This is a genomic window from Ornithinibacillus caprae (assembly GCF_009728145.1).
GTDB classification, from domain to species: domain Bacteria; phylum Bacillota; class Bacilli; order Bacillales; family Amphibacillaceae; genus Ornithinibacillus; species Ornithinibacillus caprae.
Genome location: NZ_WOCA01000002.1, coordinates 1 through 57,671 on the forward strand (window position 1 = coordinate 1; position 57,671 = coordinate 57,671).

General features: G+C 34.8%; 46 protein-coding genes and 4 pseudogenes (1 of these 50 running past the window's edge). 42 read left to right on the forward strand and 8 right to left on the reverse strand.

Going from position 1 to position 57,671, the window contains the following annotated elements:
• The 6 genes and pseudogenes from GMD78_RS02810 to GMD78_RS02835 form a co-directional block, all read left to right on the forward strand.
• Positions 1–1,116 (forward strand): pre-toxin TG domain-containing protein (locus GMD78_RS02810; protein ID WP_196493699.1); only part of this gene is annotated, 1,116 nt, incomplete at its 5' end.
• 1 nt (position 1,117) lies between these two features.
• Positions 1,118–1,540, forward strand: a complete 423-nt coding sequence (locus GMD78_RS02815; protein WP_155666962.1) for an Imm26 family immunity protein — start codon at positions 1,118–1,120, stop codon at positions 1,538–1,540.
• Between the two features lie 583 nt (positions 1,541–2,123).
• Positions 2,124–2,918: pseudogene (locus GMD78_RS02820) on the forward strand (recombinase family protein).
• A gap of 147 nt (positions 2,919–3,065) precedes the next feature.
• Positions 3,066–3,578: pseudogene (locus GMD78_RS02825) on the forward strand (IS110 family transposase); the annotation flags it as partial.
• A gap of 173 nt (positions 3,579–3,751) precedes the next feature.
• Positions 3,752–4,780 carry a hypothetical protein gene (locus GMD78_RS02830; protein WP_155666964.1) on the forward strand — a complete coding sequence of 343 codons (1,029 nt, stop codon included), beginning with the start codon at positions 3,752–3,754 and terminating at the stop codon, positions 4,778–4,780.
• An 11-nt stretch (positions 4,781–4,791) separates the two neighbouring features.
• Entirely contained in the window at positions 4,792–5,133 is a 342-nt protein-coding gene (locus GMD78_RS02835; protein WP_155666965.1) for a hypothetical protein, read from the forward strand.
• A 454-nt stretch (positions 5,134–5,587) separates the two neighbouring features.
• On the opposite strand, the gene GMD78_RS02840 is transcribed toward GMD78_RS02835, so the two are convergent.
• Positions 5,588–5,791, reverse strand: a complete 204-nt coding sequence (locus GMD78_RS02840) for a helix-turn-helix domain-containing protein (RefSeq protein ID WP_155666966.1) — start codon at positions 5,789–5,791, stop codon at positions 5,588–5,590.
• A gap of 153 nt (positions 5,792–5,944) precedes the next feature.
• Here GMD78_RS02840 and GMD78_RS02845 point away from each other — a divergent pair.
• The 10 genes and pseudogenes from GMD78_RS02845 to GMD78_RS02890 all read left to right on the forward strand — a co-directional run.
• Positions 5,945–6,538 (forward strand): annotated as a pseudogene (locus tag GMD78_RS02845) (recombinase family protein); the annotation flags it as partial.
• Positions 6,522–6,782 carry an HNH/ENDO VII family nuclease gene (locus tag GMD78_RS21905; protein WP_196493700.1) on the forward strand — a complete coding sequence of 87 codons (261 nt, stop codon included), beginning with the start codon at positions 6,522–6,524 and terminating at the stop codon, positions 6,780–6,782. The pseudogene GMD78_RS02845 and the gene GMD78_RS21905, both read left to right, overlap by 17 nt.
• An 18-nt stretch (positions 6,783–6,800) precedes the next feature.
• Positions 6,801–7,271: an SMI1/KNR4 family protein gene (locus GMD78_RS02855; protein WP_155666968.1), complete on the forward strand. Its 471-nt coding sequence runs from the start codon at positions 6,801–6,803 to the stop codon at positions 7,269–7,271.
• 636 nt (positions 7,272–7,907) lie between these two features.
• Positions 7,908–10,955 (forward strand): S8 family serine peptidase, encoded by a 3,048-nt coding sequence (locus tag GMD78_RS02860; RefSeq protein ID WP_155666969.1) that lies wholly within the window; start codon positions 7,908–7,910, stop codon positions 10,953–10,955.
• 192 nt (positions 10,956–11,147) lie between these two features.
• On the forward strand, positions 11,148–11,468 hold the full coding sequence (locus GMD78_RS02865) for an ArsR/SmtB family transcription factor (protein WP_155666970.1): 321 nt from the start codon (positions 11,148–11,150) through the stop codon (positions 11,466–11,468).
• A gap of 104 nt (positions 11,469–11,572) precedes the next feature.
• A complete protein-coding gene (locus GMD78_RS02870; RefSeq protein WP_343042084.1) occupies positions 11,573–12,433 on the forward strand; it encodes a permease in 861 nt (286 codons plus the stop codon).
• A 643-nt stretch (positions 12,434–13,076) separates the two neighbouring features.
• Complete coding sequence (locus GMD78_RS02875; protein WP_155666972.1) at positions 13,077–14,534, forward strand: APC family permease; 1,458 nt, start codon at positions 13,077–13,079, stop codon at positions 14,532–14,534.
• A gap of 90 nt (positions 14,535–14,624) precedes the next feature.
• Entirely contained in the window at positions 14,625–16,058 is a 1,434-nt protein-coding gene (locus tag GMD78_RS02880; protein WP_155666974.1) for a sodium:solute symporter family protein, read from the forward strand.
• 24 nt (positions 16,059–16,082) lie between these two features.
• Positions 16,083–17,720 carry an amidohydrolase gene (locus GMD78_RS02885; RefSeq protein ID WP_155666976.1) on the forward strand — a complete coding sequence of 546 codons (1,638 nt, stop codon included), beginning with the start codon at positions 16,083–16,085 and terminating at the stop codon, positions 17,718–17,720.
• Between the two features lie 202 nt (positions 17,721–17,922).
• A complete protein-coding gene (locus GMD78_RS02890; protein WP_155666978.1) occupies positions 17,923–18,624 on the forward strand; it encodes a glycerophosphodiester phosphodiesterase in 702 nt (233 codons plus the stop codon).
• 52 nt (positions 18,625–18,676) lie between these two features.
• Here GMD78_RS02890 and GMD78_RS02895 read toward each other — a convergent pair whose 3' ends face one another.
• On the reverse strand, positions 18,677–19,990 hold the full coding sequence (locus GMD78_RS02895; RefSeq protein WP_155666980.1) for a nucleotide sugar dehydrogenase: 1,314 nt from the start codon (positions 19,988–19,990) through the stop codon (positions 18,677–18,679).
• A gap of 194 nt (positions 19,991–20,184) precedes the next feature.
• On the opposite strand from GMD78_RS02895, the gene galU reads away from it, so the two are divergent.
• From galU to GMD78_RS02965, 14 genes are all read left to right on the forward strand, one after another.
• On the forward strand, positions 20,185–21,069 hold the full coding sequence (galU, locus tag GMD78_RS02900; RefSeq protein WP_155666982.1) for a UTP--glucose-1-phosphate uridylyltransferase GalU: 885 nt from the start codon (positions 20,185–20,187) through the stop codon (positions 21,067–21,069).
• A 155-nt stretch (positions 21,070–21,224) separates the two neighbouring features.
• Complete coding sequence (locus GMD78_RS02905; protein WP_343042085.1) at positions 21,225–22,361, forward strand: glycosyltransferase; 1,137 nt, start codon at positions 21,225–21,227, stop codon at positions 22,359–22,361.
• A gap of 10 nt (positions 22,362–22,371) precedes the next feature.
• Positions 22,372–23,502 (forward strand): glycosyltransferase, encoded by a 1,131-nt coding sequence (locus GMD78_RS02910; protein WP_155666984.1) that lies wholly within the window; start codon positions 22,372–22,374, stop codon positions 23,500–23,502.
• Positions 23,503–23,543: 41 nt separating this feature from the next.
• Positions 23,544–24,332, forward strand: coding sequence for a glycosyltransferase family 2 protein (locus GMD78_RS02915; RefSeq protein WP_155666986.1), 789 nt, complete (start codon positions 23,544–23,546; stop codon positions 24,330–24,332).
• Between the two features lie 35 nt (positions 24,333–24,367).
• On the forward strand, positions 24,368–26,308 hold the full coding sequence (locus GMD78_RS02920) for a glycosyltransferase (protein ID WP_196493701.1): 1,941 nt from the start codon (positions 24,368–24,370) through the stop codon (positions 26,306–26,308).
• 266 nt (positions 26,309–26,574) lie between these two features.
• A complete protein-coding gene (locus GMD78_RS02925; protein ID WP_196493702.1) occupies positions 26,575–30,519 on the forward strand; it encodes an SH3 domain-containing protein in 3,945 nt (1,314 codons plus the stop codon).
• A gap of 163 nt (positions 30,520–30,682) precedes the next feature.
• The gene (locus tag GMD78_RS02930) at positions 30,683–32,095 is read left to right on the forward strand and encodes a hypothetical protein (RefSeq protein ID WP_155666992.1); all 1,413 of its coding nucleotides are present in this window, start codon (positions 30,683–30,685) and stop codon (positions 32,093–32,095) included.
• Positions 32,096–32,305: 210 nt separating this feature from the next.
• Positions 32,306–32,659, forward strand: a complete 354-nt coding sequence (locus GMD78_RS02935) for a hypothetical protein (protein WP_196493703.1) — start codon at positions 32,306–32,308, stop codon at positions 32,657–32,659.
• A gap of 24 nt (positions 32,660–32,683) precedes the next feature.
• On the forward strand, positions 32,684–34,753 hold the full coding sequence (locus GMD78_RS02940; protein ID WP_155666996.1) for a glycosyltransferase family 2 protein: 2,070 nt from the start codon (positions 32,684–32,686) through the stop codon (positions 34,751–34,753).
• A 190-nt stretch (positions 34,754–34,943) separates the two neighbouring features.
• Positions 34,944–35,720 carry an ABC transporter permease gene (locus GMD78_RS02945; protein ID WP_155666998.1) on the forward strand — a complete coding sequence of 259 codons (777 nt, stop codon included), beginning with the start codon at positions 34,944–34,946 and terminating at the stop codon, positions 35,718–35,720.
• 21 nt (positions 35,721–35,741) lie between these two features.
• Positions 35,742–37,220: an ABC transporter ATP-binding protein gene (locus GMD78_RS02950; protein WP_155667605.1), complete on the forward strand. Its 1,479-nt coding sequence runs from the start codon at positions 35,742–35,744 to the stop codon at positions 37,218–37,220.
• 22 nt (positions 37,221–37,242) lie between these two features.
• A complete protein-coding gene (locus GMD78_RS02955; RefSeq protein WP_155667000.1) occupies positions 37,243–38,076 on the forward strand; it encodes a glycosyl transferase family 2 in 834 nt (277 codons plus the stop codon).
• Positions 38,077–38,398: 322 nt separating this feature from the next.
• Positions 38,399–40,405: an acyltransferase family protein gene (locus GMD78_RS02960; protein WP_155667002.1), complete on the forward strand. Its 2,007-nt coding sequence runs from the start codon at positions 38,399–38,401 to the stop codon at positions 40,403–40,405.
• Positions 40,406–40,513: 108 nt separating this feature from the next.
• Positions 40,514–41,599 carry a glycosyltransferase family 4 protein gene (locus tag GMD78_RS02965; protein ID WP_155667004.1) on the forward strand — a complete coding sequence of 362 codons (1,086 nt, stop codon included), beginning with the start codon at positions 40,514–40,516 and terminating at the stop codon, positions 41,597–41,599.
• Positions 41,600–41,642: 43 nt separating this feature from the next.
• Here the strand turns inward: GMD78_RS02965 and GMD78_RS02970 are convergent, their stop codons facing one another.
• Together GMD78_RS02970 and GMD78_RS02975 are read right to left on the reverse strand one after the other, a co-directional pair.
• Positions 41,643–42,695: an LCP family protein gene (locus GMD78_RS02970; RefSeq protein ID WP_155667006.1), complete on the reverse strand. Its 1,053-nt coding sequence runs from the start codon at positions 42,693–42,695 to the stop codon at positions 41,643–41,645.
• Between the two features lie 209 nt (positions 42,696–42,904).
• Positions 42,905–43,918: an LCP family protein gene (locus GMD78_RS02975; protein WP_155667008.1), complete on the reverse strand. Its 1,014-nt coding sequence runs from the start codon at positions 43,916–43,918 to the stop codon at positions 42,905–42,907.
• A gap of 187 nt (positions 43,919–44,105) precedes the next feature.
• Here GMD78_RS02975 and GMD78_RS02980 point away from each other — a divergent pair, with 187 nt between their 5' ends.
• From GMD78_RS02980 to GMD78_RS03005, 6 genes and pseudogenes are all read left to right on the forward strand, one after another.
• Positions 44,106–45,272, forward strand: a complete 1,167-nt coding sequence (locus GMD78_RS02980; RefSeq protein WP_155667010.1) for a nucleotide sugar dehydrogenase — start codon at positions 44,106–44,108, stop codon at positions 45,270–45,272.
• A gap of 132 nt (positions 45,273–45,404) precedes the next feature.
• A pseudogene (locus GMD78_RS02985) lies at positions 45,405–45,659 on the forward strand (transposase); the annotation flags it as partial.
• Positions 45,660–45,728: 69 nt separating this feature from the next.
• The gene (locus GMD78_RS02990; RefSeq protein ID WP_155667012.1) at positions 45,729–47,735 is read left to right on the forward strand and encodes an acyltransferase family protein; all 2,007 of its coding nucleotides are present in this window, start codon (positions 45,729–45,731) and stop codon (positions 47,733–47,735) included.
• Between the two features lie 109 nt (positions 47,736–47,844).
• Positions 47,845–48,069: a DUF1659 domain-containing protein gene (locus GMD78_RS02995; protein ID WP_155667014.1), complete on the forward strand. Its 225-nt coding sequence runs from the start codon at positions 47,845–47,847 to the stop codon at positions 48,067–48,069.
• Positions 48,070–48,104: 35 nt separating this feature from the next.
• Positions 48,105–48,320 (forward strand): DUF2922 domain-containing protein, encoded by a 216-nt coding sequence (locus GMD78_RS03000; RefSeq protein WP_155667016.1) that lies wholly within the window; start codon positions 48,105–48,107, stop codon positions 48,318–48,320.
• Positions 48,321–48,390: 70 nt separating this feature from the next.
• Positions 48,391–48,525, forward strand: coding sequence for a YvrJ family protein (locus GMD78_RS03005; protein WP_155667018.1), 135 nt, complete (start codon positions 48,391–48,393; stop codon positions 48,523–48,525).
• Positions 48,526–48,575: 50 nt separating this feature from the next.
• Here GMD78_RS03005 and GMD78_RS03010 read toward each other — a convergent pair whose 3' ends face one another.
• Positions 48,576–49,742, reverse strand: a complete 1,167-nt coding sequence (locus GMD78_RS03010) for a CDP-glycerol glycerophosphotransferase family protein (protein WP_155667020.1) — start codon at positions 49,740–49,742, stop codon at positions 48,576–48,578.
• On the reverse strand, positions 49,735–50,133 hold the full coding sequence (gene tagD / locus GMD78_RS03015; RefSeq protein ID WP_155667022.1) for a glycerol-3-phosphate cytidylyltransferase: 399 nt from the start codon (positions 50,131–50,133) through the stop codon (positions 49,735–49,737). Before tagD ends, GMD78_RS03010 begins: the two co-directional genes overlap by 8 nt.
• A 149-nt stretch (positions 50,134–50,282) precedes the next feature.
• Here tagD and GMD78_RS03020 point away from each other — a divergent pair, with 149 nt between their 5' ends.
• The 4 genes from GMD78_RS03020 to GMD78_RS03035 all read left to right on the forward strand — a co-directional run bounded on the left by GMD78_RS03020 (position 50,283) and on the right by GMD78_RS03035 (position 55,090).
• The gene (locus GMD78_RS03020) at positions 50,283–52,391 is read left to right on the forward strand and encodes a CDP-glycerol glycerophosphotransferase family protein (protein ID WP_155667024.1); all 2,109 of its coding nucleotides are present in this window, start codon (positions 50,283–50,285) and stop codon (positions 52,389–52,391) included.
• Positions 52,392–52,567: 176 nt separating this feature from the next.
• On the forward strand, positions 52,568–53,374 hold the full coding sequence (locus tag GMD78_RS03025; protein ID WP_155667026.1) for an ABC transporter permease: 807 nt from the start codon (positions 52,568–52,570) through the stop codon (positions 53,372–53,374).
• 86 nt (positions 53,375–53,460) lie between these two features.
• Positions 53,461–54,273: a teichoic acids export ABC transporter ATP-binding subunit TagH gene (gene tagH, locus GMD78_RS03030; RefSeq protein ID WP_155667028.1), complete on the forward strand. Its 813-nt coding sequence runs from the start codon at positions 53,461–53,463 to the stop codon at positions 54,271–54,273.
• A gap of 55 nt (positions 54,274–54,328) precedes the next feature.
• On the forward strand, positions 54,329–55,090 hold the full coding sequence (locus tag GMD78_RS03035) for a WecB/TagA/CpsF family glycosyltransferase (protein WP_155667030.1): 762 nt from the start codon (positions 54,329–54,331) through the stop codon (positions 55,088–55,090).
• A gap of 35 nt (positions 55,091–55,125) precedes the next feature.
• On the opposite strand, the gene GMD78_RS03040 is transcribed toward GMD78_RS03035, so the two are convergent.
• Positions 55,126–56,172, reverse strand: coding sequence for an LCP family protein (locus tag GMD78_RS03040; RefSeq protein ID WP_155667032.1), 1,047 nt, complete (start codon positions 56,170–56,172; stop codon positions 55,126–55,128).
• A 427-nt stretch (positions 56,173–56,599) separates the two neighbouring features.
• Here GMD78_RS03040 and GMD78_RS21280 point away from each other — a divergent pair, with 427 nt between their 5' ends.
• Positions 56,600–56,737, forward strand: a complete 138-nt coding sequence (locus GMD78_RS21280) for a hypothetical protein (RefSeq protein ID WP_196493704.1) — start codon at positions 56,600–56,602, stop codon at positions 56,735–56,737.
• 13 nt (positions 56,738–56,750) lie between these two features.
• Positions 56,751–56,906 carry a hypothetical protein gene (locus tag GMD78_RS03045; RefSeq protein WP_155667034.1) on the forward strand — a complete coding sequence of 52 codons (156 nt, stop codon included), beginning with the start codon at positions 56,751–56,753 and terminating at the stop codon, positions 56,904–56,906.
• A 150-nt stretch (positions 56,907–57,056) separates the two neighbouring features.
• Here the strand turns inward: GMD78_RS03045 and GMD78_RS03050 are convergent, their stop codons facing one another.
• A protein-coding gene (locus GMD78_RS03050) for a M14 family zinc carboxypeptidase (protein ID WP_155667036.1) crosses the window boundary here: on the reverse strand, positions 57,057–57,671 show its end. It continues 2,760 nt past the right edge of the window; 615 of the gene's 3,375 nt are visible here — the last part of the coding sequence; its start codon lies off the right edge, out of view; the stop codon is at positions 57,057–57,059.

Sequence of the window (57,671 nt, forward strand, 5' to 3'; positions counted from 1 at the left end):
ACAGAGACCTGGTATTACCAAGCAGTCCTTAAAGGATATTTTGATGAGGAAGGGGTAGGTCATACCGATAATATCTCGAAATCAATAGAGTATAGTAGGGTAGACACCCGACCAGGATCTGTAGTAACAACTGCCGAAGATTTAATGAAAAACAACTATGAGAAGTTGATAAAAGAAGGAAAGGCACCAGAAGGGAGTACGTACCTTGAATCGACAACAAAGAGTTATGTGAATGGGGAAGAGATTACAAATCGAATCCATTCGACTGGAGTGTTGAATGAGCATCAAATGCTTGGACCAATCACAAGTACGAGTGCTTACAGAGCTAAGGAAGACGTGCAACGAAATAGTTCGTATGCTACACTAGCAGCACATCGTAATGGACCAATGCCTGTGATGGATTCGTTTAATTCAGCGCAAGTAAATATAGGCAAAACAACTGTAAATACCCCTGTTAATTCAAGTGTAAAAGATAAGACAGAGGAGAAAAAATCAAAGTCCAAAGGATTATTTGGAAATATTATTTCTTCCGTTAAAAAAACGGTGAAAAAAGCAGCCCCTGCTATATCAACTGGTCTCGATCTTGTGCCGATTGTCGGAAATGTAAAAAGTGGCCTTGAGGCAATTGTCGGAAAAGACTTGGTAACAGGGGAGAAATTATCACCAGCTGTACGAGCCGCAGCCGCAACGGGTGTGTTTACAGGCGGATCTTCTAAAGTAATTGCGAAGACAGCTATTAAAGCTGGGTCTAAGTTGAGTTCTAATGTGAGTAAGAAACTTACTAAGGGTACAGAAAAAACTTATCAGACATATACAAAAACTAATCCAAAAACTGGAGAAGTATACACTGGTAGAACAAGTGGTACAGGAACTCCTTTAGAAAATATCGCAAAGCGAGATGCTAATCACCATATGAATAAAGAAGGGTTTGGGCCAGCAATACGTGACAAATCTTCAACAAATAAAGATGCTATCCGTGGAAGAGAACAGCAACTTATTGACCTCAATGGTGGTGCAAAATCGACTCGTGGTACTTCTGGTAATAAAATTAATGGAATATCAGATAGTAACCCTAATAAACAAAAGTATATAGATGCAGCGAATAAGGAGTGGTAAAATGACTAAAAGAAATAGGGTAAAAATCGGTGATGTTTTTGCAATCCCTTTACCAAACAGTAAGTATGCATTTGGAAGAAGATATAGGGATGCGTCTATCGGGATATATAAGTATATCGGGGTAGATGTAGATGATTTACCACAACAGGAAGAATACCAATTTATTGTTGGGGTATATGATGATGTTTTGAAGTCGGGGAAATGGCCAATTGTAGATAATCGACCATTTAATAATGAAGAGGAAGAATGGCCACCCCCTTATTACATTAAAGACCCCATCACTGGGAAATATTCAATTTACCATAAAGGTCAAGACCGTAAATCGACTGAACAAGAGTGTAAGGGATTAGAAGTTGCTGCAGTTTGGGAAGCAGAACATATTATCGATAGGATAATGGGTAGCGATAAGTGGAATAAAAATTAGGATTGAAACCTTGATTGGCTTTATAGCCTTTCGAGGTTTTTTTGAACAGAGGAATTAAAATATACTAATTTTGAATCAAAAGCTCATGATGGTTGACTGATATATGAGATTGGTTACAGTGACAATTAAATAAAAGAACCACACTTACTACTCGATTTATATTTGCACACGAGAATGACAAAGATCGTAGTGGTAAAGGCGGAAATACACTGATACATAAGGCAAGTGAACAAAAAAGAGATAAAGAATTTATGAATAGGACAACATGAATGATATTTTCTCTGAAATTCATAACTCATGATGGTTGTACCGTCATGGAGTATCAAGTTAATACTTGGAATAGCTGACAAGAACGAGAAATAGGCGAGATGACATTTTACATGGCAGGGGTAGTTATGACATGGAGTAACAAACAAACTAACGAGATCGTACATGCTCGTGGCGATAAACAATGGGTAACGTGTAAAAGTGTTTTTTATTGACTTTGGCTCATAAATTTTGGGTTGTATTTTTACAAGAGACGGTCGTATAATACTCGCTATTCGTCTAAAAAGCGTTACGAAAATTACAATTTATGTAACGGGTGGGTGAGAAGTTGAACGTTGTTGGGTATATACGAGTTTCAACGCAAGGGCAAGCCAAAGATGGTTATAGCTTGAAATATCAAGAAGATGAAATCAAAGCATATTGTGAAGAGAATAACTTGAACCTGATACACATTTTTAGAGATGAAGGAACCAGTGGAGCAAAACTGAACGAAGAAGCATTGGAAATAGACATGGTGGGCCTACAGGAGATGTTGGCTCACCTTTCCTTTCGTCTATCCAAGCACAGTATGTGATAGTGCTCAATACAAGCCGATTGTGGCGGTCAGATATTGTAAAGGTGCTGATCCAACGAGAGTTGAAGAAATATGGCTGTGATATTAAAGAATTGAACAACCATCTTACAGTATCCACAAAAAAGACCCAAACGACTTTTTGGTCAACGGCTTAATGGAATTATTAGACCAATATCAACGGCTTGAAATAGCGCTAAAGCTAACGAAAGGAAGAAATAAAAAGGCAAAAGAAGGTGGATATGCAGGAGGAAGGGTAACCTTTGGATACACGAAACAAAAGGGTGAAAAGGAATTAAAATACATAATGGTCATGCAGAAGTAGTGAAACGGTTGTTTGAGCTTAAACAGATACAACATAGAAAATGGTCACTGTCTAGATTGGCAGAAGCATTAAATGATGAAGGCTATCGAACTACTCAAGGGAAAGCATTTACGAAAGTGCAAGTGAACCGAATATTAGACCGAGAAAGCTTTTATCAAGGAGTTTATACATACGGACAAATACAAGCAAATGGTAAGCATGAAGCAATAATTTAATTTACCACTTAAAAAAAGCACTTATTTTCTTATAGGTTACTTTGTAACGATGAAAATGGATAGGCTTTCGTACCAATGCGCACCGCAAGGTGAACGCTCGAACTAAGGTTGCCGGCATTTTCATTTAATTGAATAGGGGATGAGAAAATGCATGAAAAACAGAAACACTTGTATGTTGGAGTAGACTTGCATAAACAACACCATGTGGCAGTGATTATTAATTGTTGGCAGGAGAAACTGGAGGAAATAAAGCTTGAAAATAAACCTTCCGTCTTCCCCGCGTTTTTACTGGATATTGATAAACTGATGGAAGAAGGAATGACACTTGTATTTGGTTTAGAAGATGTCGGAGGCTATGGAAGAGCGTTGGCGCAGTTTTTAAACGACCATGGACAGGTAGTAAAAGAAGTGAATCCAGCACTTTCATACGCTGAACGAAAAAGCCATATGACCACACAAAAAAGTGACAGCTGGGATGCAGAATGTGTGGCACGCATTTTGTTGAACCAACTGAACCATTTGCCTGACGCGAAGCCTAATGATTTATTTTGGTCGATACAACAATTGGTCACTAGAAGAAATGCATTGGTGAAAGCTCAAGGTGAATTAAAGGACCAACTGCACACTCAATTGAGCCACCATTATCCAAAAAGCTATAGGACATAACACTGTATTGGGATGAAGTCACGACAGAGACCTGGTATTACCAAGCAGTCCTTAAAGGATATTTTGATGAGGAAGGGGTAGGTCATACCGATAATATCTCGAAATCAATAGAGTATAGTAGGGTAGACACCCGACCAGGATCTGTAGTAACAACTGCCGAAGATTTAATGAAAAACAACTATGAGAAGTTGATAAAAGAAGGAAAGGCACCAGAAGGGAGTACGTACCTTGAATCGACAACAAAGAGTTATGTGAATGGGGAAGAGATTACAAATCGAATCCATTCGACTGGAGTGTTGAATGAGCATCAAATGCTTGGACCAATCACAAGTACGAGTGCTTACAGAGCTAAGGAAGACGTGCAACGAAATAGTTCGTATGCTACACTAGCAGCACATCGTAATGGACCAATGCCTGTGATGGATTCGTTTAATTCAGCGCAAGGGAACGTAAAAAAGAATGGAGTCTTGCAAAAGGCAGGTAGTATTGTAAAAGGTGTAGCAGACTTTTTATTCCTAGATGACATTAAAACGTTAACAAGTCAAGATACGTCGCTCCTTGAAAAAGGAATGGCAGCAGCTAATTTCTTTCCTATTGGAAAGGTAGTTAAAGGGGCTAAGTTAGGGTATAACGTTATTTCGAACTCTCAAGTAATTGGAAAAGTTACTGAAGGGGTTAAAAAAGGTTGGAATAAAGCGAAAAACGCTGCCAAAACGGTTACTGATAAAACATCAAAAGCAATAAAATCAGGTGCAAACGGGATTAAAAATGCCTGGAATAAGTTGTTTGGTAAAGGTGATAGTAATAAAGCTAAGGATGTTAAGGATGCTGTTGAGGGTAAGGATAATATCGGATGGAGTATGCCACAAGGTGGTGGAACAATAAATGGTAGAAAGTATTCAGAGCATGCCTTAGAGAGAATGGCCCCTAATACTCCAGAGGTAAGAGCTGAATTAACAACAAGGGCACATCAAAGAGCTACCCAGCAGGGATTAAAACCAGGGACTAAGGAGTATAATGACTTTATGAAGAAACAAGTTGACCCACGAGGTATAACTCCTAGTGTAGTGGAAGATACAATTAAGTATGGGACACCGTCCCCTGGAAATACGCCAGGCACAACTGTATATCAAAGAGACCAAATTAGAGTAGTTACAAACTCTAATGGAGATGTTATTACAGTTATACCTAGATAGGAGGAATGTGGGTGTATATTAATTTCAATGAGTATGAAATGCTAGAATTATTTGAAAGCGATCCAGTTGTAATTGGTCAATATGAGGCAGGAAATTTCATATATAGTAAAACAGATGAATTTGGATTTAAATTAGTATTCACAATTTCTATTTATGAAAATGAATGTATAGTTAGTCTTAGTCATCAAAGCTATAAAACTCCTATTGTAGATTATAGGTTCAAGGATGTTGTAGCTTTAGTTAAAAATGAAGATTGTCTAATACTAAAAAGAAATAACAATGAAGAATTGATTAAAGTATTTTTTAAACCTAACTTTTCTTTTAGTTTTCCTAATACATCTAATGATAGGTAAACTATAAGAAAAATAATTTCTATGTTATTTCATACACATGAAGAGACTTATTAAACCTTGATTGGCTGTGTGCCTTTCAAGGTTCTTTTTTTTGGGGGGGATTACCCAGTGACGAATAAACGCTTTACACCATCCCTATTAACTATAACCCTAGTAATACCAATACAACTATGTATAAATTACTTTGTACGCACAATTAATACTTACAATTTTATAACCTATTTCCTCCAACTTATTACTTACAACAGCCCCAATATCAGCAGATACCATCATTTTCAACTAACAAGATGTTATCTTCGCTTTCTCCTTGCCTATGAAAATATTTTGTCTACGTTAATAAATGTTGGCAACTATTTTTGAGTAAATCCGATTACTATGTCGAGAAGGTTGTCCAAGAAAAGAAAAAACCTTTGCAACTATTCCTATCGTCATTTCGATAGTTATATTACAAAGGTTAATCCTCTAAGACCATAAGGTCTTTAAGGTCAATGTCCAATGCTCTACAAATCACTTCTAATGTCTCGAAATATGCACTGTTTACTTTGTCTGAACACAAGTGGCTAATGGTATTAGGTCTTAGCCCTGTAAGGCGTGATAGTTCACGTTGAGAAATTCCACGTTCCTTGATAATTTCATTTAAGCGTAATCGTATGGGCATCGTTATTTCCCTTCCATCAATGTATTTCTACTCATTACTATACCATGTGAGAAGAAATTCGTCATTGAAAGTATCGGAATACCGTTATATAATAACGATATAACGGAGTAGCGTTACGATAATCTTAATTACGTAACGGAGGTGGGAATTACTTTGAATGTTATCGGTTATGTACGAGCCTCGACACAAGGACAAGCCAAGGATGGTTATAGTTTGGCTTATCAGCTAGATGAAATCCAAGCATACTGTAAACAGCAAGGATGGACATTACTCCAAACCTTCTATGATGAAGGGATTAGTGGGGCGAAGATCAATGAGGATACGTTAGAAGTCGATAGGGGAGGTTTACAGAACGTATTGCACTATCTATCTTCAAACAAAGTAGATTATGTTTTAACCTTGAATACGAGCCGATTATGGCGTTCAGACATTGTGAAGGTGCTTATCCATCGAGAGTTTAAGAAATATGGAGTGGACATTAAGAGCATTGAACAACCACAGTATAGCATTTATAAGAAAGACCCTAGTGACCTTCTCATCAATGGGCTAATGGAACTCCTTGACCAATATCAACGCTTAGAAATTGCCATGAAATTGAGGAGAGGAAGAAACAAGAAAGCCCAACAAGGGGGCTATGCAGGTGGAAATGTGGCATTAGGCTACAAAGTAAAGAAAGGCAAGAAAGCCATTGAAGTCGATAACAGACAAGCTAGTACGGTGCAAAGAGTGTTTGAAAGACGCAAGAGATAGAACTAACCTTGAAAGAATGCAGAAGGGACTAGCCCCACATGGTCCAGATGGAAAATCTATAATCCTCCATCACATGACACAAAGAAATGAAAGTTTGATAGCAGAGGTTACACAGACGTTTCATAAAGATAACAGTTCTGTAATTCACATCAATCCTAATACTATACCTTCAGGTATAAGTAGGTCTGAGTTTAATAAATGGCGAACTGATTACTGGAAAAATAGAGCCAATGACTTTTAATGTTAAAGGGGGATGGAAATGAGTGTAGAAAATTATCAAAAAGCAAAGGAAATTATTTTGAGTGAAGAAGAGATTGGAGACTTTGTGGGTGGTCATACAGATGAATTAATTAGTTTGGCTGAAGAAAAATTAGGGTTAAAGTTTACTGGTTTATATTTTGATTATTTAAAGACATTTGGAGCAGGTAATTTCGGAGCGCAAGAAATATACGGAATTATTAATGCTGATTTTGAAAATTCATCAGTTCCAGACGCTATATGGTACACTTTAACAGAACGAAGAGAAATTAATCTACCTGATAATCTGCTAGTTATATATGATACTGGGAGTGACGAAATATTTTGTTTAGACTATAATCAACTTGATGATAATGGAGAACCAAAAGTAGTATCTTTTGTACCTGGAGTTGACTTAGAGAGTCAAACATATGAAATAATTGCTAATGACTTTGGTGATTTTTTATTAGACTTAGTTAAGCAAGAAGTATAGATTTGAAAAACCTTGATTGGCTATATGCCCTTCAAGGTTTCTTTTTTGTGTAAGGGGCTACCTATTACCGAAAAAACCGCCTGTTATTTAGAAAATAGAGATAACCCTTGTAAGCACTATGTGATGTTTTACCAAATTCTTTGGTACGTACACCACCTTTAAAACATATACCCTATTTACTTTGTCTCATTCCTTATAAATAACCTGTAAATCTTCAGTTACCACCATTCACAACCTCAAATATTTTACCTTCGCTTTCTCCTTGCCTTTTAAATTTTTCGCAACTTTTACGTACATAGAACGATAGCTACTGCGAGAGGCTACTCCACCTCTATTAACTCCTGAATGTCGATGTCTAACACATTGCATACACTACAGTTAAATTTAACAATCTTTCAAAATAAGTAGTTACTATTCCAACTAGGTAATTTAACCTATACAAATTGTAAAAATATTACGGATTTTATCATAAATCATAGAATCCACCATTAATTTTACCTATGACATTAGACTCTTGTCTAAGTATTAAGAATTATCTATCATATAAGTCACTTGGTAATGAAGTCTTAGTAAATTTAGTGGGAAGGGGAGGACAAGTTATTTTGGGCAATAAAAAACTGAATGAGGGGGAAGTATATGCTTAAACGTATTTCAGTACTACTATTAATCTTTTTAATGGCATTTAGTAATGTCTCCTTTGCTATGGGGGATCTTGCACCTAAGAGAGATTTGCAGAGGGAAAATCTTGCATCAACTGAACTAGAGCCGACAGTAGATCCGAACGAGGAAGTTCGTGTAATTGTCGAACTAGATGGAGAAGCTCCGATTGAAAAAGCAACACAAAAAGGTGTTAAATTTGGAGATTTAAGCGTTTCTGAGAAAAAGCAGCTTTTAAATCAAGCAAAAGAACAAAAACGAGCAGTTAAAGCTGCTATGAAGGGCAAAAATGTAAATGCTGAAGTTATTCAAGAATTCGATACTGTAGTAAATGGATTTGGTGCGAAAGTGAAATTCGGTGAGATCGAATCTATTAAAGAGATCACTGGAGTAAAAGAAGTTTATATTTCTACTCAATATGAACGTCCTATTGCTGAGCCAAACATGACGTACAGTAAAGATTTAGTAGAAGCACAGCAAGCATGGAATGACTATGGATACAAAGGGGAAGGCATGGTTGTCGGTGTAATTGATACTGGTGTCGACCATGACCATCGTGACATGCTATTATCCGATACTGATTCGGTAGCATTAACAGAAGAAGAAGTAACCGAAATCATCGCTGATGAAGATCTTCCTGGTTTATTCTACACAGAAAAAGTTCCATACGGTTACAATTATATGGACGAAAACCATGAGTATACAGATGATTTCGCTGGTGGATCTGCACACGGTATGCACGTAGCTGGAACAGTTGGTGCAAATGGTGATGAAGAGAACGGTGGAATCGTAGGTATCGCTCCTGAAGCCCAAATTTTGAATTTGAAGGTTTTTGGAAATGATCCTGAGATGCAATATACGTATGGTGATGTATACATTAAAGCAATTGATGATGCAATTAAGCTAGGTGCTGATGCACTTAACATGAGCCTTGGTTCACCTTCAGGCTTTGTGGATGAAAATAGCCCAGAGCAACAAGCAGTTTCACGTGCTGTAGATAATGGTGTGTTAATGTCTATTTCTGCTGGTAACTCTGCTCTATTTGCGGATGGCTTTTTCTATCCATATGCATCTAACCCAGATTATGGTGTAAGTGGATCTCCTGGTCTTGCTTATGACTCATTACAAGTAGCTTCCTATGAAAATGATTATATGACAGCGGATGCGCTTGAATATACGATTAATGGAGAAAGTGAAGTGGCAGCTTATCTATCTGCTAGCCAAACAGATCCTCCAACTGATGGAAGTACATTTGAGTTAGTGGAAGCAGGTCTAGGTTACCCTGAGGATTATGAAGGAAAAGATCTAGAAGGTAAATATGCGCTTGTTCAACGTGGAGAATTAGACTTTGTAACAAAAGCACTAAACGCTCAACATGCAGGTGCAGCTGGAGTGTTTGTTTATAATAATGCTGATGGTATGGTTAATATGGCGTCAGACCCAGAGATTGTAATTCCGCAGTTATTCTTAGCTAAAAGTGATGGGGATCGTTTAGCTGAAGCGGTACAAACTGGACAAGCTGTTTCTGTAACATTTAATGGAGAACAAACTTCTATTCCAAATGCAGAGGCAGGCCAAATGAGTGCATTCTCATCTTGGGGATTAACTCCAAACCTTGATTTCAAACCAGAAATCACTGCACCAGGTGGACAAATCTACTCTACATTAAACAATGATGAGTATGGTGTGAAAAGTGGTACATCAATGGCTGCTCCACATGTATCTGGTGGTGGCGCATTAGTACTACAACGTGTAGATGAAGAGTTTGGTTTCGAAGGTTCTGAACGTGTAAATCTAGCAAAAAATATTATGATGAACACTGGTAGAATCGTAGACTTTGATGGTGCTCCGGTATCTCCTCGTCGTCAAGGTGCTGGTATGATGCAATTGCATGCAGCATTATCAACTCCAGTAATGGTGACAGAGGCTGAAACAGGAGAAGCAAAAGTTGCGTTGAAAGAAGTAACGGAAGATGTAGTTACATTTGAATTAACGGCAGAAAACTTTACGGATGAGGCTGTAACCTATGAGGTTGATGTAAATGCTCAGACGGATACACCTGTAAATGCGGGAGTCATGGTTAGTGCACCTAACTTATTTGGAGCACTTGAGTTAGATGGTGTAGCGTCAGTTGATGGCACAGTTGAAGTTCCTGCGAATGGTTCTACTACATTTGAAGTAACATTAGATGTGTCTGATTGGGATGCAGATCTAAATTCTATCTTTACAAATGGTTACTGGTTAGAAGGATATGTTACATTAACAGATCCAACTGATGTTAATCCAGATCTAACAGTTCCATATGTAGGATTTAAAGGGAATTGGGATGCAGCTCCAATCTTTGATACTGCAGATGAATTGTCATTCTATGAAATGACAGGACTAGCTACTCCTTTAGATGATGAAGGAAGTTATGGTTTCTTTGAAGGAGATGCTATTCTATCTCCAAATGGAGACGGACAATCAGATGAAGCATTATTAGTTGTTTCGTTCCTGAGGAATGCAAAAGAAGTAAGATTTAACGTATTAGATGAAAATGGAAATCTATTAACAACACTAACTGAGGAAAGCGATGTACGTAAAAACTATTATGATGGTGGACTAGCTCCTTATTACTCACTAGACCCCGCACGTACTTGGGACGGAACCATTTATAATAGAGTTGTTCCAGATGGTCTATATTATTTACAGGCTGAGGGAGTAATTGACTACGATGGAGCAGAATGGGATTCAATTGAACTACCTATCTACGTGGATGCAACAGGACCAGAAGTGGAAGCGGATATTAATCGTGGAAAACGAGAAGTATTGCTATCAGTATCTGATGTTAATGGAGTAGATTCTTGGGAAGTTCAAGTGGATAACAACGAACCAATTGTATTGACAGACGAAACAGAATATAAATTAACAAATATTTATCCAAACCAAGTTGTGACCGTTGTTGCAACTGACAGCCTAGGTAACGTCTCAGAACAAGTCGTTATGGGACCACAAGGTAAAGCAAAAGGGAAAAATAAACTTAGATAAGCAAGATAAGCACCAAACCCAAAGAACCGTTGCCCCACAGTGGAGCAACGGTTCTTTGGGTTTACTATCTGACAAGTGCCTGTCACTCCTCGAATTTTGTCGAATGGTTTTAGTTGATTTTTTTGATTTATGGTATATGATGGTAATATATAAATCAAAAATTTTTGATTTAATAAGGGTGAGGTGAAAGAAATGAAGGAAATTCCAGTTATTGATAACTCTTTAGATAAAACATTTGATACGTATGCAGCAAAGTTCAAGGCTCTTTCTGATCCCAAGAGATTACACATCATGCACCTGTTAACAGAGAACGGCTCAACATGTGTCTGTGATTTGGTTGAATTGATTGGTATGCCTCAATCAAAACTATCTTACCACTTGAAAATCCTACTAGATGCCAACCTAATTCAAAAGGAAACAAAAGGTACGTGGGGCTATTATCAACTTAACGAGAAAGAAGTTAATCATATCTTATCAAGTGAACTATGTTGTTTGTTTGTACCATCTTGTTAATAGGTGGGAACCTAACAACATATTTTTTACATATTACATCAAATAAATTTGATTTATTTTTTGTTCAATACATCAAAAAAAATTGATTAAAGGAGTAGTTTTAAGTGGAAACGATAAAAAGCTTTTTGTTTATTGCACTGGAATTAACGGTTCTGTTTTTCGTAATTACGTTCCTATTGAGTGCCCTGCAAGCCTATATTCCTTATAAAAAAATAGAACATTACCTAGGTAAGAAAAATAAATGGATAGGGGTTTTAGCTGCATTGCTTTTTGCCTTCATCACACCATTTTGTTCTTGCTCAACCATTCCGATAGTGGTAAACATGCTTCGAAAAAATATGCCATTTTCAATCGTTATGATCTTTCTTTTTGCATCACCAGTTCTAGACCCAACGATTCTTACGCTTATGGGGGTCATTCTTGGCTGGAAAGTAGCGATCATCTATACCCTAATAACCTCGATTTTCTCCGTACTGATCGGATTTATGTTAAGTAAGCTAGGATTTGATCGATATGTCAAAAACGTGATGATGACTGGGTACGAAGAAGAAACAAAAACATTTAACTGGAAAGGTGCATGGAAAGAAACGATGGCGTTAATGAGAAGTGTCTATCCATACCTTATTATTGGAGCAGCAATTGGAGCAGTCATCCATGGGCTTGTTCCGACAGCATGGGTATCGGAATGGCTCGGGGAAGAAGCTTGGTGGATCGTGCCAATTGCAGCAGTCATTGGTATTCCGTTATACATCCGACTTTCTAGCATGATCCCAATCTCCCAGGTGTTCATCATGAAGGGAATGGCGCTAGGACCGGTGATGGCCATGATGATCAGTTCAGCAGGAGCAAGTTTACCAGAAGTAATACTGTTAAAATCAATTTTCCAGAAGCAACTCGTCATCGCATTTGTTTTTTCCGTGATCACGATGGCAACCTTATCCGGATTTATTTTCTATCTGGTATAGAGGTGGATAGATGAAAGGAGGTGAGGCAAATGTTATTAGTTAAAGTCTTTTGTAAGAATAAGGAAGAAAGCTGCTGCGAAGTCAAGATTGAAGAAGTAAAAGATGAAGTCTGTTGCGAGGAAAAATAATATAGGCTTGTTGTTGAGAACAGGGTGGGTTACTGCCCTGTTCTTGGTTTGGGTGGGGGGAGGCGCTTTAGTAGAAAACGGCTTTGAGGTAGGATATTGGTTTTCGGAGGCAGGATATCGGCCTTCGAGGGAGAATATCGGCCTTTGAGCAAGAATATCAGCCTTCGAGCAAATATATCAGCTTTCAAGCAGAATATCGTCCTTCAACTCAAATAGCCCCAACCCAAAACACCTAACCACACCTCCATTCGACAAACCTCGACAAGTGCCTGTCACCTCCCGACTTTCGACAAGTGACAGGCACGTCCCATATACTTCCATATTATATCTGAACTCCAAATACGGTTATTACGGGATATATTTCCTTGAAATTATGTGTTTTTTTATAATTTACTTTTATATGCCCCGTATTCTTCCGATATCTCGTCGTATTCTAATAATAGCTAACATGTAATTGAAGCAGGATTTTGAGATAATTATTTAGTATAACGAAATAATAAAGGGGTTTATTATATATGAAAGAACGAACGACATTGAAGAAATCATTAAAAGCACACTGGGTGTGGGCCATTGCACTTGGTTCCTCTATTGGTTGGGGTGCTTTTGTACAGCCAACAACATGGATGTCATCAGCAGGTCCAATGGGGGTAATTGCAGGATTTGGAATCGGTGCATTATTAATGATGCTGATTGCTGTAAGCTATGGGTTTCTGATTAAAAGCTTCCCTGTATCAGGTGGGGAGTTTGCTTATTCTTATATTAGTTTAGGACGTACACATGCATTTATTGCCGGATGGTTCTTAACATTAGGTTACATCTGTATTGTAGCTCTAAATGCTTCTGCATTTGCACTTATGTTTAAATTTGTTTTCCCAGCATTAATTGAAAATCTAAAGCTTTACCAAATCGCTGGCTGGGATGTATACGGAATGGAAATTGTTGTTGCGTCAGTAGCGTTAGGGATTTTCGGATTCTTTAATATTCGTGGGACAGGTCTATCTGGTCGTATGCAATTTATCTTTTGTAGTGTAATGGTTATAAGTGTAGTAGCTTTAACGTTATTAGTTGGGGCACAACCAGGTGCAGGACTGTCAAATGTTGCGCCAATGTTTCCAGCAGAGACAACTGCATTTGCTGCGATTATCTCCATCGTTGCGATTGCTCCATGGGCATACGTTGGATTTGATAACGTACCACAGGCGGCAGAAGAATTTCATTTTTCATCTAGAAAAGCATTCACATTAATTATTTTAGCGATACTTTTTGCTGCAATTTTATATAGTCTTATGATTTTAGCAACTGCGATGATCGCACCATGGGAAAGTCTTGTTGCTCAAGGAGAAGTATGGGGGACTGGCGCTGCTGTTCAAGAACTACTTGGAACGATGGGATTAATCATCTTGGTGACTGCATTAACAATGGGGGTATTTACAGGATTAAATGGATTTATTATTTCATCAAGTCGTTTGTTATTTGCAATGTCACGTGCGAAAATTATTCCAGATGCTTTCTCCAAGCTACATCCGAAGCATAAAACACCATATGTGGGGATTATTTTTACTGTCATTGTATCTATGTTTGCTCCATGGTTTGGTCGCGAAGCATTACTTTGGGTCGTAGACATGTCATCTATTGGTGTAACGGTAGCGTATTTCTATACATGTTTTACAGCATTTACCTTATTTAAAACCAACATGGGACCTGGATTCAATGCCGCGAAACATGTTGTAGCACCAACGAAAAAAGTAATTTCAGCAATTGGTATGGCAGCAAGTCTAGTGTTCTTAGGGCTATTACTAATCCCAGGATCACCAGCATTTCTAGGTATCGAATCACGAATTGCCTTAGCTATTTGGATAGGATTAGGAATTCTATTCTATATCATCAAACGTAAAGAATTTAATCAAATCCCAGAAAAAGAACTAAACTATCTAATTCTAGGGAACGAAAAAATTGAAGCGGAAAATAAATAGGGGTCAGGTCCCTCGTCCTGCTTACAGAAAATTAAAACAACTGGGACAAGGGACCTGACCCTAAATGTCCCAAAAAGGAGTATTAACAACATGGCGTGGTATTTGAGTTATATTTTGGTTTATTTTATTTTAATGTTTGCGATGGGTTTTTATTATTTTTTCAAGGTAAAAACTTATGATGAGTATTTGATTGGAAGCTGGAACACAGGCTTTTGGAAAATTACTGGAACGATCATTAGTACATGGTGTGGCGCAGCCGTATTTATTGGTTGGGTCGGCATGGGATTCACAGTAGGAATGTCAGGATTTTTCAAGTTTGCATTACCAGGAATTATATTTTGTTTACTACTAATCGTCGCATTCGCTGGACCACTTAGAAGACAGCGTCTATACACATTAGCTGACCTATTCGGTGAGCGTTTCGGAGGAAGAGCGGGAATCATTCCATCGATCCTTTCCGCATTTATTTATTCTGTTCCAACACTTGCCTTGCAAATGGTTGGAATGTCTACAATTTTTCACATTACTCTTGGAATTGAACCAAGTACAGGAATCGCATTGTCATTTGCATTAATTTTAGGATTTACCATCTTAGGTGGATTACCAGCAACAATTATTACGGATGCCATACAATCGATCATCGTTATAATCGGTATTATTGTTCTATTTATTGCAAGTATCGTATATGCAGGAGGATTCGGGGAGGCTATTTCCAATATCCCTGCAGAATATCTAAATCCACTTGGTCCAGATGGCTTAGGAGAAATATTGCTTTATGCATTATCTGTTGGTCCATTCTATATGGTTTGGCAATCAACATGGCAACGAATATTTGCTTCAGAAAGTGAGACGGTCGCTAGAAAAGCTGGAGTCACTGGTTTCGTTATTGCCGGTGCTATTTCTATCTTACCATACTCAATTGGAGTGATCGCTCGTCAATACGTACCATTAGATATGGATCCAGACTTGATTTTTTCTTATGTAACAGCAGAATTATTACCACCAGCAATCGGCGGTATCGTGTTCATCGGTCTATTAGCAGCGCTTATGACTGGTGCGACATCATTTATTTTACAAGGAAGCTCCAACCTAACACGTGACCTATATCAGCGTTTAGTAAAACCGAATGCTAACAACAAACAGCTAATGGTGACAGCAAGACTAACCGTTGTGATTATTACAGTATTAGGGTTATTTGTATCCTATTTTGTAACAGACATTGCAAGTGCATATCAATGGGCATTAAGACTTTCAGCAACCGTACTAGTCTTCCCGTTCTTAGCTGTTATGTTCTGGAAACGAACTACAAAAGTCGGCATGATAGGAAGTATGATTCTAGCCTTAATTGCAACACTGAGCTGGCCATTCTTAGGTATTGCACTTGACCACACGATATTTGGATTCGCTGTATCGATCATCAGCTTGGTCTTAATAAGCCTATTCACCCAGCACGATAACACCGAACAGGTTCGAGCAGTGTACTGGGAAGACCTAGAATCAGCAAAAGTAACCGAAGAAGCTTAAACCAGTGAAAAGAGGGGAAGCATCATGAGTACGTTTGATCTCGTAATCAAAAATGCCAACATTTTAACTATCGATGAAAAAAATCCAAAGGCAGGTTCACTAGCCGTTTCGGATGGCCGCATTAAAAAAGTGTGGCTACAGCCAGAACCTCCATCAGATGAATTATATATTACAAAAGATACAGAAGTAATTGATTTACAGAGAAAAACACTGATCCCTGGATTTGTTGATACGCATAATCATTTATTGATGTACGCCCAATTTCGTAAACAAGCTAATTGTAGTACACCGCCAAACAAGAATATTTCAGATATCCTAAAAAGAGTTAAAGATCTTGCTGAAGAGACACCAGAAGGCGAATGGGTGATGGGCTGGGGATATGACGATACCTTGTTAGAAGAAAAACGTCATCCGACTCGAGACGAATTAGATGCTGTAGCACCGAACCATCCCGTATTTCTTCGTCATATTTCTGTTCATTTTGCGGCGGCAAATTCAAAAGCCTTGGAGTTAGCTGGTGTGAACGAAGAATCACCAGATCCTAAGGGTGGCCATTTTGGAAGAGATGAAAATGGGAGATTAAATGGCGTCTTACACGAGCTACCGGCGTTAGATCCAGTTCAAGCGATCATACCAGAGCCTTCAGCAGATGAACTTGCTACATTAATCGGAGAAGCATCACAGGATTACCTCGCTCAAGGGATTACAACAAGTTCAGATGCGGGGGTTGGACTGGATCAAGGGATTTCTGAGTATGAGGCTCATATCAAAGCTTCTGCAAATGGAGATAACCCATTACGCATGCGTCTTATGCTGCTTCATTATTTATTAAATGATGAATTTAAGGACTATACCGCACAGCAGCTTGACGAGGAAATACAAGCCCGTACCAATGGAAATGCCAAGCTAGATAGTGCTAAGCATTTCCAGGATGGTTCTATTCAAGGAATGACAGGAGCACTTCGAAAACCCTATTATAATGATCCAACCGTTTACGGAGAGCTTCTTAATGATCAAGATACTTTTAACGAGACAATTCTACATCTTCATAAACGCGGATTCCGTATTACGATTCATGGAAATGGTGACCGAGCAATCGGTTCCATCCTAGATGCTTATGAGTATGCACTAGAAAACGAACCTCGTTCTGATCATCGCCATCGAATTGAGCATGTACAAACAGCAACATCTGAAGATCTCGATCGGTTCAAGCGACTAGATGTTGCAGCATCCTTTTTCATTAATCATGTATTCTACTGGGGAGATCGACATAAAAATATCTTCTTAGGACCAGAACGAGCGAGTAGAATGAATCCACTCGCAGATGCATCGAAACGGAAGCTTTTATACACCTTGCATTCGGATTGTCCAATCACACCAATATCACCGTTATTCTCTATATGGGCAGCTGTGAACAGAGTGACGAGAGAAGGACATGTTTTAGGAGCAGAGCAACGGATCAGTGTTGAAAAAGCATTACGTACGATGACGATAGATGGTTCCAAACTTAACTTTGATGAAGAGAATACAGGTAGTATTGAAGTTGGAAAGTTAGCTGATTTTGCAGTGCTTGATGCGGACCCAACTACTATCGACCCAATGAAGATCAAGGATATAAAAGTTATAGCAACATTCATTGGTGGAGAGAAGGTTTATACGTAGGGTCAGGTCCCTCGTCCCACTTACAGAAAATTAAAACAACTGGGACGAGGGACCTGACCCCCAAGCTGACTGGGACGAGGGACCTGACCCCAAATCCCCCCAATCTGCACCCAATTTTACAATTGCTTCAAGTCTAATTCATACTTCCTTAATATTCTATCTTTAGAATGAGAGTATATCTAATTGCTAGGGGGAGAATGGTATGAGAATTAGGGGAGTTGCTCATCGTGGTTATCCAAGAAATTATCCAGAAAACACATTATCTTCATTTCAAGCGGCAATTGACTTAGGGTTTACACATATGGAGTTGGATGTTCATTTAAGTAAGGATGGCGTTCCGGTTGTTATGCACGACCATTCCATTGATCGGATGACTGATGGCAAAGGTGAAATAAAAAATTACACATTAAAAGAGTTAAAACAATTTAACATTGAACCGGATGAAAAAATACCAAGCTTAAAGGAAGCTCTACTGTTAGCTAAGGATCAAATCATTGTATCGATAGAGTTGAAAAAGCCAGAGTTATATCCGGGTATTGAAAAAAAAGTGTATGAGGTTATTTCGAAATTAGACATGATTGATCAAGTTTATATTATTTCCTTTAATCATAAAACCCTTGCAAAATTACGTGTGCTTTCAAGTGAGTTACATATCGGACCTTTAGTTAGTAGGGTCAAAAAATCTCACTTCAATTTAATAAAAAAATTAAATGCTAATTACTTTGCTGTAAAATATGACTCTGTAAAAGATAAACATATTAAACAGTGTGAAGACATGGATGTGCAATTAGTGGTGTGGACGGTTAATCGGGAAGAGGATATGACATCCATAGGAAATTATCCATCGGTACTAGTAACTACAGATGAATTAGAAAAATATAGCAATCTGTATCTAACTCGATAATAATAAAACTAAAAACCACTGTTTGAAAATATCAAACAGTGGTTTTTTAAGTTTATAAACTCCAGTAATGATACCCTTTGGATTCGAATTCTTTTCTATCCAAAATACTCTTGATATCAACGATTACTTTTTTGTCATTCTTATATAATTTATCCAACGTTTCTACATTGTGTGTTTCTTTAAACTCATCATGTGAAACAGCTAATACGACACTATCTACATCTTTAACTTGGTCGATATCTACTAATTCAATGCCAAATTCATTATAAACCTCTTCAGGATCGGCTACAGGATCATGTACTAACACATCAACATCATATTCTTTCAATTCAGTTATGATATCAATGATCTTAGTGTTTCGAACATCCGCAACATTTTCTTTAAATGTTAATCCAAAGATAGCCACTCTTGCTCCATCAATATCCTGTTTTGCTTTAATCATTTGTTTAATAATATTGCTTGCAACGTATTTCCCCATATCATCATTGATTTTTCTACCTGATAATATGATTTGAGAGTGGTAACCAAGCTGTTCAGCTTTATATGTAAAGTAATATGGATCCACTCCGATACAATGTCCCCCAACTAAACCAGGGGTAAACTTTAAGAAATTCCATTTCGTTCCGGCTGCCTCTAATACTGCTTTTGTATTAATCCCCATCTTATTAAAAACAATGGAAAGCTCATTCATAAAGGCAATGTTGATATCGCGTTGGGAATTTTCAATTACTTTTGCAGCCTCAGCAACTTTAATAGACTCTGCTTCATGTACTCCTGCTTCAATGATGGAGCCATACACCGCAGAAATCTCACTCAAAGCTTCTTCATCAGATCCTGACACAATTTTAATAATTTTAGTTAATGTATTAACTTTATCACCAGGATTTATACGTTCTGGAGAGTAACCTACCTTAAAGTCTTCTCCATATGTAAGTCCTGAGACTTCTTCTAAAATAGGGATACAAATCTCTTCCGTTGTCCCTGGATATACAGTCGATTCATATACAACAATAGATCCTTTAGTTAAATTTCTACCAACAGTCTCGCTTGCTCCAATAACGGGTTTAAGGTTAGGGGTTTTATCAATATTTATTGGTGTTGGTACTGCAACTACATGAAACTTACACTCTTTCAGTTCACTTTCATTATTTGTAAATTTCATTGTAGTGTTTTGAACAGCTTCGTCACCAACCTCATCTGTAATGTCAACACCACTTAGATATTTATCTAGTTTAGAAGTGTTTATATCAAATCCAATTACATCATAATTCTTAGCAAATTCAATAGCTAATGGTAAGCCAACATAACCTAGCCCGATAACGGAAATTTTTTCATCTTTTGACTGAATTTTGTCAAATAAGCTCATATTTTCTCGACCCTTTCATCAATTTATAGAAAATATCATTATTACTATACAGCTATATCATAACCTTGTATAGTAATTTCTATTATATATTGTAATATATATCAATGCATTTTTCTAATAACAGTAATAAAATTGGAGTGTATAAACCAATATGATAAAATTAATTTAATAATAAAAAAAGGAGAAAATTGTCGATGAAAGTAAAAAAAGCGATTATTCCTGCTGCGGGCTTAGGAACAAGATTTTTACCTGCTACAAAAGCACAGCCTAAAGAAATGCTTCCAATCGTAGATAAACCAACTATTCAATATATAGTAGAAGAAGCTGTGGCTTCGGGTATAGAGGATATTATCATTATCTCAGGTAGAGGAAAACGAGCAATTGAAGATCATTTTGACATTTCCTATGAATTAGAGGAAAAATTAGCTCAAAAAGGTGATGAAGAAAAACTAGAGATGGTCCGTACTATATCTAATCTAGCTAATATCCATTATATAAGACAGAAAGAGCCAAAGGGACTTGGCCATGCAATTTCTTGCGCACATAGTTTTGTTGGGAATGAACCATTTGCAGTTTTGCTTGGAGACGATATTGTCGAGTCAGAGGATCCATGCTTAAAGCAACTAATTGAGGTGTATAATGAACACCAAAAATCTATCATTGGGGTTCACGATGTACCGAGGGAAGATGTATCAAAGTACGGTATTGTTAAACCTTTAAACACTAAAAATTTAGGTCCATCGGTTAGTGCAATTGATTCATTAGTAGAAAAACCTAAACAAGAAGAAGCACCTTCTAATTTAGCCATTATGGGACGCTATATCCTTACACCCGAAATTTTCGAAATCCTAGAGAATCAAAGACCTGGTAAAAATGCAGAAATCCAGCTGACAGATGCTTTAGAAAAATTAAATGAAAAACAACAAGTATTAGCTTATAACTTTAATGGTAAAAGATATGATATAGGAAGCAAGTTGGGATTTGTACAAGCTACTATTGATTTTGCGTTATTACGTGAGGACTTACATGACGATATTAAGGAATATATGGAAAGAAAGTTACAATCATTCTATAAATAGTATATTGATTACAAAGGAATTTGACAGATCGGAGTTGAATTCCTTTCTTCTATTAATTGGTGCAATAATTTATAAATTGCCAACGCTATGGTATAATCTTTTGAGTGTAAATTTAGTCCATTAGGTAGATTTTAAAGATTGGAAGGCTGGATTCTGTGGAGAAGATTAAAATCGTATTTTTTATTTACCAATTAGGTTCTGGTGGAGCTGCTAGGACAATGTTAAATATTTTAAATAAAATAGATAGAAGCAAATTTAAGCCTATTCTTGTAACGTTAAATTATACTGGAAACTATGAGGAATATTTAAAAGAAGATGTAAAGTTTGTTAAATTATCAACAACAAGATTACGTTCAGCAATTCTACCATTAGCTAAAGTAATTCGAAGGGAAAATGCTGATATTGTATTTAGTACTATTCCCAATTATAATACGGTAGCTATTCTTGCTAATTTGGTTTCTTTTAGTAGAGCAAAAAACATTGTAAGAGAAGCGGCCTTTTTAGGGGGATCTTTTACTAGTAATCTGAAGCTACTAGCATATGGCTTTTTATATAAGCTTGCTCCAAGCGTAATTGCTTTGTCGCAAGGAGTAAAAGATAATATAGTAAAGCGCTATAAGGTAAATCCACATAAGATTAAAGTGATTTATAATCCAGTAGATATTGAATGGATACACTCTAGCATTTTAAATGGCAAGATACATGAACAGTATGACTCAATCTTTACTAGTAAAGAAAAAAAGATTGTAACTGCTGGACGTCTAGTACCAGATAAAGATCATAAAACATTACTAGAAGCTTTTGCGAAAGTAAATAAAAAATTCAATTCAAATCTATTTATTTTAGGTGAGGGCGAATTAGAAAACACCTTAAAACACAAAGCTAAACAATTAAATATTCAAGACAAAGTACATTTTATTGGTTTTCAGCAAAATCCATATATTTATTTTAAACATGCGGATTTATTTGTACTATCCTCAAGACGAGAAGGTTTTGGGCATGTATTAGCAGAAGCTCTAGCAAGTGGTACACCAGTTGTATCTACAAAGTGTAAACCTGGTGCAGTTGAAGTATTGGAAGATGGAAAGTACGGTAGGTTATGTGAAGTAGGTAATGCAGATGAACTGGCGAATAAAATATCCGATGTTTTATCCTATAATACAGAAGAACTGCACCAAGTAGTTAGTAGGGGACTACATCGGGTGGAAGAGTTTGATGCAAAAGTTATTGTAAAGCAATATGAAGAAGTGTTTATGCGACATGCGACTCATAGGATTAGCGACAGGAATTAGGAGGTAGGGAATGGAATTATCCAAACGTGTAGTACATTTAACGACAGTACACCACCCATACGATCCACGTATTTACCATAAGGAATGTAAGTCATTACATCAAGCTGGATATGATGTAACATTAATTGCGCAAGAAGATCCAAATGAATCTAGAAATAATGGAAGCATTAAACATATTAAGCTAAAGTCATATTCAAGCAGATTGAAGCGAATGATATTTGGAACTTACGATGTATACAAGAAAGCAAAACGATTAAATGCAGATGTATACCATTTTCATGACCCGGAGTTATTACCAGTTGGTTGGCTTTTAAAGAAGAAAAGTAATGTTGTAATTTATGATATTCACGAAGACTACGTAACAAGTATTATGCAGAAAGAATATATGAAAGAACCCATTAAAAAGCTGGTGGCATCAGCGTATAAGTTTATGGAGAATATCTTTGCGAAAAAGATCGAACTTTGCTTAGCAGAAAAATATTATAAAGATATTTATCCCAGGGGAAAATGTATATTAAATTATCCAATCATAAACGATAATATAATTAATCATCAACGAGAGAATAGTCCAGTGGAAGATAGCTTATTATATACGGGAAATGTTACCCATGTAAGGGGAGCATTGATCCATGCAAAGTTACCTTTGATTGATCCTAGTGTATCTGTCCAATTTGTAGGCAAATGTAACCAATCAATAGCTGATGAAATTTTTACAATTGCAAATGATAAACAACATCAGATTGAGATTGTAGGGATTGATCGTTTCATAGAGAAAGAAGATATCGAAGCAAAATACGTTAGCCGTAACTGGCTAGCGGGAATCGCACTTTTTCCACCAACTGAACATTACATGAAGAAAGAGTTGACCAAGTTTTTTGAATATATGAGTGCAGGCCTACCTATTATTTGTTCGAACTTTCCAGTTTGGAAAAAGTTTATGGAAACTTATGAGTGTGGAATTGCAGTCGATCCGTATAACGAACATGAGATTAAAGAGGCTATTGAATTTTTAAGAAATAACCCGCAAGAAGTAATCCGGATGGGTGAGAATGGCAAGAGTGCCGTAGTCGAAAAACTAAACTGGAGTGTAGAAGAGGAAAAACTTGTTAGTTGGTATAGGGAATTACTTGATAAGAGCTAAACTTTTAATGCAAATAGATATTTATAGAAAAGAGGGGAAATATGTCACAACAACATTACCCTTTAATATCAGTTATAACACCAGCGTTTAATGCGGAAAAATTTATATCGAGAACAATTGAGTCTGTACTTGATCAAACGTACACAAATTGGGAAATGGTTATTGTGGATGATCGTTCAACTGATAATACGGTGAGCATTATACAAGAATATCAAAAGAAAGATGAACGAATTAAACTGCATATTTTACCTGAAAACAGTGGTTCTGCAATTGCTCGAAATACAGCAATGAAAAATGCACAGGGACAATATATAGCATTTTTAGATAGTGATGACCTTTGGTATCCTCAAAAACTTGAAAAACAATTAAAGTTTATGCAGGAAAAGGATATTGCTTTTTCATTTACAAAGTATAGAAGGATGGACGAAGATGGTACAATAAGAAATGTAGTGTCAAAAGCTCCAAAGTCCGTAGGCTACCATGACTTGTTAAGGCATTGCGTAATTGGTTGCTTAACAGTAATGATCGATCGTGATAAAGTTGGTCGTTTGGATATGATAGACATACGAACTAGGCAGGATTATGCTTATTGGTTAGAAATAACGAAGAGAGGTTTTCGTGCCTATGGATTGCCGGAAGTATTATCCAAGTATAGGACGGTTGAGAATTCTATATCTAGAAATAAGTTTAAAGCTGCTAAAAGACAATGGTATGTGTATCGGAATGTTGAAAATTTAGGAATTTTAAAAAGCCTTTGGTACTTTACTCATTATACCTTTATGGGTGTGAAAAATACAATTAAATACAAGGTATCATCAAAGAATAAATAAATAATTTAATCAATCAAGGATGGTGGCTGACCGCGGTGAAGAACATTTTCAAGAAAATACTTTCTTTCCCCATGGATTGGTTCCTTTTTACTGTTTTAAATGAGAATCAGCGAAAGTTTTTAAGTAGCTTGTTATCGGAGAATGTAAAGGAAAAAATAAAAAGACTAATCAGTGGGAAAAAACTAATAGAAAGAAATAAACTGCAAAAAATAAAATACCATCTATATAATTTAGGTATGGAAGAAAAAGGACTTGATGCATTAGAAGAATTTTATGGGAATGCGAAAGATCCATATATAAAGCGAACAGCTGCATGGGAACTAGTTTTATGGCATGCTAATCAATATTCTGAGCATGGTGCAAGAAAAGCGTTAACCCTTATTCCGGCAGCTTCACTAAAGCAGAGAAATAAGGATCAACTTAGAAGGATAGCGATAATCAAAGCAGAATGTCTGGATTTGTTAAATAAAGGTCAAGAAGCTAGAGAAACGATAGATCAGATGCTTACTTTGGATAAGCATCCAGATTTATTTTTAGCAAAGGCCAACTTAGAGAATTCGATTGAAAAGAAACTCAACTGGATAAACAAGGCTTTTGATTATTATAATCTATCTACTATATCCTTCTCAGGAAAAACGGTTTCTGTAAGTTATGATGATCTATCCACTGAAGTGTTAGAACCAGTAGAAAATGCGGAGACAAAAGTATCTATTATTCTACCGGCTTATAATGCGGAGACAGGTATCCAAACAGCGATTAATTCCTTATTAGCCCAAACATGGCAGAATTTCGAGCTGCTGGTTGTAGATGATTGTAGTCCAGATGATACAGTGAAAGTAGTTCGGGAATATGCGGAAAAGGACTCTAGGATTAAACTTTTAAATACCCCAATTAATAGTGGACCATATGTTGCGAGAAATATAGCCCTAAAAGAAGCAACAGGAGAGTTCGTAACGATTAATGATTCAGACGACTGGTCTCATCCTCAAAAAATTGAAATACAAGTGAAGCACTTGTTGGTGAACGAGCATATCATTGCAAATACATCTGAACATGCCCGCTTAACAGAAGAAATTAAATTATATCGTCGAGGTACTCCAGGTAAATATATTTTTCCTAATATGTCTTCTATTATGTTTAGGCGCAAACCTGTCATTGAGAAGATAGGATTTTGGGATAGTGTTCGATTTGCTGCGGATGGTGAGTTTAAACGTCGTTTATTAAAAGAATTTGGCGTGCAACGTTATGTAGATTTACAGACAGGTCCATTATCATTACCAAGACAATCCGTTTCATCCTTAACAGGAAGCTCTGCATTTGGATACAATGGCTTCTTTAAAGGAGTACGAAAAGAATATGTGGAAAGTCTTGAATATTACCATAACCGTGCTGATAATTTGTATTATCCCTATCCTCAAATGAAAAGGCTATTTCCTGTTCCTGAGCCAATGTGGCCCCTAAGGGAAGAAAAGCCTTTTGGGAAACGCCATTTTGAAATAGTTATTGCTACTGATTTCAGAGTGTACACTATGGCTACGTTAAACGAAATAAAACGAAGATCTAACCTACATGAACGCATCGGACTTGTACAAATAAATCAATTTAATTTAGATTTAGACAACAAGACAAATGAGGCATATAGAAGTTTGATTGATGGTGAAAAAATACAAATGCTAGTATACGGAGAAAAAATTAAATGTTTGAAATTAATCATTATAAATCCAGTTGTTCTAGAAGCATCTCAACACTATATACCTGATATTGAACCAGAAGAAGTCTACGTTGTTGTTAATCGTTTACCTGTAGAGAATGGTCAGAGGTATTATCATTTCAATAACTGTAAACAACATTTAACAAGCTATTACAATTCCAATTGTATCTGGGTTCCTTATGATTCTTCGATTCGAAATAAATTACTTGAAGAGTATAATGAAGAACTAAATCACATTTCTCTTTCAAATTACGACTGGAAATAACTATTTTTTTGTGAGCAAGAAGCGGAAATAATCTCCGTATTCTTGCTCTTTTTTATTCGATATAAAGCGACAATAGTAGTATCCCCCCATTTACTTTCGACAAATATTCTACTAATATATTAAGTAGAGTATAAAAGGGGGTGGACTATGAAAGTGACGGCAGTCCAAAAATAGAATAATAGAGGATAGGTTTATTCGAATCCTTCTATAATACGCTTTGATAGTCTACTTAAAATAGAATGATTTTATCTATTAGGAGGATTTGCATGACGAGAAGAATTTTATGTAGTTTAATTTGTTTTTTCCTTATACCTACCTTCGTTTTCGCTGAAACTAGTGATGATGTAGATGTTGAAAATGAGACTGATTTAGTTGAGGAAGTACAAGATCCTACGTCACAGGAAGACGATGTCAACCTATCGACTGAACTTTCGGTGAGTAACGAGGACGAAGCAGAGGTAGAAAAGGAAGAAGAAGCAAGGGAAGTATCTACAACAAGTAGTACGAAAACTCCAGATGAATGGTATGAAGAAGGGATGAATGATCCTTCTGCAACCAAAAGAGTCGAAATTTTCGAAGAGGCTTACAGTTATTATCCTGAAAACGAAAAAATCATCTCAGGATTAAATGAAAGTGTAAGAAATCTATTAAATTGGGCTAGTGGTAAGCACAATAGTGGGGATTTTGATACAGCTATCGATAGATATAATTATATAATAACTGTCGAGGGGATAAGCAGTACTTATAGTGATGAAGCATCATGGAAAAAAGAATACGCTATTAATAAAACGAACTACCCTACAGCAGATCAACTTTATGATGAGGCTATGTCAGAATCGACAGCTTCTGGTAGATTTGATGCATTTATAGAAAGCTATACGTACTATCCCAATAATAAAAGAATTTTAGAAGGTCTTCGTTCAAGTGCAGAGTTATTATATAATTGGGCAATTAAGCAACATGGCCTTAGAAAGTTTGATACGGCAATTGATAGATATGAACGACTACTTACTTCTGATGCACTTACCTCTAGCTTTCTTTCAAAAGTAGAATCTCGTCTGAATGAAGCACTCCAAGAGAAAAGGCCTCCGGAGATTATTTATGAAGAAGCAAAAAATGAATATAGTGCATCTAGAAAATTAGAACTTTATATCGAGGGATATGACTCCTATCCAGATAATACAGACTTCATCAATGGAGTGAATGACAGTGGCAAGTTGTTGTTGAGTTGGGCAAGAGGGCAACATCAATCTGGTAAATGGAGTACAGCAATTGACCGTTATCTTAAGATCCTAGATAGTCCAGTGACATCTAAATCACTTCAGGATTCAGTTGCTTTGCATTTAGAGAAAGCAGAAAATCGTAACACTATCCCGACTGCTACTTCACTACGTGAGGAATACAAAAAACAGACAAAAGTATCGGAAATCTTCAGAAAAAGTGTTGAGAACTTTCTTTATTACCCAGAATCTGAAAAGTTTGAAACAGAAATGAATCATGCAGCAGAACAACTATTAATTTGGGCTAGAGGTAAACATGATAACGGTGACTTTACTACAGCTAAAAATAGATATGAGATCATTATATCTACAACATATATCAACGAATCGATTAGAAATAAAACAGAATCGCTACTATCCGATGCAGAGGTTGGCAAGCGTTCCGCGGATGCTATTTATCAGGATGCGGTAGAAGAAGGTAGAGCATCTTATAAGTTGAATCTTTTTATAAATGGATATGAGTTTTATCCAGATGATCAGCGTTTCATTAAAGGGATTCAAGATAGTGCTGAAGCATTATTTGATTATGCGGTAAGAAAACATAATGCTGGTGATTTTGTTACTGCAATTGAACGTTACGAAATAATATTAGCTTCACCTTCCATATTAGACTCCACTAGTGAAAAGACGCAAGGTAAATTAGCGGATGCTAAAATTGGTAAACGTCCTGCAGATGTAATCTATAACCTGGTCAGAGAAGAAACAACAGCATCGGGCTTATTTGAAATGAATAGTCAAGGGTATTATTTCTATCCAGAAGATGATCGATTCATTACTGGGTTAGCAGAGAGTTCAAAAAAATTACTTGAGCTAGCTGAACGTTACCATTCACAAGGAAGATTTACTGATGCAAATTCTCGCTATGAAAAATTATTAATTACAGAAGGTGTTCCAGATAGTTATGAAACAAAAGCAATGTATCTTCAAAAGTATTCTGTTGAAGAAAAGCTTGCACCTAATGCAGAAGATTATGAGGCACTTATCGAGAAGGAAGCTACTATTTCTGGAAAATTGGATATAGCTGTTGAAGGCTATTGGATTTATAGTGAGAAACCTCTTATGGTTAACCTTGTTATAGAGAATGCATATGGATTATTAAAATGGGCAACAGGAGTTCACCAACGTGGTGATATCACTACTGCTCTCAATAGATATAATAGAATACTAGATTTACCTGTGAAAAATGATGATCTAATCACGGAAACTACTTTAAAGAAAAGTTATGCTGATTCGGGGGAAGTTTTACCAACTGCGGATCAAATTTACAATGAGGCACAAGAGGAAACAAGAGCATCCTATATATTTGATCTATATGTTAAAGGTAATATCCTTTACCGTAATGATGAAAGATTTAAAGTTGGAATTGAAGAAAGCTCTATTTCTCTTCTAAACCTAGCTATTCGCTATCATGATAGTGGTCAATATGATAGTGCGATTGATCGTTATGATACACTAATATCTACAGTAAGTGTTCCTAGTCATATTAGTTTAGAAGCAGAACTTAGAAAACGCTATGCTAAAAATAGTCAAATAGTTCCTAAAGCAAATGATTTGTATAATTTAGCATTAAAACATACCACAGTTAGTGGGAAATTTGATGCATTTGTTGAAGGATACGTAATCTATCCGTCTGATGAAAGGTTTGTAAGTGGGTTAGAAATTAGCGCATATGATTTATATAAATATACAATTAGAATTCACAAAAATAAGGACTTCCGTGGAGCTATAAGTCGGTATGAGAAGCTAATTAATTCACCTGGTATTCCTGATTATATTGTAGAAGGAGCATTAGCAAACCTAGAATATGCTAAAGATCGAATTGTTCCTGTTAGCCAAATGATTAACTTTACGGAATATAATATTAGTCTTCAGGATGCCTTGAGTATACAAATGAAGGTTTCACCACAAACGGATAAATATATTGGGGTACCAGCTTTTGCGCATGGTAACTATATTCGAATTATTCAAGATTCACAAATTTCCGGATCAACCGTTAATGTAAGGACCGCTCCAATTCTAGAGGATAAGTATGTTTCTAAATCCCTAAATGGAGGAACAAAAGTAGAAATTTTGGACCGAGTAGTGGGAGATAGCTTTAGCGGGAGTAAGTTATGGTATAAAATTGATTATAATGGAGAAATATTATATGCTCACACATTATTAGTTGATCCAGCTATTGGTGAAACTACAGCAAATGTAAATATGCGAATGGAACCAGATTCAAACAGTCATAGTTTTGGAACAATGTCTAAAGGAAGTAGAATTACGATTATAGGTAGCACAGGTAATTGGTATAAAGTTATCTATGACAAAGACTGGAAGAACGCAACAAGTAACGATACGGAGTATTATTTAGATCCAACAAATTTTATTAATGATAATAACCAGAAGTATCAATTTCTTGATCTTAGATATTACACAGGTATTCCATCATCGGAACTAAAAGACTTATTAAAGGGAAAAGGAAAATTAGATGGAATGGAAGATGTTTTTAGAGAAGCAGCAAAAAGAGCAGGGATTAATGAGTTATACCTTATTTCACATGCTCTACTAGAAACAGGACACGGAACATCAACACTTGCTAGAGGAGTAGAATATAACGGCAAGACCGTTTATAACTTCTTTGGAATTGCGGCAGTTGATGGTAATGCGGTTAATGGAGGAGCGAAAAGAGCTTATGAAGAAGGCTGGTTCACAGTAGAAGATGCCATTATTGGTGGAGCAGAATTTGCAAAACAAAAGTACATTTATGCTGGGCAAAATACCCTATACTCTATGCGTTGGAATCCAGCTAAAATGGACCAAAATGGATATGCTACCCATCAATATGCAACAGATATAGGCTGGGCTTATAAACAAGTTGCATATTATACCCGTTTTTATTCCAAAGGAGATTACAATCTAATCTTTGATATTCCTGTCTATAAGTAATAAGCAAACTAATTTAGACTACCTATTGTTAATTCAATGGGTAGTTTTTCTTGTTTTTTACAATTGTGGTTCATTGACATGATATACTCTATTAAGTATTATGTTACTATTCAAGTTACATAAATATATAGTGAATTTGGTGCTATAATTAAGGAGGGACGATATGAATTCTAATATTATGAGATATCGTTTTGGGTTTGCGATATATAAGAACACCTCGCGTCCTAATTTGGACGAAATCAAAAATTGGGACAAGTTTGAAACAAATGGATATTATATACATACTCATCCGGAAGTGAATGTTCAAACAGTCGAAACTAGTCATGGAACTGCAATATTGATCGGTGAAGCGTTTGTATGTAAAGGAAGAAAAAAGTTAACTCATATCATTAAAGTCCTATTGAAGGAAGATAATTGGGAAGCATTTAATTGTATTACTGGAAGATTTGCTTTATTCCTTATTACCGCATCACAGGCAAAAATACTCCATGATCCCTTCGGATCTAGAACTGTATATTATTTGCAAAATGGGGAGGTATGTGTTGCTTCACATTCAGCTTTAGTAGCTTCCTTGTTTAATGAAAAAGTTAGTGAGGAGGCAAGGAGTTTTATAAAATTGCCTGAATATAAAGCGAGGGGTACAGGTTATCTTCCTGGTGATGTGACCATGTATGATAATATTAAAGCTTTGGTACCTAATAACTTTTATGATATGAATGAAAAAAAGACAGTTCGGTATTGGCCAAGAAAACCTATAAAGACGGTGTCTACACGCTACTTTTTAAAACAATGTGATCGGTATCTTTTTAGCTTCACCCAATATTATTCCCCAAAATATAATTTACTACTTGGACTAACAGGAGGAGTAGACACTAGAGCATTGGTTGCTGGAATAATGGGAAAAGGTGTAAAGCCTAGGTTAATAACTTGGACAGGTAAACGGCTTCCAGAAAAAGAGGTGCCAATAGTAGCTAAAATGAAGGAACATCTTGGGTGTCCTCATGTATACTTAGATCCTTCGGAAAAAATGGATAGTGATACATTTACAGATATTGGTAAACAAGCTAGTGCTGCAACTGGTTATTCAAGAGGCTTTTCAAGATTAACAGCGCATATGGGCGAAGTGGTTCAACCTAATGAGGCTTTTGTTCGTGGATTTGGTGGAGAAATCATTAGAGGTTTTTACAGCAGACATAAGACCTCTATGTCAGGAGACCTGATAAAGGACTTTGTTAATTTATATAAAACAAAAAGAATAAAAGAACCTGGTGAAGAATTTATTAATTTTGTAACAGAATCAACTAAAGGGTTTATAGAGAGAGCAAATTATAGTAATGGAATGTTTAATGTAGATGTAAGTGATTTATTTTACTGGGAGCAACGAATGGGTATGTGGGGAGCCAATATGCTAAATGAGATGGATCCGGCAATATATTCATTAGTAGGATTTAATAGCCGCCCGTTATATGAATCTGCTTTCGGTCTAGATGAAAAAGAAAGGCTTGGAGCAGAGATTATGTTGAAAATTACTGCTCGCTATGACAAGAAGTTCTCTGAGATTGGAGTATTATCCTAAAGATGTTTAAAACGTTTAGGTTCTAATCTAATACTTAGACTAACTAATTTTAGCCTCCCTTTAAATAATGTTTAAAGAGAGGCTTTTAATGTGTTATTATTTTAAAAGTAGGTTAAAGGAATAATTGTGAAAAAGTATGTAGTTTTCTAGTTTCAAATTAATAATAAAGTAAATAATATATATGAATAATTGGTAGAGGATGTGAATGGTTTGGAATCTGCATCGAAAGATAGGGAACAAATTACTAAAAATGATCTCGATAAGATTTTTGCTGAACAAAAAAGGTATTATAATTTGATAAAATTAGAATTAGAAATTTTTAACTTAGAGAATCAATATAATAATAAATCTTCTGAAAACAGAGAAATGCTAGAGAAAATCGAAAGATATGAAAAAGAGATTAACCTTTATAAATCTAGTTTACATAGTGTGTCAGAGGAACAACAGTATTATTTAAAAGAATATAATAAGATCCTAAATAGCACCTCGTGGAAGGTAATGGCACCTATGAGAATGGTTGGTTCCGTATTTAAAGGAATTACAGGAAGAAGAAATAAACGATAACATATTGACTTGGAGGTGAAAAAAATGACAGAAGGAATAGAGAAGCAATTATTAGATGCTAGTGATTTACAAGAACTTTTACAAAAAAGAAATGAACTAGAGGAATTATTAGCCCAAGAGGAAGAACAAAGCATCTTTTTAGCTGAAGAAATAAAGAAGGTAGAACACCAATTACATAGTGTAAAGAATAGGTATAAACGTGAAGCAGCTTTAAGAAGTAAAAATAAAAAAGAACTTGATAAAATCAATAAAAGTCGTTCTTGGAAGTTAAGTTTACCAGTACGGAAACTTGGTGAGGTAGTAAAAAAATCTAAGGAAAATGACTCGGAAGAACAATTTAATACAGCTGTTAAAGATATTGTAGTTCAGTCAGAAAATGAAAAATATAATGCTAGAGCTTTAGATAGAAAATTATGGGGTGGTTACTCTAATTATGCTTTGGAGGAACTTCTTGAATTAAAAAACTCAGAAAATGCCCCAATGAATGAACGTATGAGAGCAACAAGAAGTCTATCTCGTTGGTATTATGATCATCAGGAATACGAAAAAGCATATGAAGAACTTGAATATATTAATGAAGTAAAACCAATAAATAACCCTAATCCTGATCGTGTTATAACTGAGATTAAAGTGATGAAGAAGTTAGGTGAAATAAAGGCAGCTAGAAGAAAAGTATGGGAAGTAATTAACTCTAGAGGTCTTCAAACGAATTTATGCTTAAGTATGGCACATCTCGCTGAGGAAGAGCTAGAAAGACTAAATTGGTATAATTTAGTTTATGATAAAAATGGCTATAACCAAATTAGAAAAATTGATGAACAAAAACCATTAGATTTAGAAAATATCTATACACCTACAACTGCAATAGATAAAGGATTAAATAAATTTAAAGTATCGGTGATTATCCCTGCCTATAATGCTGCAGATTTAATTCATATTGCATTGGATAGTTTATTAAAACAAACCATACAAAATATAGAAATAATAGTAGTAGATGATTGTAGCCCGGATAACACTGCAGAGGTAGTTTCAAAGTACGCTGAGCAAGATGAGAGAGTTAAACTTATAAAAAAAGAAAATAATGAAGGTGCATACGCAGCAAGGAACACGGGTCTACAGTATGCAACTGGTGACTTTATTACAATCCATGATAGTGATGATTGGTCTCATTCTCAAAAAATTGAAATACAGCTAAAAGCATTGATTAAAAACCCATCGGCAGTTGGATCGATTTCTTATTTAGTACGGGCATCAAAGGATATTTGTCCACTTAATGCTGGTTCATTATTAAGTGTAAAATTTTTAATGATGAATTCCTCATCGTTACTAGTTCGACGAAGTGTCATAGACAACCTTGGTGGTTGGGACAGCGTTAGAGTTGCTGGAGATACCGAGTTTTTATGGAGAATCGAGAAGATTTATGGTGATGAAAGTATTATTCGAGTCGAACCTACTATTCCGCTGTCCATTGCTCTATCAAATGAGAATTCATTGACAGGAACAAGCACCACACATGTAAAAACGATTCATTTCGGTTTGAGAAGAACGTATCGAGAATCCTTCCAATGGTGGCATGAACAGGCAGAGTCTGCAAAAGATTTATATATGGATCCAACTCAGGTCAATAGACATTTTCCATGTCCAGTTCCAAACATGCTCAAAAGACCAGAAGTAAGAGAATATGACATCGTTGTTATTGCAGACTTTTCGAGTGAATCTGATCAAGAATTGTTAGATGAAATGCTTAAGAAGTTTACTAATAACTATGAAAAAGTAGCATTGTTCCATTGGCCAGATTATAATGGAAATCCTTCAAGGACAATAGCAAATAATATTTATTACTTAGCTAGTAAACATCAGATTGATTTATTAGTTCCTAATGAAGAGATAAGCACGGAGAAAATGATATTCCTAACTCCAAGAATTTTGGATTATAAGTTAGATAGTGCTCCAAAAATCAAATATGGAAAAACATATGCAGCTGATGAGGATAAATCAAGTGAAACCAGAATGAACAGAGAGAAAAATCTAATTAAGACAATGAATGTAAAAGATATAGAATGGTGTACAACAGAAGAACTTAAAAATATATAATCATTTAAAAAAATCCGTCATAGTCGATTTATATGGCGGATTTTCCTCTCTTTTTATAAAATGGAGTCGTTTTATATTTATTTATTAATCATCCCTACTGTGATATAATGCTTTGAGTATTAGTATTATATGCAAATTAATTGATCAATTTATATATTAATGACAGAAATAGGCGGTGTGAGTTTCACTTATGAAGAGTTATATACAAGAAATACTAATGAGAAAAGACTTATTAATATATTTAGTTAAATCAGGACTAAAAGCTGAGCATCGCAATAGTTATCTAGGTTATTTTTGGTGGCTCTTAGATCCACTGCTTAATGTTTTAGTATACTACTTCCTAGTAGTAATAGTATTAGAAAGAGGCGATGCAAATTATCCATTATTCCTAGTTATTGGACTAGTTGTATGGCGGTGGATCAGTTCTAGTATTAATGCCTCTGCAAAGTCGATTTTACGTTATAGTTCTATAATAAATCAGGTATACTTACCAAAAGCAATTTTTCCAATGTCATTTGTTTTGTCTCAATTGTTCAATTTTCTTTTTGGACTAATAGTAGTTGGAGTATTTCTTCTGTTATTTGGTGTTATGCCAGGGTGGGAATTAATATTTTTACCTTTATTAATTTTGATTACTATAATATTCCTATTTGCGGTAGGGCTTTTGCTAGGATATATCAATATTTTTGTGCGTGATATAGATAATTTATTAACATATGTCATTCGAATACTTTTCTATGCATCTCCAATTATTTGGGAAGGTGGGAGGTTACCAGCTGAATATAGTTGGGCAATTGATTATAATCCAATAGCAATAATTGTAGAGTCTTATCGTGCTATTTTAATGTACAATACAACTCCAAACTTTGTTGGGTTAGGAGTTATTCTATTAATTTCTATTGTCATAAGTGTGATTATGATTAACCATTACAGTAAAAATGAGCACAAGATAATTAAAGCTCTTTAATAGAAAGTGGATGATCTAATAATGAATAACAAAAGGCAAATAATCCGTTCTAATAAAGTGGGAGTAGCCTTCTATTCAGGTAATAAAGATGATATAAAATCAAAGGCTTTACGTTTATTCACAAATAAAGAAAAAAATAAAAAGCAAAAAAAAGTATGGGCTTTAGAGGATATAAATTTTGCAGGATATGAAGGTGAAATTCTAGGTATCATTGGCTCTAATGGAGCTGGTAAAACTACTTTGAGTAAAGTCATCTCACGAATTCTTCAAGAAGATCGAGGAGAAATGAAAGTAGATGGAAAAGTAACTGCGCTATTTTCATTTGGAATGGGATTTAAACAAGAACTTACAGGTCGGGAAAATGTATATCTTAACGGGATGATGCTTGGAATCGAAAAAGAAAAGATTACCGAGTACATTGATGACATTCATGAGTTCTCTGATTTAGGAGATTTTTTGGATCAGCCAATGAAGTACTATTCTAGTGGAATGAAAGCAAGACTAGGTTTTAGTGTTGCTTCCCACCTACAGCCTGAGATTTTAATTTTGGATGAAGCGCTAAACACAGGTGATGCTAATTTTAGTAAAAAAGCTGCTGAGAAGATGAAAGAACTAGTCAAACAGGCAAAGATGGTAGTTATTGTTACGCATAGTTTAGGATATGCCAAGCGGCACTGTACGAGATTAATATGGTTAGATGGAGGTGCGGTAAGAGAAGATGGAAATCCTGAAGAAGTAGTTAGCAACTATCAGGCCAGTCTACCTGCTGCAAAGCCAAAGAAACGTCGAATTCTAGAGTTAGAAAAAACAGAAAGTCAAATTCGTGGTAATGCTATAATAAAAGCGAATAATGTTGGAGTTTCTTTTAACTTAAAAGGTGGAGAATTTTGGGCACTTCGAAACTTAAATTTTGAAGTGAAAGAAGGAGAAGTTCTTGGTATTATCGGACATAATGGTGCTGGAAAGAGTACATTGTGTAAGTTGTTAACTAGGATTTTTAAACCTGATGAAGGAGACATTGAAATATTAGGTCAAACATCTGCGTTGTTAGGTTATGGAACAGGCTTTAATCAGCAGTTAACTGGTAGAGATAATATTTATTTAAATGCCATGTTACTTGGTATTCCCAAGGAGCGTGTCGATGAGAAGTATGAAGAAATAATAGACTTTTCAGGAATAAGAAATGCAATTGATAAACCAGTTAAGCAGTATTCTAGTGGTATGAAATCAAGATTAGGTTTTAGCATTGCTGCAATACTAAAACCAGATATTTTTATTATAGATGAAGCATTGTCAACTGGAGATATAAGCTTTCAACAAAAAGCTAGTGAGAGAATTCAAGAAATTATTGAAAGTGCTAAGGCAGTAATTATTGTTTCACATAATATGAGTTTTGTTGAAAAAGTATGTACAAGAGCAATTTGGATGAGTAAAGGTGAAATCATCTTTGATGGTGATCCAGAAGTAGCTGTTGCGAAGTATAAAGAATCAACTATTTAAAATCAGAGTAGGTGTAGTTAATATGCTTAATAATTATCAACGGTATACGGTTGATTATAATCAATTAGAAGGTTTTTCTTTACCAGTGGATGACTCTCCATTAGTATTAGTAGTTATAAAGGGACAAGTAAAATTTGAGTTTTTAATTAGGTTAAATCAAGAGAGTGAGAAAGCTATTGTGTTCGGATCAGGAGCTTATGATGCAACATCCGAATTAGAACCACCTATTTTTCAAAGGCATAAGTGGATGAAGCATTTTGACGAGAATTTAATCTATTACAATGATCCTACTCTATACCTTGGTCAAATAAATCTAGGTTGGGGTTTTGGATGTCAAGAGAGACATTATCTAAAAGAAATAGCGTTAATTTTAGAAGTACTTCTTAATAAAGCAAAACTTAAGAGAGAGAATACTCTTTTCTACGGGAGTTCAGCAGGAGGATTTATGTCTTTAATGCTGGCAGGATTTATAAAAGAAACAGTAGCTTTAGTAAATAATCCCCAAACTATAGTCTGGAATTATTATGATAGACATGTGAATGCCATGTTTAACAGAGCACACCCTAACCTTTCTAGAGAAGAGATTATTGAAATTTATTCTAATAGGCTTAACGTTCTATCTTTTTATGAAAATATCAATTACGTTCCAAAGATTATATATCTTCAAAACCTAGCAAGTGAGAGGGATTTAACACACCACTTAACCCCTTTTATTCTTGGATTAGGTCAAATGCATTTAGAAGATTTTTTTGATAGAATAAAAGTTGAATTATACTATGATAAAGATCTAGGACATAGTCCTTTACGTTTAAAAGAATCTGTAGATTATATAAAGAAAACAATTGATAAGATGTAATATAAAATTCTTATTAGGGAGACAACTTATTTCATTAATATTTAGTTCTCTCCCCACCTTAATATTAACATAGTCTCTCGGAAGTTAATTTCCTGTATTAGCTCTAGTCTTTTGACTAGGGCTTCTGTATTTGGTTCTACTTTTTAATACCAACACTAAAATTTTTCGATTTAAGTATTTTGTTTTAGTTAAGCCCCATTTTATTAAAGATGTGTTATAATGCCCAAGAGTAACATCTAAATTATATATCTATATGTCTAATATATATTATAAAACTATCAAATAAGCAAATGTTTATTTGGAATTTTAAAGGAGATTTTAAATGAAACAACAAGATACGCTAATTCAAAAGAAATTCCGTCCAGAGATTGAGGGGGTTCGTGCGGTTGCTGCATTGCTTGTAGCGATTTATCATATCTGGTTTGGAAAAGTATCCGGTGGAGTTGATGTTTTCTTTATAGTATCTGGGTTTCTTATAACAACTTCAATACTATCCAACTATCAAAGAACTGGTAAAATAGTATTTATAACCTATTATTTAAATCTGATGAAAAGGTTAATTCCCCTCGGCTTTTTAGTCTTAGTTCTTATAACAATTGCCAGTTATTTATTTTTACCACAGATTGTTTGGTCTGAAACGATTAAACAATTATTTGCTTCTGCACTTTATTATGAGAATTGGCAACTAGCATTTAACTCGGTTGATTACCTTGCACAAAATAATGAAGCTAGTCCGGTACAGCATTTCTGGGCAATGTCACTTCAAGGGCAATTCTATTTAATATGGCCCGTTGTTATGTTAATTGCAATTTTCCTTGATAAATATATAATAAAGAAATCTTTTAGAACCTCCGTATTAATGGTACTCATAACTTTATTTACTATTTCTATTATCTACTCAATATACAAAACATCTGCTAATCAATCATGGGCGTACTTTGATACATTTGCTCGTGTTTGGGAGTTTACTTTAGGAGGTATCTTGGCCTTAACAATCTTTAAGGTCCATTTAAAGGAAAGTATAGCAGTAATACTAGGGTGGCTTGGATTGGTTATAATTATTAGTACGGGTTTATTGCTTCCTGTTTCAACTGTATTTCCAGGGTATGCCGCTTTATATCCGATTACTGGAGTTATTTTAATTATGATTTCTGGATCGAACGGTGGGAGATTTGGAGTACACAATATTCTAGCGTCTAAACCACTTACTAGCTTAGGTGGTATTTCCTATGGTATTTATTTATTCCATTGGCCAATATTAGTCTTTTACTATGAGATTTCGGAAAAGGCAGAAGTCTCCTTCCTGCATGGATTATTAATTATTGCTGTGTCAATACTGTTATCTTATATTGTTACTAGTTTAATAGAAAAGCCTATAAGATCTGTAAGCGTTCAGTCAAATCGACCGAAAGTTATTGCGATTATATTTGCTTTTATGATTCCGATGTTAACAGTCAATTCACTCTGGCAATTAGAAGTAAAAAGTTCAGAAGTAGAACTAACAAATATAGTGTTTGATTTGGAATATCCCGGTGCCATGGTGTTTTCTCAAATTGATGATACTCAGATGGATGAGGGGGTTGAAGTTAGACCTAATCCATTACAGTCTAGACAAGATAAACCCGTTTCCTATCCTGATGGATGCCATCAGGTTCAAGGTGAATCCGAAGTAATTAAGTGTGAGTATGGGGTGATGGATGATCCTGAATATGTTATAGCGATTGTTGGAGGTTCACATTCTGCGCAATGGTTACCAACGTTACAAACAATTTCAGAGACTGAAAGTATTAAAATAATTAACATGACTAAATCCGCATGTAGATTTACTACGTCAGAGGATGACATTGAAGAAGACTGTCAAAATTGGAATAAAAAAGTAATCCCAGAACTAGTCGAATTAAATCCAGATTTAGTTTTTGCCACTGCGGATATTGGTTCTACTCAAACCATACCTAATGGTTATGTGGAACAATGGAAAAAATTAGAGGAACACAATATTTCCGTATTTGCAATACGTGATAATGCTTGGTTAAACTTTGACCCAGCAGTGTGTGCAGAAGAGAATTACTCAAATTATTTGGAGTGTTCTGTTGATCAGGAAGATGTGCTGCCAAAAGTTGGAGCATGGGACAAATTAGATAATAAACCCAGTAATGTATTTTATTATGACCTATCGGAGTATTTCTGTGAAGACGGGCGATGTGATATTGTTGTAGGTAATATACTAGTGTATCGTGACAGTCATCACATTACAGCAACATATGCTCGTTCATTAGCACCAGTTTTAAAACCATATATTATGAATGCATTAAAAGAAATAGATAAATGATTAATAAAAGAGTTTGGGACTTATTGTCCAAACTCCTTTATTAAGATTTATTTTTTTATTAAAAGGTGATAAGATGAATAGTGAAAATAGATTAAAGAGGTGCCAGATATGTGGAATATAAGTGAGTTAGTAGTGGCATTCATTTTGTCAGTCACCACGGCATTACTTGTTACTCCGTTGATTTCACGATTAGCGTTTAAATTAAATGCGGTCGATAAACCCGATAATAATCGAAAATCACATAACGGTGAAAAACCGAGTATGGGCGGATTAGCCATCTTTATTGGGGTTGCAGTTGGTTTTGTTTATTTGCAACCTGGAGACCAGCATATGACGGCAATTATTATTGGTGCCCTGATTATGATCATAACTGGTATGTTGGATGATATTTTCAATATTAAACCACTTTACAAATTATTAGGTCAAACTACAGCGGCTACTGTAGTTGTAGCTTCAGGTTTAGTTATTGAAAAATTAACCATTCCGTTTATGGGGCAAGTATATATAGATAATTTTGGTATTATATTAACTATCTTATGGATCGTTGCAGCATCTAACGCTATTAATCTAATAGATGGATTAGATGGATTAGCGGCAGGAGTATCTGCAATAGGTTTAGTAAGTATATTAATTATGGGAATCATGGATGCTAGACTTGTAGTAGTAGCCTTAGCAATAATATTAGTAGGTAGCTGTATTGGATTCTTATTCCATAATTTTTATCCTGCGAAGATCTTTATGGGGGACACAGGGGCCTTATTTTTGGGATATTCCATTGCGATTATTTCAATGCTAGGTTTATTTAAAAATGTTGCTTTCTTTAGCTTTATTGTCCCTATTATTGTCATTGCAGTCCCTGTTTTTGATACGGTCCTCGCAATTATTAGACGAGCAATTAATAAACAAGGAATAGCTACAGCAGACCGTAATCATATTCATTACCAACTAATAAAAATGGGTTACTCACATCGAACTGCAGTATTAATAATATATGGTTTTAGCGCCTTTTTTGGAAGTATGGCTATTGTATTTAATAGCACAAGATTATTAACATCACTCGTCATTTTTGGTTTTATTATTTTAGGGATACAATTGATTGCTGAAATAGCAGGTGTGACTTCTTCTAAGAAACAACCTTTACTAGACAGTATGAGAAAACTAGTAGGAATATCTAAAGTAAATAAATTAAAGTAAAAAAACTGCTAATCTCTTATTTGAAGATTAGCAGTTTTTTTAATTAATAGGAATCACTTTCTGACTCATTCTGTAATGCATTAACACTTCCTGTATTAGCATCCTTATCTTCTATGATTTCTAAATGTGTTTGTAAAGTCTGCTTTGTTTCATTTAGAGCTAACTCATCTAATTGCCAGTAATAAACATTTGCAGGCTGATGATCATGCCCTTCTAGAGTCATTGAATCGATATCGAGGTTGCTTCCACTAGTTGCATAGGATAAAAAGCTTTTCATTTCATTAAAAGATAAGTTAGTTGTCATATTATCGCCTACAGCTTCAATTACATCATCTAATTTCATAACTGAACTAACAGAAGTTGCTTTTTTAGCTACAGATTTAATGATATCCATCTGTCTTTTACCACGTTCTATATCATTATCTAGTTTTCTCGTACGTGCTAATGCAAGTGCTTCTTCACCATCTAACAATTGTTCACCTGGTAATAAGTGAATAGAGTTTTTCTTATCATTTGAATCCGATTCCCAAAATTCATACGGTACGTCTACTGTAATTCCATCAATTGCGTTTACAACATCAACGAAGGCATGGAAATTCAATTTTACAAAATAATCAACAGGTATATCTAATAAGTTCTCAACCGTCTCAATTGTTGCTTGTGGTCCACCAAAGGCATGAGCATGAGTGATTTTATCTTCATAACCGACCTCTGGGATAAACACTTTAGAGTCACGAGGAATACTTAGTAACTTAACACTCTTATCCTTTTTGTTTAATGTTGCTAGGAGTAGGGCATCAGATCTAGAATCACCAGCATTGTCACGGTGGTTATTTTCATCCACACCTATTATAAGAATAGAAACATTATCCTCTGTTGGATCAACTTTTGAATCCCTTAAGTCTGATTTTTCCCTTCCGTCATCTTCATAAGAATCTGAAACTGTTGATTCAGCTTTAATATATAAAGAGATGAAATATCCAAAACCGATAAAGGCTATTAGGAATGGTATTAATATAAAGTAAATTCTTTTACGTAATTTTCGCTTTTTAGTTTGCTTCACAAGTCTAGATGGTGAAGATTCGTTTTTACTCATTAGTTGTTTCCCCTTTATTAAAATTAAGATATTTATAATAATATATATTTGAAAACCAACTTATATTTTACTATGAAACACTAAATTAGTACATTAAAAAGTGATTACAAATATTGGTTTTTCTGAAATACGACCTACTATATTAGACGTAAAAAAGGCCTATTATGTTTCAAAAAAGATATATTTTATTATTTCCATAAAGGAGAGGGTTATTTAATCGAAAAGGAAATTCCAATATGGTAAAGAGAAGGATTGTTAGTTATTACTATATCTAAATGATTTTTCAGCTCCTGTTGAACCCTTCTTTTACTCTCTTCCTCTATTTGATAATACCATCCACCATTCATATAGCTGCCTTTCCCCTCAAAATTGACTGTCTCAATTTCTATATCTTTATCTAATCCATAGCTAAGAAAACTCTTCATTTCTTGAAAGGATAAATTTGTTTTCAAATTGTCTCCAATTGCTTCGATAACATTTGATAATTTTGGTACAGATGATATCGATGTCGTTTTTGAGATTATTACTTTAATGATTTCTTGCTGTCTTTTCCCACGGTCAACATCACTATCATACTTACGAGTTCTTGCTAAGGCTAATGCTTGTTCTCCATTTAATTTCTGATATCCAGGTGTTAAATGAATGGTGTTTTTATTATCATGAGAATCGGATTCAACGATTTCATATGGTACATCAAACAGAATACCATCTAAGGCATCAACTACTTCGACAAAAGCATCGAAATTCATCCTAACATAATAATCAATAGGAACGTCTAAAAATTGTTCAATTGTTTCAATGGTAGATATGGGTCCCCCATAAAAATGGGCATGATTAATTTTCGTATAGTTACCAACTTTTGGGACAAAGACATAAGTATCTCGCGGAATGCTTAATAATTTTATGGAGCGCTCAAATTTATTAAAGGTAGCTAGTATAATTGCATCCGTACGACTGCTTTCACCATATTGTCGATGTTCACTAGTATCTGTTCCTAAAAATAAAACGGAGACATTATCCTTAACAGGATCAACATGATCAGACCGAAGCTCTGATTTTGATTCTTTACGGTCTATTTGTTCATGTGATTCATTTACCATGTTCTCTGTTTGTTGATATAGATGTATGCTGTATCCAATAACAACTGTAATTAATAGCAATATAAAAAGTCCACTATATAATAACCAATTTCTTTTCTTTGATTTATACTTTGTTTTTGGCATAAAAGAGATTCCCCTTAATTAATCCATGTTCTCTTTTAAGTATTTAACTAAAATAGTACCCTATATACATAGGGAGATAATTGTTCTTATCCTTTGTTTTCTTTTAAATTAATATTATAATTGAGTAGCAATCATCTTAAATATAAGAATCTAAAGATAAAGTATTCTGGTAATAGGAGGTACAAATATGAAAATAACAGTAGCAGGTACTGGTTATGTGGGTCTATCCAATGCAGTTCTCCTTGCTCAACATAACGAGGTCATCGCCCTAGATATTCTTCCAGAAAAAGTAAATATGATAAATAATAAGAAGTCTCCAATAGTTGATCAGGAGATTGAGCAGTTTCTTGAAAATAAAGAACTTCATCTAACAGCTACAACTGATGTAAATAAAGCTTTTAAGGATGCCGATTTTATTATTATCTCAACACCTACTAATTATGATGACGAGAAAAATTACTTTGATACGAGCTCAGTAGAGGATGTCATAACTAAAGTTTTAAAAATAAACCCAGATGCAACAATGATTATTAAATCTACCGTTCCTGTTGGGTATACGAAAAGTGTTAGAGAGAAATTCAATATGACAAATATTATTTTCTCACCTGAGTTTTTGAGGGAAGGACAAGCACTTTACGACAACTTATATCCATCTCGAATTATTGTTGGTGAACAATCTGAAAAGGCTAAACAATTTGCCGATCTATTAACTCAAGGAGCGATAAAAAAGGATGTCCCGGTATTGTTTACCGATTCTACAGAAGCAGAGGCGATTAAATTATTTGCGAATACATATCTCGCTCTACGGGTATCTTTCTTTAATGAACTAGATACTTATGCAGAAGTAAGGGGACTTAATAGCCAGCAAATCATTGAAGGAGTTGGTTTAGATCCAAGAATTGGTGACCATTATAATAATCCTTCTTTTGGGTATGGTGGATATTGTTTACCTAAAGACACAAAGCAGCTTCTTGCTAATTACCAAGATGTACCTAATAATATTATTGCAGCCATTGTGGAAGCCAATACTACTAGAAAAGATCATATTGCTAATATGATCTTAAAGCGTAATCCTAAAACGGTTGGGGTCTATAGACTAACGATGAAAACTAATTCGGATAATTTTAGAGAGTCTGCTATTCAAGGTGTGATGGAACGCATTAAAGCAAAAGGTGTTGAGGTTGTCATTTATGAACCTGCAGTACATGAATCAGAGTTTTATCATTCCAATGTGATTAAAGATCTTAATGAATTCAAAACAGTAAGTGATGTCATTGTAGCAAATCGACTATCGGATGAAATTATAGATGTAAAAAACAAAGTTTATACAAGGGATTTATTTAATAAAGAGTAAACAAAACCAACCATTAACTTGGTTGTCAGGCTTTCGAAAAAACCTCGACAGCCTGTTTTTTTATATAGAAAAATTTAACAATTCACCGTGTTAATTTGTTATAATATAAGTTACAATATAAGACGGTGGTAACTGTGTTTCATATTAGAAAATACTCAAAATGAAGTTGAATTTGAAAGTATAGAAGACTTAGTACCCCAAGATCATTTACTTCGTAAGATAGATAAACATATCGACTTTTCTTTTAGATACTTCTTTTGCATTTGTTCCGAACTCCAGTTAGAAAAAGAAGTTCAGTTAAATGTAGCATATCGCTGAATTTTAGGATTACGATTAACAGATCCCGTTCCTGACCACACCACGATTAGTTGGCATCGTTGTAAGAGATAGAATGATAGAATTGGTTATCAACTTCATAATAGCTATTGAAATAGACTAGCATTGGAGATGAAAATAATGACAGATTTAAGAATAGCCGAAAAAAGATTTCGACCAGAAATAGAAGGAGTAAGAGTTTTTGCTGCTTTATTAGTGGCTATTTACCACATTTGGATAGGTTCCGTTTCTGGTGGAGTAGATGTCTTTTTTATCGTTTCTGGTTATTTGATTACGATTTCTTTGGTAACGAAAATGGAGAGACAAGGAAAAATTAACTATTTGGAGTATGTATTAGGATTGACGAGAAGGTTAATTCCCCTAGCTTTTACTGTGCTTTTTAGTGTTGCACTAATTTCCTTTATTATCATACCACAGCTACAGTGGAAGCAAATCATTTCTGAGATTTTTTCTTCTGCTTTTTACTATCAAAATTGGCAACTTGCTACAAATGCTGTAGATTATCTTGCCCAAAATAATGAGGCAAGTCCACTTCAGCACTTCTGGGCACTATCAATACAAGGACAATTTTATGTGACATGGCCATTAGTAATATTTATTGCTTATGTAATTTCAACTAAGCTCCTAAAAACACCAATTAGAAAAACCCTCTTAGCTATACTGAGCATCATGTTTATAGCTTCTATCGGATATTCAATATACATTACCACTACTAATCAACCGTGGGCTTATTTTGACACCTTTGCACGTGTTTGGGAGTTTTGCTTAGGTGGAATATTAGCGCTATTAATTCCTTATTTAAGCTTGAAAAGAGCTATTAGCTTAATAGTTGGTTGGCTAGGATTAGCGATTATTTGTTTTACTGGGGTCATTTTACCAGTATCTACTGTCTTTCCTGGTTATGCGGCGTTACTACCAACAACTGGAGTAATATTGGTAATCATTTCAGCTGAAAATGGCAGTAAATTTGGTGTTGATCGATTATTAGGTATGAAACCATTTCAATACTTTGGAAATATATCGTATGGTTTTTATTTATGGCATTGGCCACTATTAACATTCTATTACGCTAATTTTGCAACAGATACTGTTTCGTTTACTGCTGGGATAGGGATCATGATCCTAACTACTATTCTATCTATTATTTCGGCAAAATTAATTGAAAAACCAATAAGGAAAATAAGTGTAAGACAATCTAAAGTAAAACTAGCACTTATATTATTTGTATTTATTATTTCAGTAATGTTGGTCAACACTTCCTGGGGGTATTATTCCAATAAAAAGGAAAGTAAATTTACTGATGAATACCATGTAGAAGATTATCCAGGTGCGGTTGCTGCATTTGGAAATATAAAGCCTAATCCCGATAAAGAACCAATCTTACAAGAAGCGGAAGAAGCTAGTCTATTGCCGTCATTTTATTCAAGTAGGTCATGTTATTCAAACAATAAGGATGAAACAGAAGTAAAGATATGTTCCTTTGGGGAAACAGAGAATCCAAAATACACCATTGCACTTGTTGGAGGATCTCACTCTGGTCACTGGTTCCCTGCTTTAGAGGAGTTATCAGAAAAACTAAAACTACAAATTGATGTATATAATAAAGACGGTTGCCGCTTTACTGATGATGATATGGGTGGACGGATGACAGAAGCATGTATGGAATGGAATGAAAATGTCCTAGAACCGTTAATGAAAAATTCACCAGATATTATCTTCACGACTGCAAATGTTAATAGCGAAGATACGGTTCCAATTGGTTATATAAATCAATGGAAAAAATTCGAAGAAATCTCTGAAATTTTTGCCATACGTGATAATCCAAGAATGAATGAGAAAATACCACTCTGTTTAGAGACAAAAAGTATCGAAGAATGTTCTAAACCTAGGGAGGAAGCATTATCGGAAACACCTCCTTGGGAAAATACAGACGGAATACCTAGTAATGTGACATTCGCTGATTTATCGGATAGCTTTTGTGATGCGGAAACTTGCTATCCTGTTATAGGGAACATTATTGTATATAGAGACCAACATCATCTTACTACTTTGTATGTAAAAACAATGGCTGCCACACTAGAAGAACATCTAATAGGTGCTCTAAAAAAAGTTGAAAAATCTAGATAACTAGTTAATAGAAAAGGCGCACTTTCATAACAAAGTGTGTTTTTTCTTTTTATTGTTGCCACCTTTTAACCACTTTCATCGATTGTATAGGTGAAAGGAGGTGGTAAGCATGGCAGTAGCAGATAAGATGAACTCTCATTTGCGTCTAGTCCTTCATGATGGGAACGACATGTTAACCGGAGATCCCATATACAAAGTAAAAAGCTTCACGAATGTTAAAACGGACGCAACAGCTGATCAGTTGTACGCCATTGCAACAGTATTAGTTGGACTTCAAGAGCGCCCGTTATTCAATATCGAGCGTAAGGATAGCTTTGATATCCGACAAGGCTAATGACTCAAAAAATAAAGTAGAAGGGAGGGGAAGCAATGAAAAAGCTTGAGCTTAAATTTGAAAATGAAGACGGGAAAATTGTAACGTACACATTGGACAAGCCAGTTGAACCAGTTGATCCTGCAGCAGTTAGTGCAGCAATGGACGAAATCATCGCACAGAATGCATTCACATCAGGTGGTGGAAACTTAGTAGCCAAAAAAAGTGCACGTGTTGTGGAACGTTATGTGGAAGAAGTTGAAATAGGCTAATACAGTAATTAGACCAGCAGATCTGCTGGTCTAATTTTGCTAAAGAATAATAAAGATGGGAGGTTTAAGAATGGATACCTGGGTATCATTCGTAACGGAAGTTGGTTTTCCTATTGCTGTAACCTTCTATTTGTTACACCGCATTGAGGGAAAATTAAACGACTTGATCGAATCAATCCACTCATTACCAGATAGGATGAATTAGCTGGAAGCTACTGTCATTTGTTTGTTTTCGTACCTCAAATGGCAGTAGTTCTATACAACAACTTCTTCCCGGAGTTCTTCTTCGACTGATGTGATAAATTTAGCCACATTCATACTAGAATACCCTCTAGAATACTCATTCCATTGCAATCCAAAAGCTTCAACCTTGGTTAAATCATATGTTTGGCTTTTAATTTTCTCAATGATATCTGCTGTACTAAATACAACTGGTCCCGGCATTTCAGTTTGGTAATTCTGGATTAATCCACTTTTTTTACTATATTCCTCCATATCATAAGCATAGAAGATCATGGGTTTCTTTAATAATGCGTATTCGAATGGAATAGAGGAATAATCAGTTATTAACAGATCCGTTTTTAGTAAGATATGATTTATATCAAAATAATTGGTTAAGTCGTATACAAAATCCTCATATTTTGTATCTAGCGTATAAGATACTGCTGGATGGACTTTAATAAATAGTACATATTCATCCGATAACTCTTTATAAAGCTGCTCTATGTCAAGGTTTAATTGGTAATTCTTTAATTGGCAATCACGAAATGTTGGTGCATATAAAATTACTTTTTTATCTTTTATAGTGGGAATGGAATTCCCTTTAATGGTATGTTCCAGGTTATAAAATACATCTGTTCTCGGGATTCCTGTACGTATGATTCGTTCATTCTGTACATTGAAATTACTTCGAAACACAGAAGCCATCTTTTCTGATCCAACCGTTATATAATCGAATTGATCATAAACCTTTTGAAATCGCTCGTGAGCCCGCTTGCTACGGTTCTTAATGGAAGGATCTGTTAGTCCAAAATGTTTAATAGCTCCAGATGCATGCCAAAGTTGGATACACGTAGTTTCTTCTTTGAAGTTCGTTACTGCTAAAAATCCATAATAGTTATCTACTAAAATAGTGGAAGCAGTAGCTAGATGATATATCGAACGTAAAAAAGAAAACGGGTATCTAAAATGAAATGGAATAACTTCAGCGATGGAAGGATCAAATGGATAGGAACAAGACTTATCTTGTAAAATAATGATTTCTTGGTCAGAAATTTCCCGTAGAGAACGTGTTGTAAAATAAATATTATCCCCAAAGGAAGCGACACATACCGTTTTCTTCTTTTGAGGAAATAATTTAAAAATGGTAAAGAAGAGTTGAAACAATACTAGATAGATAGAAATTGCAAATTCTCTAGCCATTTTTCACCTGTAATAAATCTTCTTTGATTTTCGTTGTAGATATACCAACAGTTCTTGGTAAATAAACTACTTCACAGTATTCCTTAAGAAAATCAAACTTACCTTCCCAATCGTCTCCCATTACAAATAGATCCACATTATGGTTTTGGACATCCAGTATTTTTTGATCCCAATTATTTTCTGGAATGACTTCATCTACATAACGAATGGCTTCCAAAATATTTTTTCGGTTTTCGTAGCTATGATATGCTTTCTTATTTTTAATGGCGTTAAATTCATCTGTTGAGACAGCTACAATTAGGTAATCTCCAAGTTCCTTTGCTCGACGTAATATATTGATATGTCCATTGTGTAGTAAATCAAATGTACCGTACGTAATAACTCTTTTCATCGAAATAGCCCCCAGTGCTATAAAAATTTTAATACTTCGATGTATTTTCACTTATATATTATACTATCATAACTTTACAATAAATTAACATTGGATTTACAATAGGAATAAATTTATTTAAGTGAAAATAACAGAAGAGGAGATACCACATGGAGACGATGAAAGACAGACAGCTACTTAAAGTTGATCTAGATAATAAAAATTATAAATTAATAATCTCGGTTCTAAAGTCTTCATTTGAAGAATGGGAAGATTACTACTTTGCATTAAGTAATCGACAAAAGAGTGAAACGGAAGTTATATCACATATTCAAATAGATCAAAAGAGTTCTTTTTTATTATTTGAACTCACCATACCAATTGAAGAGTGGGAAGGTTTTCTTAGACAGGGAGAAATATTTGATTTAGTTTTTGTGAGAAAACGAAATGATGAAGAAAAAAGAACTAGGATAAAGTCGAATTATGATCACCTTGAACTATTACAATTGCAAATGAATGATCAGACAATTTTTTATCCAGGAACCACGAAAATGGGGAATGTCAGTTTCTATCTAACAGAGAACTATTTACATGCCAAATTAGATGAACTTGAATGGACCGATACGGCTATTTTAAATTTAAAAGGGCTATATCACTATCCTGGACTATCATTAGAAAAAATTAAAAAAGCTGAAATTACAATAACTACTGATGTTACAGAAGAAGAAAGGGTTATTCCTGTTCAATTAAATACACTCCCTAATGGATATGAATCGTATTCGTGGTACGATGAAGCACAAGAATTCGGCTTTAGTGTGGATGTAGACTTGAACCCTTATGTTTCAGTGGAGATGGATCAATTTCTAAAGTTTTATTTTAGGATTGAAGTAGAAGATGGAGATTCGATTAAAATACTGGAAAGTCCTAGAATGAAAGTAAATCATTTAAAGAAAAATTATCCATTAAGAAAAAAAATGAGAAATAATGATAGGACTGTCCGTATAACAGTAAAACCAACTAATAAAGCAAAATATCTCTCAGTTGGAGTTGCGGATTATAAATTACATCGAGAAATTGTACGGAGTGTAAAACAAAAATGGGTACAATTGCGTCGTAGTAAACAGTTGTTACATGCTTATAAGGCAGCATTTTTTGTTCTTGGAAGAATTCTTCCATCCCATAAAAAACGTATTGTTTTCGAAAGTTTTCATGGGAAACAATTTAGTGATAATCCACGTGCGATTTATGAGTATATGAAACAAAATAATTCAGATTACGACATGATTTGGAGTGTAGATCGCAGAAGTATTCCTCATTTTCAAGAGAAGGATATTGAATTTGTTCGTCGTTTTTCTATTCGTTGGTTGTTCGTAATGACGAGATCAAAATACTGGGTAACCAATGCTCGGCTACCTTTATGGATTCCAAAGCCGAAGCACACTACCTATTTACAAACTTGGCATGGAACGCCATTAAAACGATTGGCAACGGATATGGATGAAGTGCATATGCCAGGAACAAATGCAGAGAAGTATAAAGAGAACTTTACGAAGGAAGCAAGTAAATGGGACTACTTGATTTCACCTAATAACTACTCTACAACGATCTTTCGTCGTGCCTTTCAGTTTGATAAAGAAATGATTGAGTCTGGTTACCCTAGAAATGATTATTTGTACAATAGTAATCAGAAAGGTGAAATTATAAGGTTGAAGAAAGATTTAAGTCTTCCAGAGGATAAAAAAGTAATTCTCTATGCACCAACATGGCGTGATAATCAATTTTATAGTAAAGGTAACTATAAATTTGATTTAGAGCTAGATTTGGAAAAATTACAGGCAACGTTTGGTGAAACTCATGTCATTGTATTGCGGATGCATTATTTAGTTGCTGAAAACTTAGACATAAGTGCGTATGAAGGGTTCGTTTATGATTTTTCAAAACATGAAGATATTCGGGATCTATATTTGATTTCTAATTTGTTAATTACAGACTATTCATCGGTTTTCTTTGATTACGCAAATTTAAGAAGACCAATGATATTCTTTGTATACGACATTGAGGATTATCGTGACAATTTAAGAGGATTTTATTTTGATTTTGAAACGAAAGCTCCAGGACCACTTGTGAAAACAACCGATGAGATTATAGAGGAAATTAAAAAAGTAGAAGTGGAATTTTCACCATCAGAGGTTTATGAGGAGTTTTATCAGAGATTTTGCTACTTAGAGGATGGTAATGCTTCCAAGAGAGTAATAGATAAAGTTTTTCAAAGTAGATAGGAAAGGTTTAGACTTTCCTATCCTGCATAAACAATAGGAAGTTTTTAACAAATTCTAGGAAATTATAGATTGTATGTTATGATAAATCTAGCAACTATTTCATATTGCTATAGGATAAATATCTTAGTATACTCTTAAGGAAATGACATTAGTAGAGTTTGAGAAAGGACCTTATTATGAAAGCAGTCATAACGGTATTAACAGAACAAATAAAACACTTTTATTTATTACGTAGACTCTCGTTATATGAAATAAAAAGTAAAAATAAAATGACCTATTTAGGGTTAGCGTGGGAGCTTATCAATCCTTCCATTCAAATTGCTATATACTGGTTTATATTCGGTTATGGAATTAGAAGAGGCCAAGAGATTGATGGTGATCCGTTCTTTCAATGGATGCTATCGGGTATTATTGTGTGGTTCTTCTTTAATCCAGCCATTTTAGAAGGATCGAAGTCGATCTATCAACGAGTGAAAATGTTATCCAAAATGAATTTTCCAATGAGTCTAATTCCAAATATAATCATTTATTCCAAGTTTTATTCTCATGTGGGATTAATTATTTTGACAATGATTGTATTGAATTTTACGGGTTATCCAATTAATATTTATTATTTGCAGTTGCCACTATTTGTGTTTGCAACCTACTTGTTTATTTTTTCACTGTCTTTAATTACTTCAACATTAAATACATTTATTCGTGATCTTCAAATGCTACTTCAAGCATTACTACGAATGCTCTTGTATATGACTCCAATTTTATGGGCGACGTTTTCACTTCCAGATTGGGTACAGAACTTAATGAAGATAAATCCATTGTACTATCTAGTAGAAGGATATCGTTACTCATTATTAGGTAAAGAGTGGTACTTTATTACCAATTGGGAGTATTCCTTATACTTTTGGGGCGTAACTATTTTTCTATTACTAGCTGGAGCAACCTTACATGTTCGTTTTAGAAGAAGATTTATAGATTTTATATAAGACTTTCTTATCCTGCATAAGGATAAAGAAGATTTTTGCCGCAGAGGTGTGGCACATACTATTCCTTAGCATAGGAAGGGATCATGATGAAAAAAACAATTAAATTATTAAATGTTTCTAAGAAGCATAAATTATATACAAGCACATCACAAAAGGTAAAAGATATCTTCCTTAGTAAAAGTTATGGAGAGGATTTCTTTGCTTTAAAGAATGTTAATTTTGAAGCATATAGTGGAGAAGTTGTTGGTTTAGTTGGTGTTAATGGTGCAGGAAAATCAACTCTCTCTAATATTATTGCTGGGATATTGCCGGAAACTTCTGGGACGGTGGATGTAACAGGAAGTGTGGCGTTGATAGCTATTGCTTCTGGTTTAAAAGGTAACCTGACAGGACGAGAAAATATAGAATTAAAATGCCTAATGTTAGGATTTACTAAAGATGAGATCAAAGCTTTAGAACCTCAAATTATTGAATTTGCAGAACTAGGGAAATTTATCGATCAACCAATAAAATCCTACTCGACTGGAATGCGCTCAAGACTTGGCTTTGCCATATCTGTTTCTATTGATCCAGATATTATTATTATTGATGAAGCTTTAGCAGTAGGTGACAAAGCGTTTAACGAAAAAGCCTTCAATAAAATGATGGAGTTTAAAGAAAAAGGAAAGACCATTCTATTTGTTAGTCATTCTATAAAATTAATGGAAAAGTTTGCTGATAAAATACTATGGCTTGAATATGGTCAAGTGAAGGATTATGGTTTAAAAGATGAAATCCTACCAAAGTATGAGGAATTTATAAAGGAATACAAAAAGATGACCAAGGCCGAAAAGGAAAAGTACAAAGTCGAGGCTCTAAAGCAACAGTATGGTTCGGATATGTTTGTAGAATTAAAGTAGTAAATCTGGGAAAAGCTTTGTTGTTTTACGGCATAGCTGAAAGGTTGAATATAATATGACAAATGTTGTATATCATAAGCCAAATAAAAATACGGAAAACCATGTTTCTATTATGGATATTCATTTTATAAGTACAACAAAAACTAACTTATTAAGTGACGAATTGATCCCAAGATTAAAAAACAAAGAAAAATGTTTTATTGTCACTGCAAATCCTGAAATAGTCATGCAAACGAAAGAGGACGCTCAGTTTAAACACATTGTCCAAACAGCCGATTTTGTTGTTCCTGATGGTGTGGGGATTGTCATTGCATCAAAGCATAAGAAACAACCAATCAAAGAGCGAATTCCTGGATTTGATTTAATGCTGGACCTGCTTAAGTATGCTAATGACAATCAGCTTTCTTGTTACTTCTTAGGTGCGAAGGACTATATAAATAATAAAGCAGTATCTGAGATAAATAGGAGGTTCCCATATTTAAAGGTAGCTGGGCACCACCATGGTTATTTCAAAGGAAAAGAGTCTGAAGTGTTAAGGGAAATGAAAGCAACTAAAGCTGATTTAGTTTTTGTAGCACTTGGTTCCCCGCAACAAGAAAGATGGATTCATAAAAATATTGATCAGTTTTCACATGGTCTATTTATGGGTGTTGGGGGTAGCTTTGATGTTTTATCCGGTGAAGTTAAACGTGCACCGGAAAAATGGATTAAACTTAATTTGGAATGGTTGTACCGGTTATTAAAGGAGCCATTTCGCTGGAAGAGAATTTTAAAAGTAATAGAGTTTATGATTCGAATATATATAAAGAAAGAATGAAAGGATGGGAGTTATGTTACCCATCCTTTAATATTTTAGTAGAGTCTTTGTATAGATTGAATGTCATCATAATTTTCAGCATTACTTTCCAAGTCTAAATGATCTTTTAACGTTATTTCGATTTCAGATCTACTTTCTTCATCAGCAACATAATACCATAAGCCGTCATCCATATAGCCTCCATATCCATCAAGATTAAGAGAAGAAATAGATAAGTCGGTGCTTAACCCATAAGAAGCAAATGTTTTCATATCTTCAAATGTTAGGTTAGTAGTCATGTTCTTACCAACAGAATCGATGAGCTCACTTAATTTGAACACAGTTGATGCAGAAGCGGCTTCTTTTATTACTGTTTTTATTATTTCTTGTTGCCTTTTTCCACGTTCAATATCACTATCATATTTTCTCGTTCGTGCAAGAGCTAAGGCTTCTTCACCATTAATTTTTTGGTACCCGGGAAGTAAATGTATGGCATCCTTTTTGTCCTTAGAGTCCATTTCGTACATTTCAAATGGAACATCATAATGGATACCTCCAAGAGAGTCGATTACTTCAATAAATGCCTCAAAATTTAATCGTACATAGTAATCTACTGGAACATGAAGGAATTCTTCTACTGTTTCAATAGCTGCTTTTGCTCCACCATAGAAATGTGCATGATTTATTTTTGTATAATAATCTACCTCTGGTACATAAGCATATGTATCTCTAGGAATACTTAATAGTTTAATATCCTCTTGTTCTTTATTAAATGTAGCTAGGATTAATGTGTCAGAGCGACTTTGTTCTTCATACCCACGTCTTTCACTGTCGTCGACACCAATTATAAGAATGGAAACATTATCTATCATCGGATCGATCGGTTCCTCTCGTAAATTGGAAACTTCATTTTCCCTACCTACATTTTTGTAAGACTCATCAACGGTTTGTTCCACCTTAAAATATATATAGGCACTATATGAAAGAGTAGTTATAAAAATGACCGTTATGGGTATTAGAATGCATAAAAGAATGATTTTTTTTTTATTTCTAGCTTTTCGCTTTTTCAACATTCTGCTCTCTTTTTGTTTTTCTTCCGACATAAACATATTCCCCTCAAAAAATAAACTTATCTTTAGTTTACTACTAAGGACTTTCTTCGTAAATATTTAATCATTAAAAGGGTAGAACTGCTTATAACTCTTTCAAGTATCATGGTTAACATAGATTCTAACTCAAGTGTTTTTTAAAGGTAATTTATAAAGGGAACATTATCTCTAGTTAAATGAGATGTAAATTTTAACAATAACATAAATTGTGTATTACTATTTACTTAGAGTGTGTTATAATATCTTTTAAATTGTAAAAATATAACTATAACTCTTTAAAGTGAAATTTAATTCACTGTGGTTATGCTAAAAGTCCTTAAACGAATTGGATATTGGGAAGTTGAACCCCTAAATCCTTTTAACTTTATCCACTGTTATAAAAGTGAGAGTTTACTAATTGTTAAATAAATAGGTGATATAAATGAAAGAATTTGACCAATTACCAAAGTCAATTAAAAAGGCAGTAAGATATATAAAACAGGATGCACCAAAGGAAAAGTTAGAATTAATACAAAAAGTGATAGAAAATGCTATAGAGTATAGAGCAAAAAAGGGATAGAGGTGATAGGAGTATGGATAAAAGAAAAAATGAAACAAAACAACTTGAAATTTTATTACGTAATGCCTATGAAAAAGGATATAAAGGAGCTACGCTTCAGGAATTAATGGAAGATATGAAAAAGGGACTACAAAATATTACTCATGAAACGAAGAAGAGCAATATATAAGTCACCTCAAGTTTTTCCTAACTCCAAATATTATAGTAATAATTACTTCTGGAAATGCCTTCTATAAAGTTATTATTACTTATATAAAATAAGTTTAATTACTAATATTGAGAAAGCACCTAACCGAAGTTAGGTGCTTTGCTCGCTGTATTACCGATTTCTAGCTTCATCAGCTATCATTAAACCGATCGTATTATTCTTTTTCCATATGGAATTAAAGTAAGATACTGGTACAGGTCTGTTCCCTACATATGGGGATATCTCAGGGGTTAATACCGGTCGACTTAATTCTCTTTGAGACCAATCCGACCTTCTTCCACCTCCAAGAGTCCCACGTGTGTAATATAGGGAATACCCCGTTTTTAAGCTTACTTTTTGTGCTATTTTTTTGCTCAATGTATGAAGCGAGTTATTAATACCAATTAGATCATCCCCAAAGTAAATAATTTCTCCAGATGAGTGGTAATCTACCTCTGTTTTAAAATTATGAGCTAATGTAAATTCATAAAGAGCCCTTGATTCAGGTTCAGATAATGCACGATAGCCTTTGAAATTAGCTGGAGACGGAATTCCTGGATTGTTTTGAACTAAATTCCAGTTAGTAGAGAAGTTTCTATTTAAATCTACTCCTCTAATATTAGCTTTCCATCCGTTAAAATTAGTTTTTCCATTATTTATTTTTATTACTTCTAAAGGATTTTTTGCACTTGATGCACCAAACTGTACTAATGATACACCATCAGGATTTACCATTGGGACAAACCA

What these genes read in the sequence shown, in the direction of transcription:
- GMD78_RS02815 (WP_155666962.1), top strand. Translation starts at nt 1,118, where the DNA reads ATGACTAAAAGAAATAGGGTAAAAATCGGTGATGTTTTTGCAATCCCT.
- GMD78_RS02830 (WP_155666964.1), top strand. Translation starts at nt 3,752, where the DNA reads ATGAAAAACAACTATGAGAAGTTGATAAAAGAAGGAAAGGCACCAGAA.
- GMD78_RS02840 (WP_155666966.1), bottom strand. Translation starts at nt 5,791, where the DNA reads ATGCCCATACGATTACGCTTAAATGAAATTATCAAGGAACGTGGAATT.
- GMD78_RS02855 (WP_155666968.1), top strand. Translation starts at nt 6,801, where the DNA reads ATGAGTGTAGAAAATTATCAAAAAGCAAAGGAAATTATTTTGAGTGAA.
- GMD78_RS02860 (WP_155666969.1), top strand. Translation starts at nt 7,908, where the DNA reads ATGCTTAAACGTATTTCAGTACTACTATTAATCTTTTTAATGGCATTT.
- GMD78_RS02865 (WP_155666970.1), top strand. Translation starts at nt 11,148, where the DNA reads ATGAAGGAAATTCCAGTTATTGATAACTCTTTAGATAAAACATTTGAT.
- GMD78_RS02875 (WP_155666972.1), top strand. Translation starts at nt 13,077, where the DNA reads ATGAAAGAACGAACGACATTGAAGAAATCATTAAAAGCACACTGGGTG.
- GMD78_RS02880 (WP_155666974.1), top strand. Translation starts at nt 14,625, where the DNA reads ATGGCGTGGTATTTGAGTTATATTTTGGTTTATTTTATTTTAATGTTT.
- GMD78_RS02885 (WP_155666976.1), top strand. Translation starts at nt 16,083, where the DNA reads ATGAGTACGTTTGATCTCGTAATCAAAAATGCCAACATTTTAACTATC.
- GMD78_RS02890 (WP_155666978.1), top strand. Translation starts at nt 17,923, where the DNA reads ATGAGAATTAGGGGAGTTGCTCATCGTGGTTATCCAAGAAATTATCCA.
- GMD78_RS02895 (WP_155666980.1), bottom strand. Translation starts at nt 19,990, where the DNA reads ATGAGCTTATTTGACAAAATTCAGTCAAAAGATGAAAAAATTTCCGTT.
- galU (WP_155666982.1), top strand. Translation starts at nt 20,185, where the DNA reads ATGAAAGTAAAAAAAGCGATTATTCCTGCTGCGGGCTTAGGAACAAGA.
- GMD78_RS02910 (WP_155666984.1), top strand. Translation starts at nt 22,372, where the DNA reads ATGGAATTATCCAAACGTGTAGTACATTTAACGACAGTACACCACCCA.
- GMD78_RS02915 (WP_155666986.1), top strand. Translation starts at nt 23,544, where the DNA reads ATGTCACAACAACATTACCCTTTAATATCAGTTATAACACCAGCGTTT.
- GMD78_RS02925 (WP_196493702.1), top strand. Translation starts at nt 26,575, where the DNA reads ATGACGAGAAGAATTTTATGTAGTTTAATTTGTTTTTTCCTTATACCT.
- GMD78_RS02930 (WP_155666992.1), top strand. Translation starts at nt 30,683, where the DNA reads ATGAATTCTAATATTATGAGATATCGTTTTGGGTTTGCGATATATAAG.
- GMD78_RS02940 (WP_155666996.1), top strand. Translation starts at nt 32,684, where the DNA reads ATGACAGAAGGAATAGAGAAGCAATTATTAGATGCTAGTGATTTACAA.
- GMD78_RS02945 (WP_155666998.1), top strand. Translation starts at nt 34,944, where the DNA reads ATGAAGAGTTATATACAAGAAATACTAATGAGAAAAGACTTATTAATA.
- GMD78_RS02950 (WP_155667605.1), top strand. Translation starts at nt 35,742, where the DNA reads ATGAATAACAAAAGGCAAATAATCCGTTCTAATAAAGTGGGAGTAGCC.
- GMD78_RS02955 (WP_155667000.1), top strand. Translation starts at nt 37,243, where the DNA reads ATGCTTAATAATTATCAACGGTATACGGTTGATTATAATCAATTAGAA.
- GMD78_RS02960 (WP_155667002.1), top strand. Translation starts at nt 38,399, where the DNA reads ATGAAACAACAAGATACGCTAATTCAAAAGAAATTCCGTCCAGAGATT.
- GMD78_RS02965 (WP_155667004.1), top strand. Translation starts at nt 40,514, where the DNA reads ATGTGGAATATAAGTGAGTTAGTAGTGGCATTCATTTTGTCAGTCACC.
- GMD78_RS02970 (WP_155667006.1), bottom strand. Translation starts at nt 42,695, where the DNA reads ATGAGTAAAAACGAATCTTCACCATCTAGACTTGTGAAGCAAACTAAA.
- GMD78_RS02975 (WP_155667008.1), bottom strand. Translation starts at nt 43,918, where the DNA reads ATGCCAAAAACAAAGTATAAATCAAAGAAAAGAAATTGGTTATTATAT.
- GMD78_RS02980 (WP_155667010.1), top strand. Translation starts at nt 44,106, where the DNA reads ATGAAAATAACAGTAGCAGGTACTGGTTATGTGGGTCTATCCAATGCA.
- GMD78_RS02990 (WP_155667012.1), top strand. Translation starts at nt 45,729, where the DNA reads ATGACAGATTTAAGAATAGCCGAAAAAAGATTTCGACCAGAAATAGAA.
- GMD78_RS02995 (WP_155667014.1), top strand. Translation starts at nt 47,845, where the DNA reads ATGGCAGTAGCAGATAAGATGAACTCTCATTTGCGTCTAGTCCTTCAT.
- GMD78_RS03000 (WP_155667016.1), top strand. Translation starts at nt 48,105, where the DNA reads ATGAAAAAGCTTGAGCTTAAATTTGAAAATGAAGACGGGAAAATTGTA.
- GMD78_RS03005 (WP_155667018.1), top strand. Translation starts at nt 48,391, where the DNA reads ATGGATACCTGGGTATCATTCGTAACGGAAGTTGGTTTTCCTATTGCT.
- GMD78_RS03010 (WP_155667020.1), bottom strand. Translation starts at nt 49,742, where the DNA reads ATGGCTAGAGAATTTGCAATTTCTATCTATCTAGTATTGTTTCAACTC.
- tagD (WP_155667022.1), bottom strand. Translation starts at nt 50,133, where the DNA reads ATGAAAAGAGTTATTACGTACGGTACATTTGATTTACTACACAATGGA.
- GMD78_RS03020 (WP_155667024.1), top strand. Translation starts at nt 50,283, where the DNA reads ATGGAGACGATGAAAGACAGACAGCTACTTAAAGTTGATCTAGATAAT.
- GMD78_RS03025 (WP_155667026.1), top strand. Translation starts at nt 52,568, where the DNA reads ATGAAAGCAGTCATAACGGTATTAACAGAACAAATAAAACACTTTTAT.
- tagH (WP_155667028.1), top strand. Translation starts at nt 53,461, where the DNA reads ATGAAAAAAACAATTAAATTATTAAATGTTTCTAAGAAGCATAAATTA.
- GMD78_RS03035 (WP_155667030.1), top strand. Translation starts at nt 54,329, where the DNA reads ATGACAAATGTTGTATATCATAAGCCAAATAAAAATACGGAAAACCAT.
- GMD78_RS03040 (WP_155667032.1), bottom strand. Translation starts at nt 56,172, where the DNA reads ATGTCGGAAGAAAAACAAAAAGAGAGCAGAATGTTGAAAAAGCGAAAA.
- GMD78_RS21280 (WP_196493704.1), top strand. Translation starts at nt 56,600, where the DNA reads ATGAAAGAATTTGACCAATTACCAAAGTCAATTAAAAAGGCAGTAAGA.
- GMD78_RS03045 (WP_155667034.1), top strand. Translation starts at nt 56,751, where the DNA reads ATGGATAAAAGAAAAAATGAAACAAAACAACTTGAAATTTTATTACGT.